The organism is Marinobacter sp. GH_1, from assembly GCF_048595985.1.
In the GTDB taxonomy this organism is placed as follows: Bacteria; Pseudomonadota; Gammaproteobacteria; order Pseudomonadales; family Oleiphilaceae; genus Marinobacter; species Marinobacter shengliensis.
Genome location: NZ_CP184460.1, coordinates 57,672 through 115,342 on the forward strand (window position 1 = coordinate 57,672; position 57,671 = coordinate 115,342).

A 57,671-nucleotide genomic window follows, 5' to 3' on the forward strand; every position below is an offset into this window, starting at 1 on the left:
GGGGACTTATGAATAACCCGCTACTGACTGACGATCTGTTGCCGAAGTTCGGCCATATCCGCACCGAGCACATGGAAACGGCGATTGACCAGATTCTCAGCGAAAATCGCATGAAGATTGCCGAGCTGTCCCAGCAGGACGACCCAACCTGGGACACCCTGGCCCAGCCGATGCAAGCGCTAGAGAACAAGCTCAGCAACGCCTGGTCGGTGATTTCACACCTGAACGGCGTGATGAACAACGACGACTTGCGCAAGGTGTACAAGAACTGTCTGGAAAAGCTGACCGAGTACAGTACCGAAGTCAGCCAGAACGGTGCCCTGTGTGAGGCGTACAAGAAACTGGCCGCACGGGAGGATTTCAAGGCATTGAGTGAGCCCCAGCGTAAATCCATCGAGAACGTGCTGCGGGATTTCCGCCTGGGCGGGGTCGACTTGCCGGAAGACAAGAAGAAGCGTTACGCGGACCTGTCCCGGGAGCTGGCGGAGTTGTCCAACAAGTTCAGTGATAACGTGCTGGATGCCACTCAGCACTGGTTCAAGCAGATTACCGACGTAGACGAGCTGTCCGGCCTGCCGGAAACCGCCATTGAGGGTGCCAAGCAGGCGGCGCGGCAGAAAGATCTGGATGGCTACGTGATCACCCTGGATTTCCCCAGTTTCTACCCGGTGATGACCTACTGCAACAACCGGGAACTGCGCCGGGAGGTGTACGAGGCGTTTGTGACCCGTGCCTCAGACCAGGGCCCGGATGCGGCTACCTGGGACAACACGCCGGTAATGGCGGAAATCCTCAAGCGCCGCCATGCGCTGGCCCAGCTGCTGGGTTTTGATAACTACGCCGAGCGTTCCCTGGCCACCAAGATGGCCCGGAGTGTCGACGAGGTGCTGGAATTCCTGAACCAGCTGGCGGCCAAGTCCAAGCCCCAGGCAGAGAAAGAGTTTGCCGAGCTGAAGGCGTTTGTGAAAGATGAATACGGTGTAGACGACCTGCAGGCCTGGGACATCGGCTACTACAGCGAAAAGCTGCGCCAGAAGCAGTACGACATCTCCCCGGAAACCCTGCGCCCCTGGTTCCCTGTGGATAAAGTGGTACCGGGCCTGTTTCGGGTGGCGGAGAAGTTGTTTGATGTGCAAATTGAAGAGCACACAGGCGTAGAAACCTGGCACGAAGACGCCAAGGCCTACTGCATCAGCCGTAACGGCCAGCCCATTGCCTGGTTCTATCTGGACTTGTTCGCCCGCCAGGGCAAGCGCGGCGGTGCCTGGATGGCCGACTGCCGGGTACGCTGGCGCAACCAGCGTGGCACGCTGCAGCTGCCGGTGGCATTCCTGACCTGTAACTTCACCCCGCCGGTGGATGGCAAGCCGTCGCTGCTGACCCACGACGAAGTCACCACCCTGTTCCACGAGTTCGGCCACGGCCTGCACCACATGCTCACCCAGGTGGAAGTGATGGACGTATCCGGCATTAACGGCGTGGCCTGGGATGCCGTCGAACTGCCGAGCCAGTTCCTGGAAAACTGGTGCTGGAACCCGGAATCCCTGGCCCTGATCGCCAGCCACCATGAAACCGGCGAGCCACTGCCGGAAGACCTGCTGAAGAAGCTGCTGGCCGCCAAGAACTTCCAGTCTGGTATGGGAATGGTACGCCAGCTCGAGTTCTCACTGTTCGACTTCCGCCTGCACGCGGAATTCACCGACGTGGCTCCCACCAACCCGCTGGACATGCACCGCAAAGTTCGGGAAGAAATCGCCGTGGTCCAGGCGCCGGAGTTCAACCGGTTCCCCAACGGCTTCTCCCACATTTTCGCGGGTGGCTACGCCGCGGGTTACTACAGCTACAAGTGGGCGGAAGTGCTGGCCGCCGATGCCTTCTCCCTGTTCGAGGAAAAAGGCATCTTCGACCCGGAAACCGGCCAGGCCTTCCTGCACAATATCCTTGAAAAAGGTGGCTCCCAGGAGCCCATGGAACTGTTCAAAGCCTTCCGCGGCCGCGAACCGCAGGTGGATGCCCTGCTGAAACAATCCGGCATCACGGACGAAGCTGCCTGATACAATCCACCACGGTTGTCGCAGCGGCAACCGGGTGTGTGTTACTGGAGTAAAGTTATGGCAAGTCCGAAACGCTTCATCGCCGGCGCGGTGTGCCCCCGCTGCGCGGAGATGGACAAGATCACGATGTTCACCACCGAGGCCGGCGATCAGATTCGCGAGTGCGTGGCCTGTGGTTATACCGATGCCCTGTCTGACCAGCCGCAGCCGGAGGCTCCGGAGATTGAAACCCGGGTGAACAAGAAGGCCAACACCGATGACCATACCGTAAAGCAGGTGGTGTTTTTTAAGGCTGGCTCTGAGGACTGACCTTGTTTTGGGGTTTGGCCTTGTAGCCTGTTGGTTTGGAGATGGCCTTGTAGCCTGCTGGATTGGGGGATGGTCGGGGTTCGGGAGAGGGTTCCAAAACGGAAAACGTGGTTTTCCTGATTGTTTTGGAACCCTCTCCCGAACCCCTTTTATTTGGCTTGTTCAGAACCGCTTGGGTGCTGGAATTCCAAAGAATGTGGTGAAGCCTGGCCCTGTGTTCTGCGCTTTTATAACGATTCCTGTGAAGATCAACGTTTGGGGTTGGTGGGGGGTGTCAAAACAATCAGGAAAACCACGTTTTCCGTTTTGACACCCCCCACCAACCCCAAACCACTCTCAAAAACCGCAGGCTACCAAAAAGCGACGATCACCAAAGATCGATCAAAGCACCATAGCCGCCAACCACCCAAAGACCAGCAATGGGAGGTTGTAGTGCAGGAACGTCGGCACCACGGTATCCCAGATGTGGTTGTGCTGGCCGTCCACGTTCAGGCCCGCTGTCGGCCCAAGGGTGGAATCAGACGCCGGTGAACCCGCATCCCCCAGGGCACCGGCCGTGCCCACCAGGGCCACGATGGCCAGGGGGCTGAAGCCCAGTTGCAGGGCCAGCGGCACGTACAACGCCGCAATGATGGGAATGGTGGAGAACGACGAACCAATCCCCATGGTAATTAGCAGGCCCACCACCAGCATCAGTAATGCTGCCAGCGCCTTGTTGTCACCGATAGCGGCCACCGAGCCCTCCACCAGGCTGGCAATCTCGCCGGTTTCCCGCATCACCTCGGCAAAGCCGTTGGCGGCAATCATGATGAAACCGATCATCGCCAGCATCTTCATGCCCTCGGTGAACAGGTCATCCGCTTCCTTCCACTTCACCACACCGGAAATATTGAACAGCACGAAGCCCGCCAGGGCGCCCAGGATCATGGAGCCCAGCCATAGCTGAACGACAAAGGCCACGGCAATAGCCACGAGCGCCATCACCAGGGTTTTGGGGTTGTATTTCACATCCACCCGTTCGGTCTGCTCGATGCGCTTGAGATCGTAGCCCCGGCCGCCCCGGTAGCTGAAGAACACGGCAATCAGCAGGCCGATGAGCATGCCCAGGGCCGGCAGGGCCATGGCGGACATGACGTTCAGCTCGCTGGCATCCACGCCGTTATCGCCGACATTGGCCAGCAGGATCTCATTCAGGTAAATACCGCCAAACCCTACGGGCAGGAACATGTACGGGGTGATCAGGCCGAACGTGAGCACGCAAGCTACCAGACGGCGGTCCATACTCAGCTTGGCCATCACGTACAGCAGTGGCGGAACCACCAGGGGAATGAAGGCGATATGGATTGGCAGGATATTCTGGGACGAGATGGCAATGGCCAGCAGCAGGCCGATGATCATGAACCGGATGCCGGTGGCCGCGCCGCCCTCCTCCTGTCGGCCGACGATGGCCAGGGCCTTGTCGGCCAGGGCGTGGGCCAGGCCGGATTTGCCGATGGCCACGGCGAAGGCACCCAGGGTAGCGTACGACAGCGCTACCGTGGCACCGCCACCCAGGCCGGTGTTGAAGGCATTGATGGTGGTTTCCAGAGACATTCCTGCCACCAGGCCACCGGAAATGGCACCAATGATCAGGGCGACGACAACGTGGATGCGGCACAAGCTCAGCACGAGCATGATCAGTACCGCGGCAACAACGGCATTCATGGCAAACTCCGGGTAGGAATTGAAGATTTACCGGCGCCTTTTGGGCACCGGCAGCACGAAAAGTGGGCTAATGTGCAGGAAATGACTGCGGCAGTCAAAGCGGTTGTGTAACGATCACTCGGTGTCGAGGCGGGCGAACCTGGGGACCTGTTCGCCGGCCACTTCCACGGTTTCCCGGAACATTGCCAGCGGCCTCACCCAGAGGCTGTAGTCCCCGTAAAGGCAGCGGTACACCACCAGGGGTTCCTCGGTCTCGCTGTGCCGGGCTACGCCAATGACCTCGTAATCCTTGCCTTTGTAATGGCGGTATCGGCCGGGGGTGATGGGGTGCTTTTTGTCGAACATGCCTTCCTCTCAGGTGGTAACCGGGGATTACCCCTTAATTTCGGCGGACTCCCGCGCCAGTTACGTCTACACTTAACTCAGACGCTGGGGTTTGGATCTGTCGCCGTGCAGCCGTTCCCCAGTGTAGTTCAAGACTCCAGAGCCGGGAATAACAGACAAGAATGAAAGGCCCTTTTCCGCGCACCATATGCCAGCTTTTCGGGCTGTTGCTGTGTGTTGTCAGCTTCCGGGTGTTTGCAGAGCCCGTGGGATTTGACTGGGTTGAGGTGCCCGAGGACAACCTGACCGTTACCCAGGTACAGCAACTGCCTGATAGCCAATGGCAATACAATAGCGCTGCCAGGGTGCTGAACCAGGGCTTCAGCAATGGTGCGTTCTGGCTGAGGGTGCCGATTACGCCGGAGCCCGTCAACCGGGTGCTGGAAATCGCCTATCCGTTGTTGGATGAGGTATCCGTTTACTGGGAACTGGACGGCCAGATTGTCGAATCTCACCACACCGGAGACACCCGGCCATTCGATACCCGGCCGATCATACATCGTAATTTTGTGTTTCTGGTGCCGTCGAACACCGAGCCAGTCGTCGCCTGGGTAAGGGTGAAAACTCAGGGAGCGGTGCAAATTCCCATGGCGGTTACGACATCAGCCCGGTTTCTCGCCAACGAGCAGTTTTCCTATGGCTGGCAGGCCATGTTTCTGGGCATCGTGGTGGCTTTGTCGTTTTATAACCTCTTTCTTTTTGTCATCGTTCGCCACACCACGTACCTGTGGTATGTGCTCACAGTTGTATCAACCGGCATGATCCAGCTCAACTTTAATGGCTTGCTATTCCAATGGATCTGGCCTGATCTACCCGGCCTCAACCGCTACTTTACGGTGCCGGCGATCAGTCTTGGCATGTTTTGCGCCGTCATGTTCACCATTAAGTTTCTGGCGGTACGTCACTACAGTCTCCTCAGTTATCGCATCTTGCAGGGGGTGATCGGCGCCTGCAGTTTTACCTTCTTCTACGGTGTGTTTGGTCCCTATCAAAGTGGCATTGCTCTGGTCAGTGGGATCGCTGCTTTTGCAACTCCGGCGGCGTGGCTGATCGGGCTGTATGTCTGGCGTCAGGGGCAGGTGCTTGCGGGGTTTTACGTGCTTGCCTGGACGCCTCTGCTGGTGGGCCATCTGGTGCTGGCGGTCAGTAAGCTGGGCTGGATACCCACCAGTCAGGTCACCGAACTGGTGCCTCAGGCAGGGGTGGCGATTGAGGCTATTCTGCTATCGTTTGCCCTCGCCTACCGGATCAACCTGGAACGTCGACGCCGGCAGGAGGCACAGGAGCATGCACTGAAAGTGCAGCAGCAGGCCAACCTGACGCTGGAAGCACGGGTGAGAGAGCGCACCGAAGAGCTGGAGCGTGCCAACGAACAGCTCAAGGCCATTAGCCTGACCGATGGCCTTACCCACGTGGCAAACCGCCGCCGGTTTGATGAGAAACTGGAGATTGAGTGGGGCCGTGCGCTGCGCCATGAGCACGAGCTGAGCTTGCTGTTACTGGATATTGATCACTTCAAGCGGGTCAATGATGAGCTGGGGCATCTGACCGGCGATGATTGCCTGGTGGCACTTGCCGGCATTTTGCGGGCGGAAGTCCAGCGGGCAGGCGACCTTGTGGCACGTTACGGCGGTGAGGAGTTTGCGATACTGCTGCCAACCACCGATTCCGAGGGTGCCCTGTTAGTGGCAGAGCGCATTCGCAAGGCGGTTGCGGGAACCCCTGTGGCCACTAAAGAGCAGGATGCGCCGGTGCCACTGACCATCAGCGTTGGTGTGGCAACCATGCTACCGGCGAGAGGCGTCAGCAGCCCAGAGCTGATGCGCCGCGCCGATGAAGCGCTCTATGCCGCCAAGGATAATGGCCGCAATCGGGTGGCGGTGTGGCAGCCGAAAGTGCCGGCCCCCACCGCCGACTCCTGAGTCTCAGTTTTTCAGTTTGTACTTGCCTGGGCCCAGGAAAATCACTGCAAAGGCAATAAACAGGAAGAAACCCTGCAGCTCCAGTGCCCAGCCTCCGTTGCTGCTGAGGCTCAACAGCTGATGCCCATGGACCAGGGCAATGGCGACGATCATATTGAAGACAATAATCAACGCGCCAATCCGGGTCTGGTAGCCCAGTATCACCATCAGCGGTGCAATGACTTCACCCACGTAAACGCCGTAGGCGAAAATGGTTGGCAGACCGTGGGCAGCCAGCTGCCCTTCGATGAAGCCGACACCGTTCAACAGTTTCGCGATGCCATGAAACAGCAGCAGTCCGCCCAGGGTGAGCCGGACAATCAGTTTTCCCAAATCGGCGTTTTCGAGCAAGGTTCAGTTCTCCATCCTATAAATTGCGAATGTCAGGATACATTGTCACGAGCGCTTTTATCAGCCGGTTTTGTGCGCCCGTGGGGATATCATTCCGCTCCATGGCTAAAATCAGGTTTTCGGCCAAGGCATTGAACTCAGTGTCGGTAATACCCATGTCGGAATGCAGTTCCCGCATCGGCCGTCCGGTGTAGGTACAAGGCCCGCCGCTGAGCTCGCACAGCTGGTCGGTCAGGTTGCGGTGGAACTGGGCTACATCCATGCCTTTGAATTGCTGGTTGATACGTTCGTCGTCCACGATCAGGTAAAGCAGGTCCTCCACTACGTTGGCTATGCCCTCACGTTCACCGAGCTGCTGATACAGAGATTCGTCAGGCTGGTTATTCAGGCTCTGGCAGCCAACCAGGATCAGCGCGATCCCTGACAGTAGAGCGGCGATCAGGTGTTTGAGGTACAGATTGGCCATCATCAGAAACTCCCCTGCAGCGACAGATACAGGCCTTGTTGGTCTTCCAGTGTGGCAATGTCGCCCAGGCTTACGAGGGCGCCGGTAACTGCCAACCGACGGTCCGGGACCCAGGCTATGAACAGGTCCCACCAGTCATCTTCGGCGGCAAAATTCAGGTTGTCCGGCTTTTGCCGGTACTCCGCTCCGACCAGCCACTGACGAGTGAGGAAAATTCCTACGCTGCCTTCCATCATTACCTCATGGCTATTGTTTTGGTCACCGCCGAAACCTAGCAATCCGCCTTGGTTGGCCCGAGTTGCTCGGGCCGTCAGGTTAACCAGCAGGTTGCGATCCAGAACCGCGGCGAAGAATAGTTTGCTTCCACTGAAGTAGATATCGGTACCAGTGTCATCACGGGCACCGATTGCGGAGGGCACGGTAAAATCCCGCTGGCGCTTGTACTGTACCCCGGCGGACAATTGGCCCCAGGGGCTGTATAACACGTCGCCGGCGAGTCGGACCTTGGCCCCGAATATATCCAGGTTCAGTTCATCCTGTTCAAGGCCGAAGCCGTCTTTGAGGGTAAAGACCAAACTGTCCAGGTCTAGGGTCTGCCGTGCTATGGTGAGCTCCAGCCGGTTATTCCAGTTCAGCCCGGCACCAGTGACCGTGAGCGAGTAATCGTCCACTTCGGCACGGCTGAGTGCCAGGGTGCCGCCCCATTCCTCGTCGCTGGCATAGCTGCCCAGCAGTGCCCAGGGGACCAGGCCACCGCCGGCACTGCCCTCAATGGTGGTGACGCCTCCGGTCGCCCAAATCCGACTGCCAATGTCGGCCATGGCGGTCGATGCCATCAGAAGCGCCATGGTGAGTGTGACCAACAGTCTTGCTGTCATTCTGAATACTCCGGGTTGGGTTGGCTCAGCTCCCCTTTGCGGTCGGCCAGGGCCTGTGCAGTCTCCGGCAGGTCCTCAGGATGAACCGGGCGGCTGAGGTAAAAACCCTGGCCGAGGTTGCAGCCCCAATGTTGCAGCAACTGCCAGGCTTCCAGATTCTCAATGCCTTCGGCCACGACCTTCAGCCCGAGGCCGTGGGCCATATCAATAGTGGACTTTACGATCAGCTGGTCCTGGGGCTCGGAATCCAGCTGCAGCACGAACGACTTGTCGATTTTCAGCTCCTGTACCGGCAGCTTGCGCAGCTGGGACAATGAGGAGTAGCCGGTGCCAAAGTCATCCACCGACAGGGTTACGCCCAGCTCCCGGAGCTGGTTCAGGGTAGCCATTGCCTCCTCCGGATCCTCCATCAGTGCACTTTCAGTGACTTCCAGGGTGACCCGCTCCAGATCGTGGTGCCAATCGTTAAAGGTTTCCGCGATGTGCCGGGTCAGGTCGGGCCAGGTCAGGTCCATTGCGGACAGGTTAATGGCGACGCCCGCGTCGACACCCTGCTCATGCCATTGTCGGGCATCCCTGGCGACCCGTTTCAGGATATGGGCCGTCAGATCGTGGATCTGCCCTGACTGTTCGGCGAGAAAGATGAACTCTTCTGGGGACACAAAGCCCAGTTCCGGATGAATCCACCGTACCAGGGCCTCTACCTGCACCAGCTTCCCGGTCTGGCTGTTCAGTTTTGGCTGGTAGTTCATGTGCAACCCGTCACTCAGGATAGCGGCATGCAGGTCGGTGATCAGTTTCAGTTCTCTGAGATGGCTCTCATCCTGCCCAGGCTGGTATCGGGTAAAGGGTTCTGGGTTTGCCTCGGCCTGTTCGAACGTCAGGTTGAGCCTGCGGCGCAGAGCATCGGTGTCTGAGGCGTCCTCGGGCAATTCCATGGTTACCATGGTGACGCGCAGGGAGAAGGGAGTCTGGTCCACCTGCAGCGGAGACTCAATGAGTGCGTGCAGTTGACGAATCCTGTGGTTGCGTCGCTCCGGGGGCAAGGGGGGAATCAGGGCCAGAAACTCGCCGCCGCCGGTACGGGCAAGGATTCGGGCATCCTGAAGTTCCTGTTGCAGGCGTTTTGAAATACCGATCAGCACCTTGTCGCCGAACTCCAGGCCCAGGGTATCGTTAATGTCGGAGAGGTCGTTGAGCCGGATACCCAGAAGGATGCCCTGGGCTTTTTGTTCAAACAGATCGGCGGCTGCCTGCATCAATGCGTTGCGGTTGCCAAGGCCAGTGACGTCATCATGGGTGGCCGCATAGCGGATCTGGGCTTCCCTTTCCCGGAGACCGGACAGCATGTCCCGCAGGGCGTTCCTGAGCTGGGTCAGTTCGCCGCCGGCCCGGATTGTGGGGGGGCGAGGGGTATTTCCTTCACCGATTGCGCGCGCGTAGCTTGCCAGTTGCAAAACCGGACGCCCCAGATTCCGGGCGATAACCAGGGCCAGCACGATGGCGAAAATAAGGATGGCGGTCACCAGCAAGGCAATTTCCACGGCCCGTCGGTAGTAGTTCTGAAGCGTGGCATCACGGCTGATCAGCAGCACTGCCTGGATGGCGGCGGGCTCCGATTCGCCAAGGTTGATAATGCGTGTGAAATAGCCGGCGCTCTCGATGAAATTGGCGTCCCCCGATGCCCCGGCGAGCTCCTGTTCAAGGTTGTCGTCAATGCTGGCGGTGGCGGCGAAACTGCTCAAACTGCCAGTCTGGTTTGATTGGGCCCGAAAAATTACCGATGTGCCACTGAGCCGGGCAATCACTTCTGCCAGGGGTTGGTCCATGGCGAAACCGGTGACCAGCCAGGCTCGAAGTCCGGGCGCCTCAATCGGAATAACAAGAACTTCGTAACCCCTACCGTCGATTGCCCGCAGTGACCGGGTGAAACCGTTGCGGCGGGAGTTGCTCAGCTGTTCTTGTGATATTTGAGGAAAGGGTTGTTGCAGTGTAGAGGCCAGAGGCTTTCCCTGGCTGTCCAGTAACAGCGCAAAGTCAGCACCCACCCTGCCGCTGTGATTTTCGAGAGCGCTGTCAATCGTGGCCGGGTCTCCGCTGGCGATGGCAGAACGGAAACCGAAATCCTGCACCACGACACTGAGCCGCGACAGTTCCAGCTCGGTGCGCCGGTCAATGACTTCGTTGGTCAGCCGTTTCCCAATGGCCAGTTGTTCCAGGGCCCTGCTTTTTTCATCCTCGAACAGGTACACCATCAGCAGGGCAACGATCACAAGACTGACCAGAGCGACCAGCGAGATCATGGCGGTAATGAGTCGGCCGCGGAACCCGAGACGAGCAGCCAAGGCCATTACAGCTTCCGGAAGCGTTGCTGGAGTCGGTCCAGGGAGCCTTCTGTGGCTGGCGCGGGTTCCAGATCGAGGGTAACGACCACTGTTTGACTGCCGTTACCTATTTCCCGAGTTACCGGGTGAGTGTTATCTAGCAGGCGTGGGTGCCATACGTTCAAGGTTATGCTGCCCTGGTTGTCTTTGGCGACCCCGGGATCGATGGGCAGGGTAACCTGGCCATGTTCGTTGGTCTGGCCGAAGGTCGAAGTGTCTGTGACCACCACAAAGCCTTGCATGTGATCATGTATGTTGCAGCCCAGCTCAACGATGCCAGGTTTGTCGAATATGATCGGGGCGGCAGGGCGATCAGCGTAGAGTTCGATATTGAACGTCTTTGCGGGTGAAAACGAGTAGACGTGGTGTTGTGTATTGTCACGGTTCGGAAAATCCACGCTGGATCCGATGGGAACAACCAGAATATGAGGGTGGAAGGCACGATCCTTCTGATATATTTCTGCGATTACCGGGTCGGGCCTGAGGCCACTGGGCACCGAAACCACGGCATTGGCAACAGGCGCATCGCTGCCAACAAGCCTGACGGACACTGACAGTTCGTGGCCACTCGTTATGGCGGGTATTGCCGGCATTGAAAGGAGCGCCGTCAGGGTGACAGTGGACGTTTTCATGGATTCCTCGAGCATATCAGACCATACCAGAACCGAGCGAAAATCGAATGTGATTCCGTACTAACAGGTTCTCCCAATAATGCCGCATCCAGTCCCAGGCTCGGTTGTTGACTTGGTCGATAAAAGGATCAAGATCAAGATTGTAATAATCCGGTGTGCCGGCGATCTGCAGTACGGTGACGGTAATGGAATCATCGAGTTCGTTAGCGAATGGCTCGCCAATCAGTTCGTGGGCCAGCAGGTTGGCACGGGTTGCCTCCAGATCCACCAGTTCGCTGGCTCGAATTGAGCGGTTACTGTCGTGCATCTCTTCCATCAACCGATGACAGAGGTAGGCTCGTATCAGAAGCCCATCCAGACCGTCGTATTGCACCAACAGCACGGACGGCTGGGTAAAGTAGCGGATAGCGGCGTCGACGAAAGGCTGAAACAGCTGGGACTTGCCGGCCTCCCGTGCGCAGGCATCAACACACTCGATCAGTCTTGGCGCCATTTCGATGTATTCGACGGCAAACTGGAACAACGACGTGGCCGGCTGATAGCCGTCAACCACGATCGCTGTGGGCAGTTGGGCGGCTTTCTCCTTCATCTGCCGGAGAAATGCGCCGGAGCGGGCTTCCTTTCGCCTTGCCTGGTCAATGATGTTGAGAACAGCCTTTGGTGTCATTTCAGGAGATGCCAGTGTATGAACAAGTTGAGGTCGCAAGGCGTTCCCCCTGGGTCGAGGAGTACACGGGCAAAGGCGCCAATGCTGAATCACAAACGCCCCCGCCGTTTCTGATCAGTGTAGCCAAGATTTTGGGCTCTGCTGTGGTTATGACAGAAGTTAACCTTTCACGGCCAGAACGCGGTTCAGGGTCAGCTCTGGCTGAACCAGGTGTCCTGGCGGGTATAACGCCAGCAGAGCCAGCCCATGCTGGCGGCTCTGGCCAGCATCAGGGCTATGAGCGACAGCCAGAGCCCATGGTTGCCCCACCCAGTGCTCAGCCACCAGACCGGCAGGAACACGCCAAGGGCCGAAAACAGCATGGTGTTCTGCATTTCCCGGGTGCGGGTGGCGCCGATGAATACACCGTCCAGCAGGAAACCCCATACCGCGGCCAGCGGCAATAGCCACAGCCAGGGCAGGTACTGCCAGGCCGCGGTGCGCACCTCTTCCAGCCCGGTGAGCAGGCTGATCAGCCATCGACCTCCAAGGACAAAGGCAATGGTCAGTATCAGCGAGCCCCATAAAGACCAGCGCAGGGCGCTTCGGAAAGCCAGGCGAAAGCGCCGCCGGCTGCCCTTGCCAACGGCTTCGCCAATCAGTGCCTCGGCGGCATTGGCGAACCCGTCCAGGGCATTGGAGATCACCAGCAAAAAGGTAATCAGCACAGCATTGGCGGCCAGGATCACATCGCCTTGGCGGGCGCCTTGGGCAGTGAAAAACGCCAGCACCAGCAGCAGTGCGATGGTCCTGACCATGATGTAGCGATTCACCTGCAGAATCGCCAGGTAATCGGACACCTGGCCGATCAGCGCCCGGGTCAGCCGCTGGCCTTCGGGCATTCTGCGTAACACGATGGCAAAACCGATCAGGGCGGCACCGTACTCGGCGATGACCGTGGCCAGGGCCACGCCGCGACTGTTCCAGCCCAGAACCGTCACAAAAAACACATCGAGCACGATGTTGATGCCGTTGGCGATGATGAGCATCACCATAGGCCCCCGGGGGAACTGGGTACCAATGAGCCAGCCCACCAGGGTGTACTGGCACAGTACCGCCGGCGCGCTCCAGATCCTGATTGCCGCGTATTCGGCGGCCAGCTCGGCCACCGCCGGGCTGGGGTTCATCAGGGTCAGGCCCAGGCTGATCAGGGGCTTATGAAATACGATGAGCATCAGGCCGATGCCGACCGCCAGCACGATGGAACGCAGCAGCAGCGCTACCTGGGCGAAGGGGTCACGTTTGCCCCAGGCCTGGGCCGCCAGCCCCGTGGTTCCCATGCGCATAAAGCCGAATGTCCAATACAGAATACTGAACAGGTTGGCACCGACCGCCACAGCACCAAGGTATTCCGGACTATCCAGGTGGCCCAGCACGGCGGTGTCCACCAGGCCGAGCAGTGGCACGGTCAGGTTGGTCAGCATCAGCGGCCAGGCCAGTGCCCAGAGGCGATGGTCTGTACTGGTCATTATGGGCCTTTTATGAGTTATGGTTCTCAAAATTCCGTGTTTATCCGTTTTGGATTTAAGGATTTTTTAGCCTTTTCTTGATCTGTGTCTATACTCGATCCTGATGTATCCATAATCAGGCTTTCACTCTGAGGCCATCCGGTGTTGCGAGCGCCGGGGTGTGTCGCAGGGGGATGACGCAAAATCCGACAAGAATAACACTCTGTGGAGACACAGTATGCGCGTGCATGCCAAGCGGGCAGTAGCCCTAGCCGCTGGTCTGTTGTTGCCGGTCACTGTCATGGCTGACTGGACCATGAACATGTCACCCGGGGTGACCAGCACCAGTAACCAGATTTTCAGCCTTCATATGACCATTCTCTGGATCTGTGTCGCCATTGGCGTCATCGTTTTCGGGGTTATGTTCTGGTCAATCTTTGCTCACCGCAAGTCCCGGGGTGCCAAGCCCGCGAACTTCCATGAGAACACCGTGGTGGAGGTGCTCTGGACCATTATCCCACTGGCCATTCTGGTGGCCATGGCGATTCCCGCCACCGCGACACTGGTCGAGATGTACGACACCACCGAATCGGATGTCGACATCAAGATCACCGGTTACCAGTGGCGTTGGCAATACGAGTACATTGACGACGATTTCAGTTTTTTCTCGAACATGTCGACGCCGCGCGACCAGATCCGCAATCGTCAGGCCAAGGGTGAACATTACCTGCTGGAGGTCGATAACCCGCTGGTGATTCCTGTCGGCAAGAAAGTCCGTTTCCTGCTCACCGCCAACGATGTCATTCACTCCTGGTGGGTGCCGGCATTTGGTGTGAAGAAAGATGCCATTCCCGGGTTTATCAACGAGACCTGGACCCGGGTGGATGTGCCCGGCACCTACCGTGGCCAGTGTACCGAGCTTTGTGGCAAGGACCATGGCTTTATGCCGGTGGTCGTCAAAGCGGTGCCTGAGGAGGAATACAACGAATGGGTGGCGGAGCAGAGAGAAATGGCTGAAATGGAACGCCAGTTGACCGAGAAAGACTGGACTCTCGACGAGTTGATGGAGCGTGGTGAACGGGCTTATGCAACCGCCTGTGCCAGCTGCCACCAGGCTGATGGTACCGGTATGCCTCCGGCGTTTCCGGCTCTGAAGGGCAGCCAGATGGCGCTGGAAGATATGGACGCGCACATCGAAATAGTCGTGAAAGGCTCGCCCGGTACCGCCATGCAGGCCTTCGGCAACCAGTTGAGCGAGGTCGACCTTGCCGCGGTGATTACCTACGAGCGGAATGCCTGGGGTAACAACACCGGCGAAATGGTCACGCCCAAAGAGATTTTTGATTACAAGAACCAACAGTAATCAACGCCAGATAACAACAATCACCAGCCATAACAAACGGCGGTAACGGGGGTTTTCATGAGTGCGGTTGCAGATACCCACACCCAGGACCATCATCATGGCCCGGCCAAAGGCATTAGCCGCTGGCTGTTGACCACAAATCATAAAGACATCGGGTCGATGTACCTGATCTTCAGTTTCGCCATGTTCCTGCTGGGTGGCAGCATGGCGATGGTGATTCGGGCCGAGCTGTTCCAGCCCGGCCTGCAGATTGTCGAGCCGGAATTCTTTAACCAGATGACCACCATGCACGGCCTGATCATGGTGTTTGGTGCGGTTATGCCGGCCTTCGTCGGCCTGGCCAACTGGATGTTGCCGCTGATGGTGGGGGCGCCTGACATGGCCCTGCCGCGGATGAACAACTGGAGCTTCTGGCTGCTGCCCTGTGCCTTCCTGATTCTGGTCTCTACCCTGTTCATGCAGGGCGGTGCTCCGGACTTTGGCTGGACCTTCTATGCACCGTTGTCGACGACCTACGGGCCGCCGAGTACCACCTTCTTTATTTTCGCGGTGCACATCATGGGTGTGTCGTCGATCATGGGCGCCATCAACGTGATTGCCACCATTCTGAACATGCGGGCGCCGGGTATGACCCTGATGAAAATGCCCCTGTTCGTATGGACCTGGCTGATTACTGCCTTCCTGCTGATTGCTGTCATGCCGGTACTGGCTGGTGTGGTCACCATGATGCTGATGGACATCCACTTCGGGACGAGCTTCTTTGATGCTTCCGGTGGCGGTGATCCGGTGCTGTTCCAGCACGTGTTCTGGTTCTTCGGGCACCCCGAGGTGTACATCATGATCCTGCCGGCGTTCGGGGCCATCTCGCACATTGTGTCTGCGTTCTCCCGCAAGCCACTGTTCGGTTATGCCTCCATGGTGTATGCGGTGGGTGCGATCGCTATCATGTCGTTCATGGTCTGGGCGCACCATATGTTCACTGTGGGCATGCCCTTGGCGGGCCAGTTGTTCTTCATGTACGCCACCATGCTGATTGCGGTGCCCACCGGGGTGAAGGTGTTCAACTGGGTGACCACCATGTTCCGGGGCTCCCTGAGCTTTGAGGCGCCGATGCTGTTCTCGGTGGCCTTTATCATCCTGTTTACCATTGGCGGGTTCTCCGGACTGATGCTGGCCATCGCGCCGGCGGACTTCCAGTACCACGACACTTACTTTGTGGTGGCGCACTTCCACTACGTACTGGTGCCGGGTGCCATCTTCGGCATCTTTGCCTCTGCCTACTTCTGGCTGCCCAAGTGGACCGGCCACATGTACGACGAAACACTGGCCAAGACGCACTTCTGGTTGTCGTTCATCGGTATGAACCTGGCGTTCTTCCCCATGCACTTCCTGGGGCTGGCGGGTATGCCGCGCCGGATTCCGGATTACGCCCTGCAGTTCACCGACTTCAACATGATCTCCAGTATCGGGGCGTTCATGTTCGGGGCAACCCAATTGCTGTTCCTGTTCATCGTGGTCAAGTGTGTGAAGGGCGGCAAGAAAGCGCCCGCCAAGCCCTGGGATGGTGCTGAAGGTCTTGAGTGGACCGTGCCGTCACCAGCGCCTTACCACACCTTCTCCACTCCACCGGAAGTGAAATAACCGGGAGACTGCACCATGTCTGAGCAAACAGGTGAGAAAACGCCAGAGCGTAAAAGTAATGCGAGGGTGATTGGCTGGTGCCTGTCAGGGGTGGTGGGCATGTTCGCCTTCGGGTTCGCGCTGGTGCCGTTGTATGAGGTGTTCTGTGAGATCACCGGCATCAACGGCAAAACCGGTGGCCGGTATGAAGCCAGTGCCACCCAGCAGGTGGATGAAAACCGGACCGTGACAGTTCAGTTCCTGGCCAGCAACGGCCCAGGTATGACCTGGAAATTCCGTCCGGTGGTTCGAAGTGTGCAAGTGCATCCGGGGGAATCCGTAACCATCAATTACTATGCCGAGAACCCGACCGATCAGCCCATGGTTGGCCAGGCGGTACCTAGCCTGGCCCCCTCCGAAGGCACTCTGTTCTTCCACAAGACCGAGTGTTTCTGCTTTAACCAGCAACCGCTGGAAGCGGGGGAAAGTGTGGAAATGCCGCTGATCTTTATCGTTGACCGGGACTTGCCGGAACACATCACCAAACTGACCTTGTCATACACCCTGTACGATCAGGGCAAGCAGGCGGAAGTTTCAAAGTCCGACCGGGCGCAGACAACAACTAACAATAACGGCTAAGCCATCGGAGACAGTTATGGCGGATAACCAGACCTATTACGTTCCCGAACAGAGCAAATGGCCCATCGTTGCCACTGTCGGGCTGGGGGTGACCCTCTACGGGGTGGCCTCAATCATGGTCAATGGCAAACAGGGTGAAAGCACCACCGGCTCCTGGATCATGTTCATGATAGGCGCCTTGATCATGGCGTACATGCTGTTTGGTTGGTTTGGCGCGGTCATCCGTGAGAGCCGGGCCGGCCTGTATAGCCCCCAGATGGACCGTTCGTTCCGCTGGGGTATGAGCTGGTTTATCTTTTCGGAAGTGATGTTCTTTGCCGCCTTCTTTGGCGCGTTGTTCTATGTTCGGGTGTTTGTGGTGCCCTGGCTGGGTGGTGAAGGCGACAAGGGCAGCACCAACATGCTCTGGGAGGGGTTCCAGGCCAGCTGGCCGTTGGTGAACAATCCGGACCCGCAAGCCTATCCGGGCCCCACGGAAGTCATCGGCCCCTGGGGCTTGCCTCTGATCAACACTATCCTGCTGGTAACCTCATCCTTTACCGTTACCATTGCCCATCACGCCATGAAGGCGGGTGACCGGGCAAAAATCAAACTCTGGTTGATGGCGACCATTGCGCTGGCGGTTGTGTTCATGTTCGTGCAGTCCTATGAATACCTGCACGCCTATCGGGATCTGGACCTGACCCTGCAATCCGGTATCTACGGCAGTACCTTCTTTATGCTGACGGGCTTCCACGGTGCTCACGTATTCCTTGGCACCTTGATGCTGGTGATCATGCTGATACGAATCAACAAGGGGCACTTCACTGCCGACAACCATTTTGGTTTTGAGGCGGCAGCCTGGTACTGGCACTTTGTGGATGTGGTCTGGCTGGGACTGTTTGTATTCGTCTATGTCATTTGACAACAACGTTGGTCATTACGGGACCGGGGTCGGGTTAAGCACCAGATCTCCGGTCCACAGGGAGGTCAGAACCACGGCAATGAGCAATACGCTCAACGCCACCCGAACCGCCAGGGAGTTCACCACCCGGCTGGTTTTGCCACCGTCGCGGATCAGGAAAAACAGACCACTGAACAGGCTGACCATAACCGCCAACAGCAGTACGACGATAAGAAGTTTTAGCATGGGGTGTCCCTGTTGTTGAATGGTTTTATGGACAGAGTCCCCGGTGCACGATGGGAACCTGATATCACTATAGCAAAGCATGGGTAGGTGCGGTTGATGAATCGCCGATGGCAGTTTGACTGGCGATTGCTGATGTTCAGCGGGCTGCTGTTGCCCGTGCTCCTGAGCCTGGGAGTCTGGCAACTCAACCGGGCCGAGGAAAAGCAGTTGCTTTTGGCGGCCTGGCAGCAACAGGCCAGCCAGGCCGACTGGCCAGAACTGGTCTCAGGCGGATTAGAGAAAGGGCAGCCGGTTGTTCTGACCGGCTGGTATACCGAATACACCTGGCTGCTGGATAACCGAACCCGTGACGGCGTGCCCGGATACGAAGTGTTGACCGTGTTTACGCCGGTAGAGGGGCCGTTACTGGTAGTCAATCGTGGCTGGGTTCGCGGCCCCCGCACTCGGGATCAACTGCCGGAAATCGACACCCCGGGCGGACTGTTTACCCTGGAGGGACGGCTGGATGATTATCCGGTGCCCCCCGTGCTGGCTGAGGATACGGGCCCAGCCAGTGGCTGGCCAAGACGGGTACAGGCATTACCTGCAGCCACTGTTGAAGACACGGTGGCTAGTCCGGCCGGGATGATCCTCAAGCTCTCAGACTCCGAGCAGCCCGGTGCTTACCGCGCCGATCATGCACCGGATGTAATGGGCCCACAGACCCACTACGGATATGCTGTGCAATGGTTTGCGCTTGCTGCAGCACTGACTATATTGACGTTAGTGGCGAGTTATAAAAAAAATGAAAGAATCCGAAAGACAGGAGCCGATAATGACAACGACAACGGCTGATTCCGTGACCGGGCAGGACCCCCTCAGCCCGGAACAGGTTCGTCGTGGCAGGCGCACCGCCCTGCTGCTGTTTGCAGTGGGTTTTGGGCCGATGATTCTGGCCACCATCATGTTTTATACCGGCTGGTTGAATCCGGTTGGTCATACCAACGAAGGCGAACTCCTGATGCCGCCGGTGCCGGTGCAGGCACTGAATCTGGAAACCTCAAACGGGGTGCCGCTGGCAGAGCGCTTCGGCGCTGATCAGGTCGACCCTAACTGGCTTATGCTTGTGGTCTCAGGTACTTGCGGCACCGATTGTGAGGAGCTTCTGTATCTGGCCCGCCAGGTAAACATCGCCCTTGGCAAAAATGCACCTCGGGTCAGCCGGGCAGCAGCGCTGGGCTCTGTGCCAGCCGGGCTCGAGCAACGCTGGCAGGCAGAGTACAGCTCCATGGAGCGACTGCGCCCGGCACCCGGCGCGGCAGCGGCCTGGCCCACTGGCGTGTCACCCGAGACAGCTCCCCGGATCTTGCTGATCGATCCTTTCGGTAACGTGATGATGCATTACGGCACCGAGCACACTGGCAAGCAAATGCTCAAAGACCTCAAGCATTTGCTGAAGTTGTCGCAGATTGGCTGACCAGGGAGAACGGAACGTGACGCAACAGTTTTCCCGGGAGCAATCTGCTCAAACGGTTAAGAAAATGGCCCGCTGGTCCACCGCTGCCTGCCTGCTGGCGGTGGTGGTGATTATGCTTGGTGCCTGGACCCGACTGGTGGATGCCGGGCTGGGTTGCCCTGACTGGCCGGGGTGTTACGGCTTCTTGACGGTGCCCCAGAGTGAAACCCGCATTGCCATCGCCAATGCCCGTTTCCCCGAGACGCCGGTGGATGTGTCCAAGGGCTGGCCGGAAATGATCCACCGCTACGCTGCAGGCATACTGGGCCTGGTGGTGTTTGGTCTGGCCGCCACTGCGGTACGCCACCGCCGGGCGGGTGTGCCGGTCAAACTGCCTCTGTTCATTGCTGCCTTCATTCTTTTACAGGGCGCGTTTGGCGCCTGGACCGTGACCCTCAAACTCTGGCCACAGGTGGTCGCCCTGCATTTGCTGGGTGGGTTCACCACGCTTACTTTGCTGCTATTGCTAACGCTACGTTTGCGCAAACGATCCCGGGGCTCTGCCCCTTCAAGCACAGCATCGCCGGCCCTCGCCCGCCTGCGCCCCTGGTTGTACGGTGGTCTTATGCTGGTGATCATGCAAATTGCGCTGGGTGCCTGGACCGCAGCCAACTATGCCGCCGTGGCTTGCACGGACCTGCCTACCTGCCAGGGGCAATGGTGGCCGGAAGGTATGGATTTCCAGCATGGCTTTGACATTACCCAGCAGGTTGGCCCGAACTATCTGGGGGGGCAGTTGACGGCGGATGGCCGAGTAGCGATTCATGTTACCCATCGCCTGGGTGCGGTTATCGTACTCGGCTACTTTGTCGTCCTGCTGATGCTGCTCTGGCGGAATCGAGGTGATAGCGGTCTGGACCGGAGCATCGCGTTGGTCTCGGCGGCGCTGGCCGTGCAGATCGGCCTGGGCCTGGCCAATGTGTGGCTGTACATTCCACTTTCTATTGCCGTCGCCCACAACGCCATGGGGGCAGGACTGCTGCTGACTGTGGTCAACCTGATCTGGCAACATCGGCAGCTACCACAATCTGAAACATCCCCCGCAACCCATACAACAACCATAAATCGGGAGGTAACGGCATGAGCGAGCAAGTCAAAGCGCTGCCGGCCGAGGAGCATGCGAGTTCCCTGAGCAAATCCATTTCCTGGCGGGATTACCTGGAGCTGACCAAGCCCCGGGTGGTCGCGCTGATGATCCTCACCTCGGTTATTGGCATGCTGCTGGCGGCGCCTGGCGTGCCCGGCTGGGGTGTGCTGCTGTATGGCAACCTGGGTATTGCCCTGCTGGCAGGGGCCGCCGCCGTTGTGAACCACGTCGTCGACCAGAAGATCGACACCGTGATGGCCCGCACCCGCAAGCGCCCGGTGGCCACCGGACGGATTGCTGCGATTGATGCCCTGTTGTTTGCCACCGTACTGGCAGCCGTGGGCATGATTGTGCTGGTCTGGCAGGTGAATGAACTGACGGCCTGGCTCACCCTGGCTTCACTGGTGGGTTATGCCGGGGTTTACACCCTGTTCCTGAAGCGGGCCACGCCACAGAACATCACCATTGGTGGCCTGGCGGGGGCTATGCCTCCCTTGCTGGGCTGGACTGCCGTTACCGGTCAGGTGGAGGGGCACGCCCTGCTGCTGGTACTGATCATCTTCGCCTGGACACCGCCGCACTTCTGGGCCCTGGCCATTCACCGTAAAGAGGAATACGCCAAGGCCGGTATTCCCATGCTGCCAGTGACCCATGGCAACAAGTACACCGAGCTGCACATTCTGCTGTATACCCTGATGTTGCTGGCGGTCAGCCTGCTACCTTTTGTCACAGGGATGTCAGGTGGTATTTACCTGATCGGTGCACTGGCACTAGGCTTGAGGTTCCTGCAATACGCCATCCGATTGTTGAAGGGCGATGACCGGCGGGTGGCGTTGAACACTTTCAAATACTCCATCACTTACCTGATGGCGCTATTTGTGGTGCTGCTGGTGGATCATTTTGTCTATTTTTGATTGACAGTTTCCGGGTTTATAAAGTGGAGGCCCAATGGGGCGATCGTTACGCATCACGTTGTTTGTCTTGTTCCTGGTGGTCATGCTGGTGTTCGGCCTGACGGTTGGCCGGCAGGTGTTCCTGAAAGGAGCCGGTGAATCGCCAGTGGCGGCGCCGGACCTGAGCCAGTACAACACCTATGTGTACGAGCAGCCGCGCCCCCTGGCGGAGTTCACCCTCACCAACGAACAGGGTGAAACCGTTACCCGGGATGACCTGAAGGGCCGGTGGACGTTTGTGTTTGTGGGCTACACCAACTGCCCGGATATCTGCCCGGCGGCCATGGCGAATCTGCGCCAGACCGACAAGCTGTTGTCGGCGGATGTGCCCAAACCGGATTACCTGTTGGTCACGGCCGACCCGGAACACGACACCCCGGAACAACTGAAAGCCTACACCGGCTTTTTCGGTGAAAACTTCCATGGCCTGACCGGCGACCTGGAGACCCTGCGGGAACTGGCCAAGAGTGTCAGCGCCGTGTTTGTTCATCGGGAGGTGGACGGGCAACTGCTGGTGGACCACAGTGGTCACTTCGCCTTGCTTAACCCCGAGGGCCAGCTTCAGGCCCTGATCCAACCGCCCCATAAGCCCCAGGAGCTGGCCCAGGCCTATCAGCGCATCACCCAGTGGGCCAGGAACCGCAACCCCGGCTCCTGAGCCCGTGGCTCGTTCGGCGGGCCAGCTGGCTGGACCCTATCCTGCGAAAGTCACACTGACAATTAATCGGTAGTGACCTACACTGCTCGGCCGTTTCATTGATCGACACGACCTCCGGGCTGAGCTATGACCAACTCGCACTCTGCTGACCCAAGACAGCTGTTTACCGTCCTGACCGCCGGCGCCCTGGTGTTGCTGGTGGTGCATGGTCTTGGTCGGTTTATTTACACCCCGCTGTTGCCCTACCTGGTTGCAGACGGCCAATTCAGCGCAGCGGATGGCGCTGCCGTCGCCACCTGGAACTATCTTGGGTACCTGATGGGCGCCATGCTGGCCATTCGCTGGCATCGGATTGACCAGATCCGTGTCATGCTGCCGCTGTTCCTGGCTATTCATGTGGTCACCACACTGGTGGTCACCCAGACCGACAACCTCACAGTTATATCCGCAAGCCGCTGGCTGAACGGCGTGGCCAACGGCGTGGTGTTCGTGCAGGCGCCCGCGTTGATACTGGAGTGGCTGGTGTTGCGCAACAGGGCCTCGCTCAGCGGCCTGGTCTATATCGGTGTGGGCATCGGCCTGCTGGTGTCCAGCGGACTGGTCACCGGTTCTGCGACCCTGCTTGAAGGCGCCGAGCGCTGGTGGCCCGCGGCGGTGTTGTCGATACCAATAGCCTGGTGGGGCGCCATGCAGCTGCGCAGGCTGGACGTACCGGTGCGCCAGCACGACGATTCCGGGCAGGTGGTCAGCAATACCCCTTTACTGGATCGCGCGAGTATTCCGTTGTTCCTGTCCTATGCCGGGGCTGGCCTTGGGTACATCCTGCCGATGACCTTCCTGCCGCTGCTGGCCAAGATGACCTTGCCCCAGGGCCACGGGCTACTGGACGGCACCTGGGTGATCGTAGCCCTGTTTACCATTCCCGCACCCTGGCTCTGGAACAAGTTGGGGGCCCTGATGGGGGATCTGCCGGCATTGAGGCTGAATTTCCTGATCCAGCTGGCGGGGGTGCTGGCGGCGGTGGTCTGGCCTGGGGCCTTGGGGTTGGTCCTATGTGCAGCCCTGGTAGGCAGCACGTTCCTGGGTACGGTGCTGCTGACTCAGCGTATCGGGCGGGCATTGCATCCTCATCAGGGGCCCCGGTTGTCGGCGGCGATGGTGGCGCTTTACGGTTTCACCCAGATGGTTGGGCCGTGGCTCACCAAACAATGGCTGGATGCGGGCGGTACCCTGGGGTCTGCCTTCGGTATTGGAGTGGCGGCGCTGGCGTTTGGGCTTTTGTTTGCGTTCTTTGTGCCTAGTGCTGACGCTTGGCATTCGCGGTCTTGATTTTGTGTGGCCGCAGACTGTGGGTTGTGGGGGATTGATCGGGGTGGTGGGGTATTTTTTGCCTTGGAAATGAAACTCGCTGCGCTCAGACATTCATTTTCGGCGGAAAAAAATACCCCACCACCCCGCTCTAGCTGACCACGGCGTTTCCGCTGAAGAAAAAATTGCCGGGTGTGTTTGACGGCATAAGCGGCTTAACCTCAGACAGACCATGGTAACCTCTGGATATACCCTTAAAGTTATGCAGGGTGTGGGGGTGTTTAGGTTTTTTTGACCGAATAAAGGTGTCTGAGCGAAGCGAGTTCTTTTTCGGCCAAAAAAACCTAAACACCCCCGCGCCACCCCCAAAACTCCCAGGCTAAACCCAACCACACCCCATGCTTCCAATAGAACACATACTCCCAGAGCTAAAACAAACCCTGAACCAAGGCACCACAGCCTTACTGCAGGCCCCGCCGGGTGCCGGTAAAACGACAAGGGTCCCGCTGGCTCTGTTGGACGCCCCCTGGCGGGACAACCGGAAGATCCTGATGCTGGAGCCCAGGCGGCTGGCGGCGCGGTCGGCGGCACGGTATATGGCGAAGCAGCTTGGGGAAGCGCCGGGGCAGACGGTGGGGTATCGGACTCGCCTGGATACCAAAGTGTCAGGCAGCACCAGGATTGAGGTGGTGACCGAGGGCATTCTGACGCGCCTGATTCAGAACGACCCGATGTTGGAAGACTATGCCGCTGTGCTGTTTGATGAGTTTCACGAGCGCTCCTTGCAAGCTGATCTGGGATTGGCGCTGGTGCGGGAAAGCCAGCAGGCCCTGCGGGAAGACCTGCGATTGCTGGTGATGTCGGCCACCCTGGATACCGCGCCCATTGCCCGGGTGCTGGGGAATGTACCTGTAATCACCAGCGAGGGACGGGCGTTTCCGGTGGAGGTGTTGTACCGGCCCCTGCCCCGCAATGCCCGGATGGTGGACCAGATAGTGGCGGCGGTTCATGAGGCCTTGGGCGCACAGACCGGTTCCATGCTGGTATTTCTGCCCGGGGCCGGGGAGATTCGCCGGGTGGCGCAGCAGCTGGCGGGTCAGTTGCCGGATAACGTGGTGCTGGCGCCGTTGTATGGCAATCTCAAAGCTGAAGAACAGGATCGGGCGATTTCGCCGGCACAGGACGGTACCCGCAAGATTGTGCTGGCCACAGCGATTGCCGAGACCAGTCTGACCATTGAAGGCGTGCGGGTAGTGGTTGATGCCGGCCAGCAGCGCCGGGCAGTGTTTGATCCTAACAGCGGTATGACGCGCCTGGTGACCGGGCGGGTATCGAAGGCGTCTGCGGAGCAGCGCAAGGGCCGGGCCGGTCGTGTTGAGCCGGGGGTGTGTTACCGGCTTTGGAGTGAGTCGGAGCAGTTCGGGTTGGCGGACTACACGCCGCCGGAAATCCAGCAAGCCGACCTGGCGCCGCTGGTGCTGGAACTGGCCCAGTGGGGGGCCCGTTCCCCGGAGCAGGTGGTGTGGATTGATACACCACCAAAAGCGCACTGGCAGCAGGCGGTGGCGTTATTGCAGTGGCTGGATCTGCTGGATGCCGAGGGCGCCATCACCGACCACGGCAAGGCGGCCCGGGAGCTGGGTCTGCACCCGCGCCTGGCCCATATGGTGATCAAAGGCCGTGCTCTGGGGCTGGGCCAGCTGGCGGCAGAGCTGGCCGCGCTGCTGGAGGAGCGGGATTTGCTCGGGCCAGGCTCAGGCGCTGATTTGCCTGAACGGATTCGGGTGCTGCGGGGGGAGCGCGGTCATCGCGGCCTGGACACCGCACGGTTGCAGGCGGTTCGGCAGGCGGCAAAGCGACTGTGCCGTGGCCAGCTGGCTCAGGATCTACCCTCGGAAACCGACGTTGGGCGGGTGTTGGCCCGGGCCTATCCGGACCGTATTGCCCGCCGCCGCTCAGGGGCCATGCCTCGGTATCAGTTGAGCAACGGCAAGGGTGCGGTGTTGCGGGAGGACGATCCCCTGGCCAGGCAGGACTGGCTGGTGGCGGCGGAACTGGATGGCAAGGCCCGGGAAGCAACCATCTATCTGGCGGCACCGGTCGACCTCGCAGACCTGGAGCAGGACTTGTCTAACCATATTGAAGAACGTGAGGAAGCCGTGTGGGACGACAAACGCGGCACCATCGTAGCCCGTCGGGTCCGCAAGCTCGGGGCACTGGTGCTGGCGGAGAAACCGCTGAATCAGGTGGCCCCGGAACTGGTTCAGCAGGGCCTGCTGGACGCGGTGCGCCGTAAAGGTCTGGACAGCTTGCCCTGGAGCGATGCAGCACGCCAGTGGGTTGCCCGGGTGAGATTACTGGCCGGCCAGTTTCCCGGTGACTGGCCGGAGATCAGCGACCAGTCCTTGCTGGACACCCTGGAGACCTGGTTAGCGCCGTTTATGGCGGGCATGAAGCGCTGGTCTGACCTGGCCGGCATCAACCTGGTTCAGGCCCTGAACGCCCTGCTGGATTACCCGCAACAGCAGCGACTGGAAGTACTGGCCCCGAAAGCCCTGACCATTCCCACCGGCCAAAATGTCACCCTGGATTACAGCGTGGAAAACGGCCCTGTGCTGGCGGCCAAGCTGCAGGCGTTGTTTGGCTGGACCGAAACGCCGAAAGTGGCAGGTGGTCGGGTGCCGGTGGTGATTCACCTTTTGTCACCGGCCCAGCGGCCTTTAGCGGTCACTGCCGACCTGGCCAGTTTCTGGCAAAACGCCTATCCCGAGGTGCGCAAGGACATGCGTGGCCGCTATCCCAAACACCCCTGGCCCGACGACCCACTCACCGCCCAGGCCCAGCAGGGAACGAAAAAACGCCCTGCTCGCTGACCCGCCCGGTCACCAGGCTGTCAGGCACCGGTTCGAAGTAGATATTGCGCACGGTTATGCCCGTCTCTGCGGGCCCCTGCAGTTCATCCGCGGGCATTTCCTCAAGGTGGATGCTCTCAACGGTTTCCGGGCTGTCCCGGAAAGTGTCCGCCAATACCCAGAACGGCGTTCCCGCATGCCGCGCGGCCAGGGCTACAAGCAGCGTGCCGCTCTTATTGATAAAGTGATGGTCCGCCAGCCAGCAGTCGCAGCCGGTGAACACAAGGTCTGCTCTCGGCATAAACAGACCGACCTGGGCATCGGTAATCAGTGTGACCGGAACCCCTTGGTGGGCCAGCGCTGTGGCCAGGCCGTGGCCCTCGAAACCGGGGCTGCTTTGGGTGCAGATCACCGAAAACTCCACGCCATCCCGGGCCAGTTCGGTCAGACACTGCAGCACCACAGAACTGGCGCTGTGGGTCAGGATGGTGTTGCCGTGTTGTACAAGTGCGCGGGCGTGGGCGATCAGCTGGCTGGTGGCTGATTCGAGCTCGATGATTAATGCCTGAATGGCGCTATCAGCTGACTGTAGATTCTCAGCCAGTACTCGTTGCAGGCGGTCGACACTGTTGCCAATCACCACCATGCTCGGTCGGGCTTTGGACAGGGAAGTCAGCAACGGCTCAAGGCCCTGTATTGCCGTCGGTTGTTCAGCGACGTAGCGGTGCAGCTGGCGCAGAGTCGTCAGCGCCAGTTGACTGGCGCCCGAGTGGGTATCCTCTTCAACCTGCTGTAACAGTGCCTGCGCTTGTGGATCAAGAACGGCCATCGCCACTAACCTGTGTTCACCGGGTGAGTAGCCTTCAGGTTAGCAGCGATGGAGAACCGGAACAGCAATCCGTTATTTGATCACTTCCCGACTGACTTCAAGGTACTTCTGCCCGTGCTTTTTAACAGCGTTGCCATCAGCGTGCTCGGAGGCAACGTGAACTTCTTCCAGCACATCCGCCAGTTCGCGCAGTTCTTCATTGATCTTGCCCAGGGCGTTTTCCAGGGTATAGGTCAATTCGTGGACCTCGTTCATGGCCTCAGGGGTCATGTCTCCGGCCAATACCTTTTCCAACTTATTGTTGTATTCCGAGAAGTTGCTAACCGCTTGTTCCAGGGTGTCAGAGGGCTTGCCCTTGAAGTGCTCGACGTCACTGGCGTGGGCGTTGGCGCCGAATGCAAAGGCGGCGCAGGTGAGGGTGGCAAACATCAGGTTTTTGGTCATGGGCAGCTCCTTTTGTGTTAATGCAAAGTATTATCATTTATATTCGCTCTGTCCATGACGCCGGTCAATTATTTTTCCTGAGGTAGCTTGTCCGGAACCGGATTCTGTATAAAATGCGCGCAACCTATCTGGAGTGCCGCTGACACCATGCACCTGGTTTCCTTTGATATCTTCCGTACCCTTGGCTTTCCTGACACCACAGTACTCAAGCCGGAGCAGTTCCTTCGACACAAGGACCTGCTGCGAGACGCCGACTGGGTGCTGTTCCCGGAATACTGGCAACTGAACGCCCTGGTCCATGGGCTCAAGTGCCGCGTGTTTCCAAGCGAGGCCAGCTACCGCATTGGTCATGACAAGGTGGAGATGACCCGTGCGTTCCAGACCGTAGCGCCGGAACACACCCCCTGGACGTTGATCGAAGCCAACGGCCCCCAGGAGCGGGATCTGATCTGGGACACCATGGCCCTGCCCTTTGTGGCTAAGCTGCCCAAGGCCAGTATGGGCGAAGGAGTGTGGCTGATTGAAAACCGGGACGACTGGCGCCAGTACTGCGAACGTACCCACGTACTTTATGCTCAGGAATACTTGCCTATCGACCGCGATGTGCGGGTTGTGGTGGTGGGTGACCGGGTGCTGACGGCCTATTGGCGAACCCAGGCGGAACAGGGCTTCTACAACAACGTGGCCCGGGGTGGGAAAATTGATACCAGCGAGGTGCCAGGGGTGGTCACCGAATTGGCCCTGCGGTTGGCGAGAGAGTTGGGAGTAGACCACGCCGGCTTTGATATAGCGCTGGTTGACGGCTACCCCTACGTTCTGGAATTCAACCGGCTGTTTGGCAACCAGGGGCTCGGCCAGGGCAGCGATCTAAAAGAGGCCATTCTGGATTATCTGAACAGGCAGAGCTGCCCCCAGGATCCGGACGGGCCGACAGAGCCGACGCCGCTTTGGCCGGTGGCGGTGTGATACAGAATTCTCTGCCAGAGGTCCGGTTTCCGTTGCCGGATTTATGGGTATATATGCGCATTTGCGGTGGTCAGAAAAAAGCCTGATGATCGCGACTATTCACGGGTAACACGGCGAGGCTGTGCTACCCTTTTTTTATGCCCGTTTACCCTGTGGAGGGACACACCACCCATGAATCTGAACCCCAACGCTGACATCGCCGATTATTACAGCGCCGAGACCTTCAAGCGGATCAAGGACTTTGCCGACGGCAAGGAAACCCCGTTTGTGGTCATCGACACCCAGACCATTGACCGTCAGTACGAGGAGCTGGTGGAAGGGTTCCCGTACGCCAAGGTTTACTATGCGGTTAAAGCCAACCCGGCGCCGCAGATTCTGACCATGCTGCGGGACAAGGGTGCCTGTTTCGATATCGCATCGGTGTATGAGCTGGACAAGGTGATGGGCCTGGGTGTGACCGGTGATCGCATCAGCTATGGCAACACCATCAAGAAGGCGAAGGACATTCGCACCTTCTACGAGAAGGGCGTGCGCCTGTTTGCCACTGACTCCGAAGCCGACCTGCGCAACATCGCGAAAGCGGCGCCGGGCTCAAAAGTGTATGTGCGCATTCTGACCGAAGGCACCCTGACCGCAGACTGGCCGTTGTCCCGCAAGTTTGGCTGCCAGACGGATATGGCCATGGACCTGCTGATCCTGGCTCGCGATCTGGGCCTGGTGCCTTACGGCGTGTCATTCCACGTGGGTTCCCAGCAGCGGGAAATCGGCGCCTGGGATGCCGCCTTGAACAAAGTGAAGGTGATTTTTGAGCGCCTGAAGGAAGAAGACGGCATTGAGCTGAAGATGATCAACATGGGCGGTGGTTTTCCGGCCAACTACATCACCCGCACCAATGAGCTGGCGGTGTATGCAGAGGAAATTGCCCGTTTTCTGCGGGAAGATTTTGGTGACGATCTGCCGGAGATCATCATTGAGCCGGGCCGTTCGCTGATCTCCAACGCCGGTGTGTTAGTGAGTGAGGTGGTGCTGATTTCCCGGAAGTCCCGTACCGCGTTGCACCGATGGGTGTTTACCGATGTGGGTAAGTTCTCGGGGCTGATCGAGACGCTGGATGAGTCGATCAAGTTTCCGATCTGGACTGAGAAGACCGGTGAGGGCGAGGACTGTGTGATTGCGGGGCCGACTTGTGACAGTGCCGATATCATGTATGAGCACCACAAGTACCCGTTGCCTTTGAATCTGGCGATTGGTGACCGGATGTACTGGCTGTCGACCGGGGCTTATACCACCACTTACAGTGCGGTGGAGTTTAATGGCTTTCCTCCGTTGAAGGACTACTACATCTGAGTTTGGGAGTCTGGCCGCGGAGCGGGGAGGTCTTTTCCTCTGGAAAAAACAACTCGCTTCGCTCAGACATCTTTTTTCCGGCGGAAAAGACCTCCCCGCCCCACGGCCTGTCGGGTCGGTTCGGGAAGTCTTATTTTGCTACTGTTTTGTGGGTCGCTTTGGCGGCCCTTTTTTATTTCTGCAGGGCCTTTTGGCGCTGTTCTTTGTTTTCGGCCTTGGTTTGCGGGCTGTCGGGTTGGGCCTCTTTGAGGTCGTCCGGTTCGGGCAGCGGATCTCTTGGCGGGTAAATCAGCGCCACGGGGTTTTCAGCGACCACCTGGAACCAGGCTTTGATCAGTTTCGGGAAGCTGGATATCCGGGTGTTTCTGGCTCTGAGCGCCACGTTCAGGGCCAGGGTGAAGCTGACGATGAGGTTGACGCCGCCGATCAGCAGGGCGAACAGGGTGAACAGGGCGAAGTCGCTGGCGCCGGGGATGAACACGGACATGGCGTAGCCGACGTCGGCGGAGGAGAAGGCGACGTGGCGGATGTCGATGGGCAGGGCCAGGAGGTAGCCGATGTAGCCGGTGACGCCGAGCAGCACGCCGAACACGAAGTTGCTCATCAGGGCGCCGTAGTGTTCAGCCACGTAGGCGCCGAAGCGGGCGCGGGTTTCCGGCGGCATCAGGGGGCGCAGCAGGGGGTGTTGTTCCAGGCGTTCGGCCAGGTTCAGGTAGGCGGCGCGGTTGTCGAAGTAGCCGGCCACCAGGCCTGAGAAGAACAGCCAGACACCGGCGATGGCGGCGTACATCAAGGCCAGGCTTTGCCAGGGGTGGATGCCGGTGAGCATGTAATCGTAGCGTTCGGTACTGATCAGCGGAACGCCTTGCACATGGCTGTATAACGAGCCAACGGCGAAAGCCACAGACAGGGCGACGGCGACGTTGCCCATGATGGCGACGAATTGGGTGCGGCCAACCCGGACCAGCAGTTCTGCCAGTTTGCGGGCGTTGGCGCGGCCCTGCTCGCCCTGCTCGACTTTTTCGGCGATGCTGGCGGCAGTCATGGCGGGCTGTTTGGTGGCCACGGTGCAGTGCAGCATGTGGATGATCATGAAGCCGATGCCGTAGTTCAGGCTGACCCAGAGGGTTTCCCAGCCCTTGGTCAGGTCCAGTTGGAGGATCTGGATCTTGATCAGTGCCATGAAGGCGATGATAAACCCGCCTCCGGCGCCGGAGGCCAGCATGGCCAGGTATTCTTTACGGCTGCCGGCAATGTAGTGTTCGCCGTGGTCGCTGGCGTTCTCGGTGACGCTGCGGGACATCAGCCTCAGGTTGGCGCGCCACAAGGCTCTGACGCCGTGGCGTTCGGCGCTGGCCTGGACCAGGGTCTTGAACAGTTCCACGGATCGGTTAAGTCGCTTCACCGGGTCTGCCGGGTCCAGAATATCCAGCAGGTGTTCAATCCGGTCCAGGGTCTGGTGCAGCCGCTCCAGCAGGTGGGTCAGCGCCATGGTAGAGCCGGCGGTGACGGATTTGCGTTGCAGTCGGTCAATCTCTTCACGGCATTGTTCAATCAGTACCCGGGCGTGGGCATCGTCCAGCTCAACGGATTCCTTTTCTTGCAGGGCATGCCCCCAGGATTGCACCAGCGCGGCAATTTCCCGCTGAAGGGCCACGAAGGCGGATTCCCGGTCGATGATCTTCGGGTTCAAGCGCAGGATGTTGGGTTCGAGTTCTTCGGCGGCGACCCAGATGGACATCATCTCCAGGGCGTTGAGCATCTGGCTGTAAATGCGGTTCCGGGTGCGTTCCAGAGCCGAGGGTGAAAAGTGCCACAGGGTGGTCAACAGGCGGATCAGAGCCTCATCGGGGATGCGGTGAATCCATTCGGCGTCGTCTTTGCGGTGGAACACCACAAACAACACGTTCTTGACGTTGTTGCGGTCTTTGGGGGCCGGGTTGATCCGCTCGTACAGGCGCTCGCCGATTTCTTTCAGGAAGCCGCGGCGGGAATAGAGCCCCAGGCCAGACAACAACTGGAAAAACTGGGCCTGGTCGAGCCATTCCTGCAGCCGGCCAGACACTGCCAGGTGTACGTCCAGGTTCTCGGTCAGGGCACCTTCCAGTTGCTTCATGCGGTCAACGGCGTTGTGGACGGTTTCGCCCCGTTGCGGGCGAATCCAGTCCACCACCAGGCTGAGTGTTTTCAGAGCGCTGGTGTCTTCATCCGCGAGCTGGTTAATCAGGGTGGCCAGTTTCAACACAGAGTCCTTGCTTGAGCATGGGGCTTAACGGCTTCCATACGATGTTTGTTTGCTGACAGATGATACTCAGGCCGGTCGACGGCGCAGATCCAGGGTAAAGGCTATGGGTAACACCAGCAGGCTGTACACTACCATCACCATGATGGCGTGGCGTATATCCCCGCTCCAGTCGGCAATCAGACCGCCGATCATGGGGACCGAAAACGCCAGGGTATAACCCACCAGAAACGTGCCGGCCGACAACCTCCCGGTTTCCTCCGAGCGTACCAGCAGTGGTGGCAGCGCAACCAGCAGAATCAGCAGGATACCGGCAACAAAACTCATCAGGGTGGCGCTGAATATGGCTGGCCACCCCTCAAGGACAATGGTGCCGCTGGTGCCGACAATACTGAGCACCGCCATCAAGATGATCATGCTGCGCTTACCTACCCAGAATCGGGCCATCTTGAGCATCAGCAGCGAGGCCACCACTTGCGCAAAGTTATACCAGAAAAGCGCGTCTGCCAGCTTCTCAAAATGCCCCTGCTGTGCCAGCAGGTTCCCCATGTAGGCGTTAAGGCCAAAAAACATGGAGCCGGACAAGCCCAACAGCAGGCCAATACGCAGGGTCAGCGGGTTTTTCCAGTCTGGCAGCCAGGCGCTGCGGCGCACCGGCCGTGCCAGGTCCCGCTTGGGCAGAAACAGGGCTGCGGCAACCAGAAGTGCCGGTAACGACCACGCCAGTAGCGTGGCGCGCCAGCTGTTATCCAGCAATGGCATGAGCACCGGTAATGTGATGCCGGCACCAATGAATTCGCCCATCAACATGCCGTTCATGTAGATGGCAGAGCCGATGGCCAGGTGATGGGGCGCCAGCCAGCGTGGCAGCAAAGCCGGTAATGCCGGTTGCATCATGGCGACGCCGAGCCCCATGACCGCGCTGGCGACCATCAGCGTGGTAGTGTCCGGCACCAGGCCGCGACCTGCGGAGCCGATCACCATGATCACCATGGCCATGGCCAGGGTATTCCTGGGGCCGATGCGGGAAATGGCCAGGGAGCCAGGCATGGCGCCAATGGCCAGCATCAGGATGGGTAAAGTGGTGAGGGCGCCGGTCAGGGCCTGGGTAAGGCCTAGTTCATCTGAAATAAATGGCGCCAGTGGCGGTGCCACCAGTACCGGAATTCTCAGGTAAACACCGGCCAGCCAAAGCAGCACCGCCACCGGCAGCAGCCTGGCTGGCGATGGCGGTGCAGTTGTTGCCGAGGGGGTTGTCACGACCAGCGGGTTCAGTCTTCGCTGGTGTCGGGCAGGTAGGCGCCGTCTTCGTCGTGTACTTCGCGGCCGGTGACCGGAGGATTGAAGGCACAGATCAGGCGCATGTCTTCGGTGCCACCGTAAAGGGTATGCTGGTCGTGCTTGTCGAGTGCATACAGGGTGCCATCGGTGATCTCGTGGGTTTCGCCAGTGGCCTTATCCAGGATTTTGCCGTTACCGGCAACGCAGTAAACCGCTTCCAGGTGATGCTTGTACCAGAGGTTCAACTCAGCACCGGCGGGAATAATGGTTTCGTGGAACGAGAAACCCATGCCGTCTTTTTTCAGCAGCATGCGGCGGCTGGTCCAGCCTGGGCCGGTGACTTCGCGCTCGGTACCGATAATGTCTTGCACTCGTACAATTTTCATTCGCATTCCTCATTGTGTGATGGAATAGCCGTACAGTATAAACATGCCGGTTAAGGCCGATTCAACCGCCAATCGTCGTAAACCATCATGGCATGCTCAATGGCGGTTGCCAGAATCTGTCGTTGCGGGTGGCCGAGAGATTTTTGCTTGCGACAACGGTCGAAGGCTTTCTGGATCTCCCGGCGACTGTGTTTATCGAGCCGCTCCAGCCAGTGCTGATCGGCTGGTTCCAGCTCCAGCAGGTCCCGTCCGGCGTGGTTCCGGTGGCTGATGTGCCACCAGTGATCTACTGCCCTGCCCAATACAACATAGCCGAACTGGCTGTCCTGTACGGGGCCGAACGTGGCGCTTTTCAAACCGTCTTTCAGGGGGCCGATGTTCAGTGCCGGGAGCAGCAGCCGGTCACCGTAAAAGTAGCTGCCGGCGGCACCGATCAGCCCACCCACCAGGGCTCCGGTGCCAAGGGAGGTGCCGAAGGTCGCGGCGTCAATGCCGGCACCCCCGACCGCACCCGCACCAAAGCCGGCCCCGGCCAGATACTTCTTGCTGACCGCCCAGTGTTTCCGGGTGTCTTCGGAGAACAGGTCGTGCTGGTTGGCCCATTCCAGCTCTGCCTCCTGGCGCTGGATACGTTGATGCTGGTACAGGTGTTCAATGTTCACCCGCAGGGTCTGTTCGCGCTGGCGCTGATGCCGATACCAGCGGTCCCGCAGGGTTTCAGCCAGGGAAGCATCACTGATGCTGGCCACTTGATCCAGGGTGAGTGTGCGCTTCTCCTGATAGGCCATCATGTCTTCCAGGGCTCGCGCGATCAGGCCGGCGGCCTGGTGGCGGCGCTGTTGTCGTTGCTGGGCCAGCAGGTCGGTGGCCCGGGCGAGGGTCTGCTCCCAGTCCGGTTCAAGCTGTCCGAAGGCTTTGAGCAGGCTGAGATGCTGCTCGAATGGGGCGCGAACCGCGTCGAACTTGCGGACAACCTGAAAGAACTGGCCGAGTGCGGCCTGCCAGGTATCGCTGTAGTCGTCATCACCGATGCTGTTGATCAGGGCCAGGCTTGGCCGGCCAGTCCAGCGCAGGATGGTCATTTCCGCCTCGTGCTCGGTACTGTAGGGCACGGAACCATCCACCACGTAAATGATGCCGGCGCCTTCGATAACGGGTGTCAGCAATTCGCATTCATCCACGTAGCGATCATCGCCCTGGTGCTGGAGCACGAACGCCCGGACGGTTTCCGGATGGTCGGAGGCCGACAGGCTGTGGGCTTCCAACCACTGCAGTACCCGCCGGGGTCGCTGGAAGCCGGGGGTGTCGACCAGGGTGTACAGCTGCTGGCCATCAACACTGAGCGGGTAGGCCTGTCGGGCCCGGGTGGTGCCCGGTTCCAGGGCGATGGCGATGGCGTCGTTCTGTGACAGGGTGGCCACCACACTGGACTTGCCTTTGTTGGGGTGGCCGACCACCGCGAAAACCGGCTGCTGGTTCATGGGCTTTCGGTTCCGGTCTGGTAGGGGTTATCCGGCACGGACGGCAGCACGGTGACCTGGGCAAAGCCCGCCGGTAGGCGCTCGGTAAATCGCAACCAGGGTTGGATCAAGTGGTCGGCTGGTGCGCGGTTGGCGTCGGAGGCCAGCGGTAGCACCAGTACACGGGTATTCCCTGGCCACTGCTCCCGGGCATGGTCCAGGAAGTCGTGCAGCTCGCCGGTGGGGGGTTCCCAGCTGCGGGTAACCACCATAACGCTGGGTTCCGGGCTCTCTGCCAGGGCCTGCGTCAGGGTTGCCAGCACCCGGTCATCCTCTTCCAGAGAGGCGCGCCCCCCGGCCTTTAGGATCTGGGTCTGGTTACCAAGTAGTTGTTGCGGTAACTCCGGCTCACCGGCACCGGCCCAACAGACAATATGGTCCGTGTCTGATAGTTCGACGGTCTGGGCCCGGGTGGTGGTGTCGGGGAGATCGTCGGCATCGTTATGCTGATTGCCGGTGTCCAGGGTCGGGGTTTCCATACGCCAGGCCAGTGCCTGCATGCCGGGATGCTGCTGCAGAACCCGGCGGGCCTTGTGGGTGATAAGCCAGTGGCTGAAAGCCAGAAGCACCAAGCGGGGCACCAATACCCACGTTAGCCAAAGCATGACGACAAATGGCCACCATTGGCCCCATTGCGCCGGAGCTGTGCCGGGGCTGTCCGGCGCCGCCCGGAAAAACCGCGTGGCCTCGACCAGTTCCTGGGACGGCACAGCCGCCGGCCACAGCCAGCCCCAGGGGGTGGCAAGCGCCTGCACCAGTGTGTGATACCCGCCGGCGGCCGTGTCGAGTGTGGTGCTCCAGCCAAAGGCCAGGTCTTGAATCAGAAGCAACACCAGCAGGGTCAGTAGCCCGGTGGTGGCGAACGCGGTGCCGCCGGCGTGGGCGGCACGGGCCATCAACAGCGGTTGCAATTGTGCCAGGGTTTGCCCCGGCAGTTGCGGCTGCAACCGCCGTTGCAACCAACCCCAGGGCTGCCAGCCGGCAACCGCCTGGACGGTGGTTGCGGTAGCCAGAAACAGCTGCAGCAGCACAAAGGCCAGGAACACCGTGATGTTGATGCGCTGGCCGCCATCGTAGAACAGCAGGCCGGCCATGGTAATCACCCCAAACAGTGCCCCGGCTGCGATAAAACCACGCTGAATCCGTTGCCACTGCAACTCGAGCTTGTGGTTCGCCTGGCTTGCCCTGCCGGGGCCGCTGAGTCGCTGCATGTGTGCCAGCCAGGCCGTTGCGTCGGGGCGAATGCCCTGCTGTTCGCAGTCCAGTGCAAAACGCCGGTCCCGGCGGTGCAGAAAGGCGGGGGCTTGCTCCCTGTCGCGCTGGATGCGGTCATCAAACTCCAGCAGCAGACGAAGGGGGTGGTGGCTCATGCAGAATCCTGTTGCATTCGGTCGGTTATACTTTCCTGCTAGGATATAGCCAACAACGCCCGTTAAGCCAGCCGGAACGCCCTATGCCCCACCACCTGATGAACCTGCGTAACGTACCCGACGACGAGGCCGACGATATCCGCGCCCTGTTCGAAGAGCATGAGGTGCGCTATTACGAAACACCACCCAGCCGCTGGGGCATCAGCATGGGCGGTTTCTGGGTGCATGACGATGACGAGGCGGAGCGCGCCCGGGCGCTGTTGGATGACTACCAGGCCCGCCGCCTGCAAGCCCAGCGCGAAGACTACCTGGCCCGTTGCCAGCGTGGTGAAACCGGGCTCTGGTATCAGTTTCGACGCCGGCCGGTCACCTTCCTGGCGGCACTCATCGCCATTGTCGTTATTCTCGGGTTGAGCCTGTTACCGTTCATTCGCCTGGGCTGATTGCGGCCCGGCGCCCTGGCGAGCCAGGAACCGGGCCGCCTGATCGACCGCATTGCCGGCGGTCAGAAAGCTGGTGACATGGCCCCGCAGGCGCATCCGGTAGATCTCGCGATACACCCCCTGGGCATCCAGGGCCTCGGCAAAACGCTCAGCCTGACTGAACGGAACCAGCATATCCATGGTGCCGTGAAACAGGAAAAATGGCGGTGTTGCTGCGCTCACATGGGTCACCGGAGACGCCCGTTGGTAACGATCGGGTTGTTCTTCCAATTCAGCCCCCAGAAGCTGACGCAATAGCCGGCCAGAGCCAAAGGCGGGCAAGTCCGCTGGAAGCCCGCCGGCCACCGCTGCCTGTAAGGCCGTGTCCGGTCCGCCATGGGGGGTGTTCAGATCGCTGTCTGTGCTGGCGACAGTCGCTAGCAGGGCCACTAGGTGAGCGCCCGAGGAGAAGCCGAAGCCAGTGACCCGGGAGGTGTCCAGGCCATAGCGGCCGGCATTCCGGTTCAGCCAGTGGCGGGCGATCTGCAGGTCGTGCAGCTGTGCCGGAAACGTGAAGTCCGGGGCGAACCGGTAATCCACGTTGAGCACGGCGAATCCCTGGCTGGCCAGGGACTCCGCCACCCAGGTCATATCGCTTCGGGAGCGACGCTCCCAACCACCACCATGAACCATCAGAACTACCGGGGCAGGATCAGTGCGCTCAGGCACGTAGAGATCGGCGTACAGCGGCTCTGGCCAGGTATCCGGTGAATATCGTAGCGAGGAATGAACGGTGAACCCGGTTTCCGGCAGGGTAACGGAGTGTGATGGCGTTGGCTGGTGGCTGGCGCAACCTGTCAGGAACAGGGCGGACATGGCCATGATGGCACTGATATACCTGACATTACGAACGATCACTCCCTGCCTCCTTAAGGCTTGCCAATTAACCCGATGATACGAGCTGCCGCTGAAGATGGATGTCGATGGGGGCATGTGTCCGGATCGCAGGACGCTGTCTGAAAAGCCGGACACTTCTGAAAAGGCCGCACTGCCGGGGATCGAAGGTGATTTGAGCCTGTGCATGTCCGGAAATCCGGAAGCTTTCACCTGTTGAACCTGTGTTATTTGAAATTAAATCAATAAAAACAGATGGTTGGGTTGTTGGCACAGGATCCGCAAGGGCACTTTCGCCTCTTATGAGGTGATTTCAAAAACAACAAACAAGGAACGATCATGAAACCCATAACACTCTGTGCCCTGATCGGGGCCTGCGGGTTGTTGCTGACTGCCTGCAACGACCGCAACCCCGCCTTCAATCAGTTGCCCGACTTCATCCAGGGCGACGTTCTTCAGCACGATTACGATGGCATTACCGACGATCTTCTGACCGCAGGCCTGGGGGCAGATGGATTGGCGTCTGCCACCGCTCCGGCGTTCGCCGACCCCCTCAACCCGACAGCCCGAGAGCGTCGCCGACTGGCTATTTACAACAATTACCGGGCGTTGGTAGATACTGCCCCGGGTGGCGGCTACGGTGAGCTGTTCGGCCCACACGTGGGGGTGGCGGGTGATGGCCAGGTGCCCGGTGAGGAATTCCTGGCGCTGATGTCCGTGCCCGGTAGCCCGGTGCCGGTGACCGTGATGGTGCAGGTGCCGGCTAGCTTCAACGTTGATGCGCCCTGTATGGTAACCGCTCCTTCGTCCGGTTCCCGCGGAGTCTATGGTGCAATCGGTACGGCCGGTGAATGGGGGTTAAAGAAGCAGTGTGCCGTGGTGTACACCGATAAAGGCACCGGCACCGGTGCCCACAACCTGGCGAACAATCAGGCCCAGACCCTCGATGGCGACCTGACCGATCAGGATGTGCCAGTGCTGTTTCGGGCACCGCTCACCGACACCCAGCGCGGCGACTTCAACGCCCAGTGGCCGGACCGATTCGCCTGGAAGCATGCCCATTCCCGGGCCAATCCGGAGGCGGACTGGGGCCGGCATGTACTGCAGTCCGTTGAGTTTGGTTTCTACGTACTGAACGAAAAGTTTGGGCGCCTGCTGCCGAACGGTAAGCGACTGAAAACCATTAAGCCGGACAATACCCTGGTCATTGCCTCCAGTGTTTCCAATGGCGGCGGTGCCTCGATACAGGCAGCAGAGCAGGATCAGCAGGGGCTGATCGACGGAGTTGCGGTGTCTGAACCCAACGTCAATCCGGTAGTGGATCGCAGCTTCAGCATTCGCCAGGGAGAGGGGCCCGAGATCACCGAACACAGTCGCAGCCTGCTGGATTACACCACTGCCCTGGCGGTGTACCAGGGGTGTGCAAATCAGGCCCCGGCCATTCGCGACCTGGCACCGTTGAACGGTGCATTCAATCCTCCGGCCATTGGCCAGAACATCTGCCAATCACTGGCCAATAAAGGCCTGGTGTCCGGCGCCACGGTGGATGACCAGGCAACCGATGCCCTGCGGATCCTCAATGAGGAATTTGCCATTCAGCCAGAACAGAACCTGCTGGCGCCGCTGCATTTCGGACTGGCCGTCGCCCAGAGCATTTCCATGACCTACGCCAATGCCTACAGCCGCAGCGGTGTGGAAGATCGCCTCTGCGACCTCAGCCTGGCCGCCACTGACGGTAGCGGGGCTGTCATACCCCTGGCTCCGGCGGCGGAGGCGGCACTGTTCTCGGCCAGTAATGGCATACCCCCATCAGCCGGTGTCAACATTGTGTACGATCAGGCGGAAGGGCAGCCCACCAACCTTGCCGCCAGTGTGTCTCCCAGCTCCAGCCTGCCGGACTACGGCCTGGATGCCCTGTTGTGCCTGCGTGCCCTTGCGCAAGGCACGCACCCGGAAACCGGTGCCGAGCTGACCGGTGATGCAGCGGCGCTGGCGGATGCGGTCGCCTCGGGTATTGCTGAGGTGCGGGCAACCGGAAACCTTCGGGGTAAACCTGCGGTGTTTGTGACCGGGCGCGCCGATGCAATATTGCCCATCAATCACACCTCACGGCCCTATGTGGGGCTCAACCGGCAGGTGGAAGGCAGCGGCAGCGGACTGCGCTATTACGAAATCCTCAACGCCCACCACCTTGATGTGCTCAACGGATTTCCCGGTGTCGGAGATCGTTATGTCCCCCTTCACCATTACTACTTCCAGGCGCTGGATTTGATGTGGGCCCATCTCACCGAAGGCCAGCCATTACCGCCAAGCCAGGTGGTTCGGGCCGTTCCGAGGGGCGACCTGGCGAATCCGCTGACGGAAGCCAACCTCCCGCCAGTGCTGCCGGTACCGGCGGACGCCGACCGGATTATCCATACCGGAAGCCAGCTTCGAATACCGGAGTAGGGCGAGTTTGGTCGGTTTCTGAAAGACAGGATATTTCGATTTGCCCCCGGACCGGGGGCTTTCTATACTTCCGTGACTGCGTCCGGAAATCCGGACGCCCAGGGTTGCCCCATGAACCAATTCCGGCCCGTGAGTACGCGGTACATGACCGAGCTGTTTACCGATAAAAACAAGAGTGGTCTGACAAGAGACCTGATAGAAGCGCTGTTTCCCATGTTTGAGGAAGCCAGTGCCGGTGCCATTGCCGTGGACCGGCATACCCGGATTACCTGGATTAACAGCAGCTATTCCCACCTGCTGGGCCTTGGCGACCCAGCCCAGGCAATCGGCAAACCGGTGCGCCAGGTGATACCCCAAACCCGAATGCCGGAGGTGGTGGAAACCGGCAAACCCCTGCTGTTGGACATCATGGAACACAACCAGCAGCAGTTGGTGGTTACCCGGCTGCCCTATTACGACCAGCAGGGTGAAATCGAGGGGGCGGTTGCCTTCGTCCTTTATGATGACCTGCAACCACTGACGCCACTGGTATCAAAATACCGTCGCCTGCACCGTGATCTCGCCGCCGCCCGCAAGGCGCTGGCGAAGAAGGCCCGGGGCACCCGTTACAGCCTTGGGGACTTTGTTGGTGGCAGTCCCGCTGCCCTGGAAGTCAAACGGCGTGCCCGTCTGGCCGCTGGCCGGGACATGCCAGTGCTGCTGCTGGGAGAAACCGGTACCGGCAAGGAGGTTCTGGCCCAGGCGATCCACGCGGTATCGCCCCGGGCCGACAAACCCTTCGTTGGGGTGAACGTGGCGGCCATTCCGGAAAATCTGCTGGAAGCGGAGTTTTTTGGTGTGGCGCCGGGTGCCTATACCGGAGCTGACCGGCGTACCCGTGATGGCAAGTTTCAACTGGCCAACGGGGGCACCCTGTTCCTGGACGAAGTGGGCGACATGCCGCTGCCGTTGCAGGCGAAACTGCTGCGGGCCCTCCAGGAGGGGGAAATCGAACCCCTGGGTTCAAACAAGGTGGCCAATGTGGATGTTCGGGTCATCGCGGCAACCAGCCGGAATCTGGAATCGATGATTGCTGAGGGCAGTTTTCGGTCAGACCTCTATTACCGCCTGAACGTGCTGGAAATCAACATACCGCCGCTACGGGACCGCTTGGCGGATCTCGGGGTGCTGTGCGAGGCGCTGCTGGGTGAAATCTGCGAGGGCCAGGGGCTGCGGGGGGAAATTACCGATGCCGGGGTGGCGGCTCTTGGCAGCTATGACTGGCCGGGCAATATCCGGGAATTGCGCAACGTGCTGGAGCGGGCGTTGACCATGAGTGAGGATGGCGACCTGCTGGATGCCGATGCCATCTTCAAGGTATTGCCGAGGGCGAGCCAGCGCACTTTGCCGGCCATGGCGCCCAGGCCGGTGCGGCCGCTCGCCCAGACCCTGGCCGAGGCGGAGGCCCAGGCCATCGAGCAGGCGCTGCTGGCCTGCCGGGGTAACCGTACCAAGGCCGCCCGTCTGCTGGGCATTTCCCGGTCGGTTTTCTATGAAAAACTGGCGAAGCTGTCCTGAATCCAAGACATATGTCCTGTTTTTAGGACACTTCACTCCGACCAAGGTCTTGAAGTGTCCGGTCAGCCAGACGCTCCGATGTTTCTGGAATATGGGGAAAAATCATAATTAATTGATAAATAAAGACTTTGTTTGGATGGCACGGTGTCTGCTACAGCCTGAATGCAGGACGTCAGAACAACGCTCGAAAACAACACTGGCGCACATTCGTTGGACCCGAACCGGTCAGTCGCGGTTTCGTGCGTTGTCTGATTCAACTCAGACCAGCCTTTCGGCACCAAGACCGAAAGGTGGATGACAACAACAAGAAGGATCCATTTCATGTCGATCAAGCAAAAGCTCTCGCGTCTTACCTATGGTATTACCGCTGCGGCTGTGATTTCCGGCAGCCTGATCAGCAGCGATGCCCTGGCATCGGAACGAGTCCGTTGGCAGGTGCCCCTGGCATTCCCGTCGCATCTGATTGGCCTGACTACCCCGGTCAAACACCTGACTGAGAACCTGAAAGCGGTTTCTGGCGGCAATATCCAGCTTCGTTACTATGAGCCGGGCGAGCTGGTACCCCCGTTTGAAATCATGGAATCCGTCAGCACAGGCAAGTACCCCGCCGGTTACACCTGGGTGGGTTACGATCAGGGTACTATTCCCGCGTTGCCGTTGTACTCTGGCGCCCCCTTCAACATGGAACCCCCTGCCTACCTGGCCTGGTATTACCAGGGTGAGGGCCGCGAGTTACTTGAAGAAATCTACGCCAAACGCAACATCCACCCCATGCTCTGTTCGATCATTGGCCCCGAGGGTGCCGGTTGGTTCGCCAAGCCGATCGAAAGCCTGGATGACATTGATGGCCTGAGAATCCGCTTTGCCGGCATCGGTGGCAAGGTACTGGAAAAGCTGGGTGCATCAGTCACCATGATTCCGGGCGGTGAGCTGTATCAGGCCCTGGAGCGCAAGACCATCGATGCCACCGAGTTCTCCCAGCCAGCCATCGACAAGATGCTGGGCCTGGACCAGATCATCAAGAACTACATCATGCCGGGTTGGCACCAGACTCTGACCACTTCTCACCTGCTGGTGAACAAGGACGTCTGGAACAAGCTCAAGCCTGAAACCCGCGCCGTGATCGAAATGGGCTGCGAATCGGCAACCCTGAAAGGCTTCGCCGAAAGTGAATGGGCCCAGCCCACCGCCCTGCGGGATTACGAGAAGGAAGGCGTAAACGCCCAGACTCTGCCGGAGCCGGTACTGCGTGAGCTGCAGAAAGTCACCAACGAAGTACTGGACGAGATCGCAGCCGGAGACGAAATGTTCCGTCGCGTTCTGACCAGCCAGCGTGAGTTTATGGAACACCACTCCATCTGGCACTCCAAGGGCTACCTGCCCCGGGACTTCTATCAGTACGACTGATACCAAGGCCTGAACCTGTGGATGCCGGCGTTGCCGGCATCCACCCCGAATTTTCCCTGATTATGTCGAGGTGATTGTGACTCACGAGCACGAATCCCCCAAGGCGCCCGTGCCTGCTCAGGCGGGGTCTGGCCTGCCCTACAACCGGTTGTCCTGGTGGCTGGACCGGTTTGTGGCTGGCGTTGGCAAGCTCAGTTCCTGGCTATGGATTGCCGTGCTGGTGGTGGTGCTGGCCAACGTGTTCAGCCGTTTCATTCTCAATGCCGGATCGATCTGGCTTGAGGAGTTGTCCTGGCACTTCTTCGGTGCCGCCATGATGCTCACCCTGGGCTTTGCGGTGGTGAAAGACGATCACGTTCGGGTGGACGTGTTGCGGGAACGGTTTTCCCTGAAATGGCAGGCGAGAATAGAGCTGGCGGCCATCTTGTTACTGGCGCTGCCCATCGTCTACCTGATGGTGGAAACGCTGATTCCCTACGCCTACAGCTCTTATGTGTACAACGAGCGTTCCCAGGCCCCTAGCGGCCTGCCCTATCGCTTCATCTTCAAGAGCGTGCTGCCCATCGGCATGACCCTGGTGGGCATTGCCCTGGCTTCCCGGGCCCTGCGTTGCTGCACGCTGCTGTTCCGTTTTCCCCGCGAGATTGCCACGCCCGAGGGCTATGGCAACGGCGAACACCCGCATCCGTAACGAGGCACAAGAATCATGGGCTTGGAAACACTTCTGGTTATTGCCATGTTCGCCGCCTTCATGGTGCTGTTGCTGCTGGGTTTTCCAGTGGCCTGGTCATTGGCGGGCATAGGCCTGGTGTTTGCCGTACTGGCGAACTTTCTGATTGAACATTTTGATGCCGACCTCTGGTTCACCTGGAACGGCACCATCGGCGTCCTGGATGCCCGATTGTATGGGGTGGTGGCCAATGAACTGATGGTGGCGCTACCGCTGTTTATCTTCATGGGCATCATGCTCGACCGCTCCGGCATTGCCGAGAAGCTGATGCACAGCCTGGTGCGGGTACTCGGCCCGCTGCGCGGTGGCTATGCCATTACCGTGGTGATTGTCGGTGTGCTGCTGGCGGCTTCTACCGGTATTGTCGGGGCTTCAGTGGTGTTGTTGGGCATGTTGTCCCTGGGGCCGATGATGCAGGCCCAGTACAACAAATCCCTGGCGGTGGGTACGGCGTGTTCCGTGGGCACCCTGGGTATTCTGGTGCCCCCCAGCATCATGCTGGTGTTGATGGCGGATCGTTTGGGCACGTCCGATGCGTCTGTCGGTAAGCTGTTCATGGGAGCGCTGATTCCGGGCCTGATGCTCGGCGCCATGTATATCCTGTACATCCTGATTGCCTCCTTCATCAAAAAGGACCTGGCCCCGGCGCCGAAAAACCGGGAGCCGCTGGATCTCAGGGCGCTTCTCGATGTATTCCTGGCAGTGGTGCCGCCCATGGCGCTGATCATTGCGGTGCTGGGTTCCATTTTCTTTGGCATTGCCACCACCACCGAAGCCTCGGCCGTGGGGGCGTTCGGGGCCCTGCTGATGGCGCTTCTGAGCCGGCGTCTTAACGTCAAGGTACTGCGGGAATCCCTGTACCAGACCAGCCGCACCACGGCCTTTATCTTCGGCATCTTTATCGGCGCCACGGTATTTGCTGCCGTCCTTCGCGGCCTGGGCGGCGATGATGTGATTCGCGATGCCATTACCGGTTTGCCGTTCGGCACCACTGGCATTCTGATCACCGTGCTGTTCATTACCTTCCTGCTGGGCTTCTTCCTGGACTGGGTGGAAATCACCCTGATCATTCTGCCCCTGGTTGCCCCTGTGGTGTTCTCCCTTGGCGTGGAGCCGGTGTGGTTTGCGGTGATGTTCGCCATCTGTCTGCAGACCTCGTTCCTGACCCCGCCGGTTGGTTTCTCCCTGTTTTACATCAAGGGTGTTTGCCCACCGGGGATCACCACACGCCATATCTACCTGGGGGTGCTGCCGTTTATTGCCCTGCAGGTGCTCGGACTGGCATTGGTTTTCTGGTTCGAACCCCTGGCCACCTGGCTGCCCAACGAAGTCTACGGAGGTCGTTGATATGACCGCCCTGTACAAGACCAATAACAAACCGATCATCAACAAGGAGACAGTGTGATGCGTCTTCACAACCAAGTTGCACTCATCACCGGCGCCGGCCGGGGCATTGGCCGGGCCATTGCCGAACATTACGCCCGCGAAGGCGCCCGGGTAGCGGTCGCGGACCTGACGCTGGAAAGTGCCGCCGACACCGTCGCGGCCATCGAGCAGGCGGGCGGCACGGCCATGGTCCTGGCCATGGATGTCACCGATGAGCAGGCGGTGGACCAGGGGGTTGCTACTATCATTGAGCAATGGGGCCGGCTCGATGTGGCCCTGGCCAACGCAGGCATCCAACACATTGACCCGGTGCATAAACTGGCCTTTGCCGACTGGAGCAAGGTGATGAACGTGCACCTGGACGGCGCCTTCCTGGTGACCCGTGCCGCCCTGCGCCAGATGTACACCCAAGGTGGGGGTACTATGCTGTATATGGGCTCGGTACACTCGGTGGAAGCCTCGCCGCTGAAAGCGCCCTATGTAGCCGCCAAGCACGGCATGCTGGGCCTGTGCCGGGCGGTGGCGAAAGAGGGTGCCGAGCATGGGGTGCGCAGCAACATCATCTGCCCCGGCTTTGTACGCACCCCGCTGGTGGACAAGCAGATCCCAGAGCAGGCCAAAGAGCTGGGCATTTCCGAGGAAGAAGTGATCAGCAAGGTGATGCTCAAGAACACGGTGGACGGCAAGTTCACCACCCTCGAAGACGTATCAGAGCTGGCGGTGCACCTGGCGGCCTTCCCGTCCGCCGCCCTCACTGGCCAGTCGATCGTGGTCAGCCACGGCTGGCATATGCAGTAATTTTCTGGAGAGACGGATGAGCAACACAGAACATTCACCGGTTGTCTGGACCCCGAGCCAGGAAACCCTCACCGGTTCCCGAATGGGCCGGTTTCAGGCCTGGCTTGAGCAACAGGGCTTTGGCCCGTTTGCCGATTACCACGCCCTGCACCAGTGGTCGATCACCGAGCTGGATACCTTCTGGCAGAAGATCTGGGATTATTGTGGCCTGGTCTGCGACACCCCCGGCAAGCGGGTGTTGGGCCGCCGTGAGATGCCCGGCGCCGAATGGTTCCCCGGCATGAAGCTGAATTTTGCCGCCAACCTGCTGCGGCTGGCGGACGGCGATCATGCTGATAAAGAAGCCGTGGTGGCCTACTGCGAAACCCGCCCGGTAATGCGCAAGACCTACGCCGAACTGAAAGCCGACGCCGGCGCCCTCGAAGCCTTCCTGCGCAGCAAAGGTATCCAGAAAGGTGACCGAGTGGCCGGCGTGGTCACCAACGGCTACGAAGCCTTGGTCGGCATGCTTGCAGCGACCAGTCTCGGTGCCATCTGGAGCTCCGCCTCCCCGGACTTCGGCATCGGCGCCATCAACGACCGCTTCGGCCAGATCGAACCCTCAGCGTTGATCGTGGTGAATGGCTACGGTTATGGCGGAAAGGTGTTTGCCCGCCAGGATGACTTTGCCGAATTGATCGCTGGCCTGCCGTCCCTGAAAGTGGTGGTCAGCGTTGCGCAACTGCCAGACGAAGCCCCGATTCCAGGGGGGATGGTCACCACCTGGGACGACGCCCTGAAGGCGGGCGAAGGCCAGGCACCCTCATTCACCCCAGTGGACCCGAACCACCCGGTTTACATCCTCTATTCCTCCGGCACCACCGGCAAACCCAAGTGCATCGTTCACGGCACCGCCGGCCTGTTGGTCAACCACGCCAAAGAGCTTATGCTGCACGGCGACGTGGGTCCGGACGACCGCTTCCTCTACTTCACCACCTGCGGCTGGATGATGTGGAACTGGCAGGCCTCCGCCCTGATGACCGGCGCCGCCGTCATTACCGTCGACGGTTCCCCGGGTTACCCGAGCCTTAATTTCCTGTGGGAAACCGTAGCCAAAGAGCGGGTGACCCACTACGGCACCAGCGCCCGCTTCATCGCCGGCTGCCGCAAAGCCGAACTGCAACCGGCCAAAACCCTGGACCAGAGCCACCTGCGCGTGGTCTTCTCCACCGGCTCCCCACTGCTGCCGGAAGACTACGACTGGGTCTACAGTGATGGCGCTCCCAACGTACTGCTCGGCTCCATCGCCGGCGGCACCGACATCTGCGGCTGCTTTGTGGGATCAACGCCACTGCTGCCGGTACGAAGAGGCGAAATCCAGTGCCGCTTCCTGGGCGTGGACGCCGTCGCCTACGGCGATGACGGCCAGCCGGTCAGCGAAGGCCGGGGCGAACTCGTTTGCCGCCAACCGCTGCCCTCCATGCCCGTCAGCTTCTGGCAGGACCCGGACGGCGAACGCTACAAAGACGCCTACTTCAACACCTTCCCCGGCGTCTGGGCCCACGGCGACTTCATCGAATTCACCGAACACGGCGGCGCCATCATCTACGGCCGCTCCGACGCCACCCTCAACCCCGGCGGCGTCCGAATCGGCACCGCGGAAATCTACCGCCAGGTGGAGACCATCAGCGAGGTCAAAGACAGCCTCGTAGTCGGCCGCCAGATCGACGGCGACGTGGAAGTGGTCCTGTTCGTAGTCCCGGCCGACGGCCAGACTGTCACCGACGACCTGATCAAAACCCTGAAAACCCGAATCCGCGAAGGCGCCAGCCCCCGGCACGTACCCAAACACATCGTGGAAGTGCCCGACATTCCCTACACCCGCAGTGGCAAAAAGGTGGAACTCGCGGTGGCCCGGCTGGTCAATGGCTCAAGTAAAGCGGACAACCGGGATGCCCTTGGCAATCCGGAAGCCCTGGACCGGATACGTGAGCGGTTGGTGGAGACTGGTTTGCTCGCAAGGTGATTTGATCTGCCAGGGATGGCCATGAATGCAATGCTTCTGGTTAGCGAGGGCCGGCTTACGACTTAGTACCACAAGTGTTCCGGATGTAGGCTTGGACTCGCTCGGTGATTCAGGTACATTTGCCAACACTACAGGCATGGATTGTGCCGATTAATACTTTGTGGAAACACGGACGTGACCAAAATAGCAGACCCGCACTCGCTTGCGCTTCATGAAGCGTTGATGATCGAGGGTGGCTGGGACCAATACTCCGATAGGGAATTGGCCAGCTACCTTTCGAGCTCCAGTTTTACCCCTGCCCGATTACGAGACCAGCTTGCCAGTGGCGAACTGGTGTTGCTGAAAGAGATCCCGGCGGTTCCCGTTTTCAGTCTGGTATCCGGGCGCATTGTTCCCACTGAAAGCACCTCTGCAGCCATTGCAGAGAATGCCGTCACGGCCTTCGAAAAACGCTTCGGTGACCGGCAAGCGTTTCCTTCCAGAGGCACCGCCTACGCTCATTCCGATAGCCTGGCACCACCACCGAAGCTCGACTACACGCCAGAAACCCCGGTAATTGAACCGCCACCTGAGCCGCTTCCACCGCCTGTGGTAATATCGGAAAACTTTGCCCTTCCGCCCCTGGGGCCAAAGGTATTCGCCAAGTCCTACACCCGGCCCTCCGGGAATACCGACAGCAACGAGGGGCAGGAAAAGGCCAGTAACTTTGGCACCCTTGCGATGCTTGCCCCCGCCACCGTCATCAGCCCTGGTGCAAACGGCTTGCGGCCGCTGGGCCTGATCTCCGGCTCGGCAATGAGACTGGCAAAAGGCTGGGCTATGGCGGCGCGTATTGGTGCCGGAGTACTCAGCACCGCCGGCAGTGCAGTGCTGTTGGCACTCTGGCCATCCAAATTGGGCGACAGCACCCTGTACACCGAGGAAGAACTGCTTGAGATGGCTGAGGCGGCCATCCGGGTGCGTTTTCATCTGCACGTGGATGCCACCGGAAACCTCCGGGTGGCCGGCTATCACGTCAACGACAGCACGGGATACAAAGACCGGGTTCCGGTTGCTCACGCAGAGCTCAAGGGCGAGAATTTTGAAGTGGTGGTTGATGACGACTTCACCCTCGTCTGGTACCCGGATGACAGCGGCCACCGCCCGGTAGTGAGCACCGAATACCCGGCGGATTCCGGGATTGATCCCTACAGCATTCTGGTGACACCCATCCAGGATGATGGCCAGGAACATTCGCCACCCGGCTACCAGCAGCCCTTTGAGGATCAGGTTGAGCTGATCGTGAGCTTTCCGGCGGACAGCGGGATTGAGCCGTTGTATTTGGTTTTCCGGAAGACTGCTCGCGATGAACGAGGGGTGGTCACTGGAGGCGGAGAAGAAATTACCGGAATCTGGTTAGAGAATGCCTCAAGAGATCTTGGAGCGCCGATACCTGCGCAGATTGCGGATCGGCTCAGGGGGCGTGAATTTGCCAATTTTGACCGGTTCCGTGAGGCCTTTTGGCTTGAGGTGGCAAAGGATACGGAACTCATGGGGCAGTTCAGTTCTCGAAATCAAAAAACCATCAGGGCCGGCAGAGCTCCTTTTACAAGGCTTAATGATCAAGCCGGAAAAAGGAACCGGTTTGAAATTCACCATGTAGAAGAAATAGGAAACGGGGGCGCCGTATACGACGTTGAAAATTTGAGAGTGGTAACCCCCTTCAGGCATATTCAGGTCCACCGGAGGACATAATGAAACTGCAAAAAAAACGATTGAGTGACTATACCGAAGAAGAGTTCATTGCTGCTCTAAACTGGTTTTGGAATGAGGATATTACCGAAGATGAGGAAAGTCAGTTTGTTGACCAATTCAATGAGCTGGTTGAGCACCCTGCAAAAAGCGATCTGATTTTCTATCCAGAGACTGACCGCGAGGATTCTCCCCAAGGCATCGTTAATGAGATCAAGAGGTGGTACCACGAAAAGGGAAGAGTCTGTTTTCGTGAGTAGGGATCAAAGTATCAGAGCCTGTCAATAAATCTGGGTAACATTCCAACTAGGTATGGCCCCCCCGTCATCAACGTCGCCGGCCAGACTGTCACCGACGACCTGATCAAAACCCTGAAAGCCCGAATCCGCGAAGGCGCCAGCCCCCGGCACGTACCCAAACACATCGTGGAAGTGCCCGACATTCCCTACACCCGCAGTGGCAAAAAGGTGGAACTCGCGGTGGCCCGGCTGGTCAATGGCTCAAGTAAAGCGGACAACCGGGATGCCCTTGGCAATCCGGAAGCCCTGGACCGGATACGTGAGCGGTTGGTGGAAGTGAAGCTGTTACCGGCGTGATTTCGTTCATTTTGTCGACAAAATGAGCGTGTTTTCGCTTGACTGAAAGCGCGCGGAATACAGCTCGGTAGTTGGATGAGCGTTGGTGGAACGGCCTCCCAAAACTGTGCGGAGCCATGGATGGCGGAGCCCAAGCGCCACAAGGATGTGCCGGCAGGAGCGTGTTTTGGGAGGCCGTTCCACCAGCGCGATAACTCCAAAACCGGAAAACCTGACAAATGTTAGAAAGTTTCGTAAATTCCCGCCATTTCATCGTCCTGTAACCGAAGATCAGGCATTTTTAGTCCGTTCTTATACTAAGATCGTAACCAAAGTTTGGTAAAAAATGCTATCTTAGTAGGTCTATCAAAAGTTCCGAATCAGTCATCGGCATAACCAGCCGTTCACAAGACGCCTGACCGTGCCATGACCGTCCTGAACCCACCCATTTGCCTGAGGACGAAAATGACAACATCCAAAGCCAAGATTGTCTACACACTGACCGATGAGGCCCCCGCCCTCGCCACCCGGTCACTGCTTCCCATCCTGGAAACCTTCGCCAAGCCGGCCGGCATCGACTTTGAAACCAGCGACATCTCTCTCGCGGCGCGTATTCTGGCAGGCTTCCCGGACTACCTCGAAGAAAACCAGCGCGTTCCGGATGCCCTGGCTGAATTGGGTGAGTACACCAAGGATCCGGACGCCAACATCATCAAGCTTCCGAACATCTCCGCGTCCATTCCCCAGCTCCGTGCCGCCATCAAAGAGCTGAACGAACAGGGCTACAAGGTTCCGGAATATAAAGAACACCCGGAAACCGACGAAGAGAAAGAAATCCACGCCCGTTACTCCAAAGTACTGGGCAGTGCTGTTAACCCGGTACTGCGTGAAGGTAACTCCGATCGCCGTGCGCCGGCTGCGGTAAAAGCCTTTGCCCGCAAGTTCCCCCACAGCATGGGTGAGTGGAGCCCGGCGTCCCGTACACACGTAGCGCACATGCGCGGTGGTGACTTCTACTCCAGTGAGCAATCGGTCACCCTGGACAAGGCCACCAACGCCCGCATCGTGTTTGAGAACAAGCAGGGCAAACAGACGGTACTGAAGCCCGACCTGCCGCTGCAGGAAGGCGAAGTGCTGGACGGCATGTTCATGAGCAAGAAGGCTCTGGTGAAGTTTTTCGAAGACGCCATTGCCGACTGCGAGAAAACCGGCGTGATGTTCTCCCTGCACGTTAAAGCCACCATGATGAAAATCTCCCACCCGATCGTGTTCGGTCACGCGGTGAAGGTTTTCTACAAGGAGCTGTTCGACAAATACGGCGACCTGTTCAAGGAAATCGGTGTTAACCCGAACAACGGCCTGTCTTCCGTCATTGAGAAGATCAAGCAGCTGCCGGAGTCCAAGCAGGAGCAGATTCAGGAAGACCTGCACGCGTGCTATGAGCACCGCCCGGAAATTGCCATGGTGGATTCCGTTAAAGGCATCACCAACCTGCACGTACCGAGCGACGTGATTGTCGATGCCTCCATGCCGGCGATGATCCGCAACTCCGGCAAGATGTGGGCCCGTGACGGCAAGCTCAAGGACACCAAGGCGGTTATGCCGGAGTCCACCTACGCCACCATCTACCAGGAAGTGATCAACTTCTGTAAGACCCACGGCGCGTTTGACCCCACCACCATGGGTACCGTACCGAATGTGGGCCTGATGGCGCAGAAAGCCGAAGAGTACGGCTCCCACGATAAGACCTTCGAAATGAAGGAAGACGGCATTGTGCGTGTGGTGGCCGAAGACGGCACCGTGCTGACCGAGCACAAGGTTGAAGAAGGCGACATCTGGCGCGCCTGTCAGACCAAAGACCTGCCGATCCGTGACTGGGTCAAGCTGGCGGTTAACCGGGCCCGCTCCAGCGGCACGCCTGCGGTGTTCTGGCTGGACGATGAGCGCGCCCACGATGCCCAGCTGATCAAGAAGGTTGAAAAGTACCTGGCCGAGCTGGACACCGACGGTCTGGAAATCCACATCAAGTCTCCGGTTCGCGCCATTCGCTGGACCATGGAGCGCCTGATTCGTGGTCTGGACACCATCTCGGTAACCGGCAACGTGCTGCGGGACTACCTGACCGACCTGTTCCCGATTCTGGAACTGGGCACCAGTGCCAAGATGCTGTCCATCGTACCGTTGCTGAACGGCGGTGGCCTGTACGAGACCGGTGCTGGCGGTTCTGCGCCCAAGCACGTACAGCAGCTGATCCAGGAAAACCACCTGCGTTGGGATTCCCTGGGTGAATTCCTGGCCACGGCGGTGTCTCTGGATGAGCTGGGTGAGAAACAGGACAACCAGCGGGCCCGTCTGCTGGGCCAGACCCTGGACAAAGCCACCGAGCGCCTGCTGGAAAATAACCAGTCTCCGTCTCGCGTCACCGGTGAGCTGGATAACCGGGGTTCCCACTTCCACCTGGCTCGTTACTGGGCGGAAGAGCTGTCAAAGCAGGATGATGACAAGGAGCTGAAAGAGTTCTTTGCCAAGTTGTCGAAACAGCTGGAAGAGAACAAGGACAAGATCCTGGAGGAAATGACCGTGGTGCAGGGCCACCCGGCCGATATCGGTGGTTACTACCACCCGCCCATGGAGAAGGTGTGTGAGGTGATGCAGCCAAGCGCGACCTTCAACAAGATCCTGGCCGATGCACGGGACTCCGTGAAGTAAGGCCAGCGGTTCAGCCGGCCGGAGCCTGCTCCGGCCGTGATTGACAAAAACCGGGTTGCCCATGGTCGCCCGGTTTTTTTGTGCTTGCTCCTGCCGTCAATCCTGCTGCAGAGGCACTAACAGGCCATTGGTCAGGCGTGCCAGATCGTCCGGCGTCAGCTCTATCTCGAGTCCACGTTTGCCGGCGCTGACGAACACCGTCGGGAAGTGGTGGGCGGTGCTGTCGATAAACGTTCGGAGCCGTTTTTTCTGGCCCAGAGGGCTGACACCACCCAGCACATAACCGGTGGTTTTCTGGACCAGCTGTTTGTCCGCCATCGTGGCTTTCTTTGCCCCGGCGGCCCTTGCGATCTGCTTGAGGCCCAGCATGGCGGTGACCGGTACAATGCCGACCGCCAGTTCCTTGTCATCCAGGCTCACCACAAGCGTCTTGAATACTTGCTCCGGCGCCACACCCATTTTCGCCGCTGCTTCACCACCGTAACTCTCGGCCGCCGGATCGTGGTCGTACTCATGTATGGTGTAGTTCACTTTGGCCTTCTTGGCCGCAAGAATTCCAGGGGTCATGCAGGGTCCCGTATTGATCGATGGTGGACGGAATTAAAGCATGCGCTGCCGGCGACGTCATCCCTCTGGCACCACCGGCCAGTAACGGGAAATTTCTCCCAGTCTGGCATCGAAAACGGCGAGATCGCCGAACTGCAAAAACACAGACTCGCTCTGATGCGGCCTCAGGAATACCCAGTCGTCTTCCTGCAGTGGCACCCCGGCGGCCAGGTTAAGCATCTCCTGATTACTGGACCGTCCGAACACCGGGTTGGTTGTCAGCCCCGCCGGTGACACCAGCCGAGCCTTCCAGTTGCCCCCGTAAATGAAGACCGCCCTGGCCCGGTTGGGGTTCCACAATCGCTGCAGTCGGCCAATGCCCGGTGTGCCGGGAATCCGGTTGGCTTCCTGCAGTTTCAGCACCGGAGTGGCAATGAAAGCCGCAGGCTGGTGGCCCGCCAGGGTGGCCAGGTCGAAATCCGTGGGCATCACCAGGCCGGAGCCGGCCGCTAGTTCGTTGGCGGTAATGGTGTTGGCCCGGCCCTTATATAACTGGTACGTGGTGGAGCCTCCGGTGTTGAAGGTGAGCCCTGCCAGATCACGCCCCAAGGTGTTCCGGGCCAGTGAAACATACCGGTTGTAACGGGCCATGGCCTTTTGCCACAACCAGTCGGTTGGCCCCGGTGCTTTCACGATATGGGGTTCATAACCCATAAAACCGCTGAAGCTCAGCCAGCGGGATTGCTCTATGTCCAACAGCGCCCGGGATAGCAGCTGATCATCGTTGAACCCGCCCCGGTGCAGGCCGATATCCAGTTCCAGGTTCACCCGCATAGGCTCGCTCCGTTGACGGGCCAGTTGCTCGTATTGCGCCAACCGGCGTGGAGAGTCGATCAGCCATTGCAGTTGCTGTCGGGGCTGGAAGTCGTTCTGGTCAGCCTGGTGCCGATCATAGAAACGGGCAGCCGCCGCGACCGGTAACGGTTTGCCCAGCAGAATGTCGGCGTCAGGGATGGAGCTGGCAATCTGGTTGAGGAAAGGCTGGTGAAACAGCATCAGCCGCCGGGTGCCGGTCTTGGCCATCACGTGCTCCAGTAAGGGCACCGAAGGTAGGGATTTCACCACAATCCGGTAGTCGAAGTCGTGGCCAAGGTGTTGTAGCAACACCTGAATGTTGTGGTCCAGGCGTTGCTGGTCAATCACCAGGGTGGGTGTGGCCAGCCCGCTGGCATCCAGCGCCCGGGACAGGGCGCGGAAGTAGTCTGAGTGGCCATCGCGAATAGCCGGGGGCCGGAGCCATGCGGCTGTACCCAGGCCGCCGGCCGCCACCCCGGCCAGAATGAGTTTGCGCCTTTGCTGACGGAACGCTTCGCTGTGAGCCATGGTGGGTTATCCGTGGGAGGTATTGTCGCTGAAAAGGCCGGCCAGGTAAGGGTTCAGGAAACGGCCGTTCGGGTCGAGACTTTTCCTTACTTCACAGAATGCCTGCCATTTCGGGTACTGCGCCTGGAATTCAGCGGCGGTAAGCGTGTTCAGCTTGCCCCAGTGAGGCCTGCCACCATACCGGCGGAATATCGGCTCCACTGCGGCAAAGAGCGGCTGGTAGTCATCCTCGAAAAACCGGTGGACGGCGATGGATACTGAATCCCGCCGATAGAATGGGCTGAGCCAGGCATCATCGGCTTGCACAAAGCGCACCTCGAAGGGAAAGAACACCTCCGGGAAACAGTTTTCAACCAGATCCACCACCTCCCGGAAGGCCTTTTGCCAGTTTTCTCTGGGCAGGTGGTACTCCATCTCATTGAAGCGCACATTGCGGTCACTGGTGTAGTTCTGCCAGGACGGCGCCACCTTCTGCTCCCGGGCCAGGGTGCGCATATAACCCCCGAGAATCAAGCGCCGCAGCCTGGGGGACCAGGCCAGGTAGTCGCGGGCTTTCTGCAAATCCCGCGCGCCGTCGTTCTGGTCCAGTGCCGGGGTTGCCGAGAGGGGTTCGTCCGTCAGGTCGTGGGTGCTGGTGAAACCCATGCCGGAGAACGGAATGTAATAGAACTCAAAATTGCGATGCTGGTCTGCCAGGGTGTCCGCCGTTGCCAGAATGTCCTCGATGGGCAGCCATTCGGTGGTTTTCCGGAGCCGATATGGGCGGGTATTTTGCAGGGTGACGTCAGTCACAATGCCCAGGCAGCCCAGCCCCACCCTGGCTGCCTGGAACAGGTCCGGATGCTGGGTCTGGCTGCACTCGATACGCTCGCCATTGGCGGTGACCAGTGTCAGCGCCGATACGTAGCCAGACAAGCACATCAGCTTGCTGCCAGTGCCATGGGTTGCAGTGGCCAGAAGGCCCGCCAGGGATTGCTGGTCTATATCGGGCATGTTGAACAGGGCCTGGTCAATCGCTTCCAGGGGTTGGCCCAGTTGCCCGAGCAGGGTGCCGGCGGCCACCTTGGCCTGGCACCGGCTGTCATCATGCCCCAGAACGCCGCTCAGGCGAGCCACGGATACCAGAATGCCGTCGGTGGGTACCAGGGCGGAGAATGAATGGCCAGAGCCAACGGGGCGAACGGGCAGGTGTCGATGGTTTGGGGCGGCAAGGAGTTCCTGCAGCTCGGTGACGCTCCGGGGGGCAACACGCATGGCAGGGACCGACTGCTGGGAGCCAGACCAGTTACGCCAAGGCAAAGGGGACTTGCTGCCCCCGGCGTTGCTTTGTGCCTGTGCCGGCGCTTGCTGTGCTGCCTGCAGCGACAGGGTATGCCCGACGATGGCGGTACTGACCAGCAATTGCAGAAAATGCCGTCGTTCCATATGAATCTACCTCAGGTTTCTGCCGGCCGCGCCATGAATTCGATGAGCGCCTGAAATTCTGCGGTGTCGCAGTCCATGCACAAGCCGTAGGGCGGCATACCACCCATGCCCGACACCACGTTGTCCACCAGCCGCTGCATGCCTTTCTCCAGGCGCCTGTTCCAGGCTTCGCTGTCACCGGTCAGGGGGGCATCCGAAGTGCCCCGGCTGTGACAGGCCATGCAGGAGCGCTGATAGATACCGGAAAGTTCAGGGTCTTGAGGACGGGCTGTTTCGGCATAGTCCCAGATGGCCTGTTCAGAAGGGCCGGAGGGTGAACAACCGCCAATGATCAAGGCAAGGCTGGTAATGACCAGCAGCCTGGCGTGAGTATGGTGCAGAGGGTGTTGAATCATTGTTTTTGCCCAAAACAAAACTATGTGTCACGTTTAGTTTTGTGGAAATGCCGGGAAAATGCAACCTTGCCTCGACTGAACGTGTGAAACTGTCTACTTTTCCTATAGGACAGCTCCCCAAGGCAAAAGGAAGACTATGCAGCCTGAACAACCAGAGCGAGGGAAAGAAACCGGCTGGAGTAGCAGTCAAAGCCCTTTGCGCCGTGCCCTGTCGGCCACCCTGGTGTACCTGGTGGCAGGTATCATCTGGATTACGTTTTCTGACCGGATGGTGGAGATCTGGTTTGCAGACCCCCGGTCCCTGTCAGCCATGCAAACCTGGAAAGGGTTTTTGTTTGTCGCGGTCACCGCGCTGGTGTTATTCACCGTTATGCTGCGCTTGCTCAGCAAGGATCGTTTGTTGCTGTCGCTCCAGCTGGACCAGCGGCGGGCGCTGCGCCAGAGGGAGCAGCAACTGCGGGTATTGATGGATAACCTCCCGGGCATGGCCTATC

50 protein-coding genes and 1 pseudogene (1 of these 51 only partly in view) are annotated in these 57,671 nt (G+C 59.4%); 29 read left to right on the plus strand and 22 right to left on the minus strand.

Annotated features, from left to right (window positions below):
• The first annotated feature begins 8 nt into the window (after positions 1–8).
• Positions 9–2,054 carry an oligopeptidase A gene (gene prlC / locus ACNSOI_RS00240; protein WP_420194877.1) on the plus strand — a complete coding sequence of 682 codons (2,046 nt, stop codon included), beginning with the start codon at positions 9–11 and terminating at the stop codon, positions 2,052–2,054.
• 57 nt (positions 2,055–2,111) lie between these two features.
• The gene (locus ACNSOI_RS00245; RefSeq protein WP_061331385.1) at positions 2,112–2,363 is read left to right on the plus strand and encodes a YheV family putative zinc ribbon protein; all 252 of its coding nucleotides are present in this window, start codon (positions 2,112–2,114) and stop codon (positions 2,361–2,363) included.
• 381 nt (positions 2,364–2,744) lie between these two features.
• Here the strand turns inward: ACNSOI_RS00245 and ACNSOI_RS00250 are convergent, their stop codons facing one another.
• On the minus strand, positions 2,745–4,067 hold the full coding sequence (locus ACNSOI_RS00250; protein WP_286252830.1) for a Na+/H+ antiporter family protein: 1,323 nt from the start codon (positions 4,065–4,067) through the stop codon (positions 2,745–2,747).
• Between the two features lie 114 nt (positions 4,068–4,181).
• On the minus strand, positions 4,182–4,412 hold the full coding sequence (locus tag ACNSOI_RS00255; RefSeq protein ID WP_058091846.1) for a DUF1653 domain-containing protein: 231 nt from the start codon (positions 4,410–4,412) through the stop codon (positions 4,182–4,184).
• A 161-nt stretch (positions 4,413–4,573) separates the two neighbouring features.
• Between ACNSOI_RS00255 and ACNSOI_RS00260 the strand changes: the two genes are divergently transcribed.
• The gene (locus tag ACNSOI_RS00260; protein ID WP_420194878.1) at positions 4,574–6,373 is read left to right on the plus strand and encodes a sensor domain-containing diguanylate cyclase; all 1,800 of its coding nucleotides are present in this window, start codon (positions 4,574–4,576) and stop codon (positions 6,371–6,373) included.
• 3 nt (positions 6,374–6,376) lie between these two features.
• Here ACNSOI_RS00260 and ACNSOI_RS00265 read toward each other — a convergent pair whose 3' ends face one another.
• The 7 genes from ACNSOI_RS00265 to ACNSOI_RS00295 form a co-directional block, all read right to left on the minus strand.
• Positions 6,377–6,763, minus strand: a complete 387-nt coding sequence (locus ACNSOI_RS00265; RefSeq protein ID WP_061331382.1) for a DoxX family protein — start codon at positions 6,761–6,763, stop codon at positions 6,377–6,379.
• A gap of 16 nt (positions 6,764–6,779) precedes the next feature.
• Positions 6,780–7,229, minus strand: a complete 450-nt coding sequence (locus ACNSOI_RS00270) for a group I truncated hemoglobin (RefSeq protein WP_286255739.1) — start codon at positions 7,227–7,229, stop codon at positions 6,780–6,782.
• A 2-nt stretch (positions 7,230–7,231) separates the two neighbouring features.
• Positions 7,232–8,107, minus strand: coding sequence for a DUF3034 family protein (locus ACNSOI_RS00275; RefSeq protein WP_420194879.1), 876 nt, complete (start codon positions 8,105–8,107; stop codon positions 7,232–7,234).
• A complete protein-coding gene (locus ACNSOI_RS00280) occupies positions 8,104–10,458 on the minus strand; it encodes a putative bifunctional diguanylate cyclase/phosphodiesterase (protein ID WP_420194880.1) in 2,355 nt (784 codons plus the stop codon). The genes ACNSOI_RS00275 and ACNSOI_RS00280 overlap by 4 nt, the downstream gene beginning before the upstream one ends.
• A complete protein-coding gene (locus ACNSOI_RS00285) occupies positions 10,458–11,123 on the minus strand; it encodes a methylamine utilization protein (RefSeq protein WP_286252839.1) in 666 nt (221 codons plus the stop codon). Before ACNSOI_RS00285 ends, ACNSOI_RS00280 begins: the two co-directional genes overlap by 1 nt.
• A gap of 16 nt (positions 11,124–11,139) precedes the next feature.
• A complete protein-coding gene (locus tag ACNSOI_RS00290) occupies positions 11,140–11,790 on the minus strand; it encodes a hypothetical protein (protein ID WP_106694557.1) in 651 nt (216 codons plus the stop codon).
• A 191-nt stretch (positions 11,791–11,981) separates the two neighbouring features.
• Positions 11,982–13,298, minus strand: a complete 1,317-nt coding sequence (locus ACNSOI_RS00295; protein WP_156471720.1) for an MATE family efflux transporter — start codon at positions 13,296–13,298, stop codon at positions 11,982–11,984.
• Positions 13,299–13,515: 217 nt separating this feature from the next.
• Between ACNSOI_RS00295 and coxB the strand changes: the two genes are divergently transcribed.
• The 4 genes from coxB to ACNSOI_RS00315 are packed head-to-tail and all read left to right on the plus strand — an operon-like array spanning position 13,516 to position 17,803.
• The gene (gene coxB / locus ACNSOI_RS00300; RefSeq protein ID WP_061331379.1) at positions 13,516–14,640 is read left to right on the plus strand and encodes a cytochrome c oxidase subunit II; all 1,125 of its coding nucleotides are present in this window, start codon (positions 13,516–13,518) and stop codon (positions 14,638–14,640) included.
• Positions 14,641–14,697: 57 nt separating this feature from the next.
• Positions 14,698–16,281 carry a cytochrome c oxidase subunit I gene (ctaD, locus tag ACNSOI_RS00305; RefSeq protein ID WP_058091851.1) on the plus strand — a complete coding sequence of 528 codons (1,584 nt, stop codon included), beginning with the start codon at positions 14,698–14,700 and terminating at the stop codon, positions 16,279–16,281.
• A gap of 15 nt (positions 16,282–16,296) precedes the next feature.
• Entirely contained in the window at positions 16,297–16,899 is a 603-nt protein-coding gene (locus tag ACNSOI_RS00310) for a cytochrome c oxidase assembly protein (protein WP_061331378.1), read from the plus strand.
• 16 nt (positions 16,900–16,915) lie between these two features.
• Positions 16,916–17,803, plus strand: coding sequence for a cytochrome c oxidase subunit 3 (locus ACNSOI_RS00315; RefSeq protein WP_058091853.1), 888 nt, complete (start codon positions 16,916–16,918; stop codon positions 17,801–17,803).
• A 15-nt stretch (positions 17,804–17,818) separates the two neighbouring features.
• Here the strand turns inward: ACNSOI_RS00315 and ACNSOI_RS00320 are convergent, their stop codons facing one another.
• Positions 17,819–18,028: a twin transmembrane helix small protein gene (locus ACNSOI_RS00320; protein ID WP_061331377.1), complete on the minus strand. Its 210-nt coding sequence runs from the start codon at positions 18,026–18,028 to the stop codon at positions 17,819–17,821.
• 96 nt (positions 18,029–18,124) lie between these two features.
• On the opposite strand from ACNSOI_RS00320, the gene ACNSOI_RS00325 reads away from it, so the two are divergent.
• The 7 genes from ACNSOI_RS00325 (at position 18,125) to hrpB (ending at position 26,402) form a co-directional block, all read left to right on the plus strand.
• Positions 18,125–18,862 carry an SURF1 family protein gene (locus tag ACNSOI_RS00325; RefSeq protein ID WP_286922504.1) on the plus strand — a complete coding sequence of 246 codons (738 nt, stop codon included), beginning with the start codon at positions 18,125–18,127 and terminating at the stop codon, positions 18,860–18,862.
• Positions 18,843–19,484, plus strand: coding sequence for a hypothetical protein (locus tag ACNSOI_RS00330; protein WP_061331375.1), 642 nt, complete (start codon positions 18,843–18,845; stop codon positions 19,482–19,484). The genes ACNSOI_RS00325 and ACNSOI_RS00330 overlap by 20 nt, the downstream gene beginning before the upstream one ends.
• A 64-nt stretch (positions 19,485–19,548) precedes the next feature.
• Positions 19,549–20,607, plus strand: a complete 1,059-nt coding sequence (locus ACNSOI_RS00335) for a COX15/CtaA family protein (RefSeq protein ID WP_286922543.1) — start codon at positions 19,549–19,551, stop codon at positions 20,605–20,607.
• Complete coding sequence (gene cyoE / locus ACNSOI_RS00340) at positions 20,604–21,524, plus strand: heme o synthase (RefSeq protein ID WP_058091858.1); 921 nt, start codon at positions 20,604–20,606, stop codon at positions 21,522–21,524. The genes ACNSOI_RS00335 and cyoE overlap by 4 nt, the downstream gene beginning before the upstream one ends.
• 34 nt (positions 21,525–21,558) lie before the next feature.
• Entirely contained in the window at positions 21,559–22,221 is a 663-nt protein-coding gene (locus ACNSOI_RS00345) for an SCO family protein (RefSeq protein ID WP_286252854.1), read from the plus strand.
• Between the two features lie 126 nt (positions 22,222–22,347).
• The gene (locus ACNSOI_RS00350; protein WP_420194881.1) at positions 22,348–23,550 is read left to right on the plus strand and encodes a YbfB/YjiJ family MFS transporter; all 1,203 of its coding nucleotides are present in this window, start codon (positions 22,348–22,350) and stop codon (positions 23,548–23,550) included.
• Positions 23,551–23,927: 377 nt separating this feature from the next.
• Positions 23,928–26,402: an ATP-dependent helicase HrpB gene (gene hrpB, locus ACNSOI_RS00355; RefSeq protein WP_420194882.1), complete on the plus strand. Its 2,475-nt coding sequence runs from the start codon at positions 23,928–23,930 to the stop codon at positions 26,400–26,402.
• On the opposite strand, the gene ACNSOI_RS00360 is transcribed toward hrpB, so the two are convergent.
• Both ACNSOI_RS00360 and ACNSOI_RS00365 read right to left on the minus strand, forming a co-directional pair.
• Positions 26,356–27,210, minus strand: a complete 855-nt coding sequence (locus tag ACNSOI_RS00360; protein WP_420194883.1) for a translation initiation factor eIF-2B — start codon at positions 27,208–27,210, stop codon at positions 26,356–26,358. The two genes, hrpB and ACNSOI_RS00360, sit on opposite strands and share 47 nt — an antisense overlap.
• Positions 27,211–27,282: 72 nt before the next feature.
• Complete coding sequence (locus tag ACNSOI_RS00365) at positions 27,283–27,654, minus strand: DUF6746 family protein (protein WP_420194884.1); 372 nt, start codon at positions 27,652–27,654, stop codon at positions 27,283–27,285.
• 147 nt (positions 27,655–27,801) lie between these two features.
• Between ACNSOI_RS00365 and ACNSOI_RS00370 the strand changes: the two genes are divergently transcribed.
• Positions 27,802–28,620 (plus strand): ATP-grasp domain-containing protein, encoded by an 819-nt coding sequence (locus tag ACNSOI_RS00370; RefSeq protein ID WP_420194885.1) that lies wholly within the window; start codon positions 27,802–27,804, stop codon positions 28,618–28,620.
• A 171-nt stretch (positions 28,621–28,791) separates the two neighbouring features.
• Positions 28,792–29,967, plus strand: coding sequence for a type III PLP-dependent enzyme (locus ACNSOI_RS00375; protein ID WP_061331369.1), 1,176 nt, complete (start codon positions 28,792–28,794; stop codon positions 29,965–29,967).
• Between the two features lie 172 nt (positions 29,968–30,139).
• Here ACNSOI_RS00375 and ACNSOI_RS00380 read toward each other — a convergent pair whose 3' ends face one another.
• The 5 genes from ACNSOI_RS00380 to ACNSOI_RS00400 all read right to left on the minus strand — a co-directional run bounded on the left by ACNSOI_RS00380 (position 30,140) and on the right by ACNSOI_RS00400 (position 36,766).
• Positions 30,140–32,209 carry a site-specific recombinase gene (locus ACNSOI_RS00380; protein WP_138437354.1) on the minus strand — a complete coding sequence of 690 codons (2,070 nt, stop codon included), beginning with the start codon at positions 32,207–32,209 and terminating at the stop codon, positions 30,140–30,142.
• A 69-nt stretch (positions 32,210–32,278) separates the two neighbouring features.
• Positions 32,279–33,469 (minus strand): CynX/NimT family MFS transporter, encoded by a 1,191-nt coding sequence (locus ACNSOI_RS00385; protein WP_420194886.1) that lies wholly within the window; start codon positions 33,467–33,469, stop codon positions 32,279–32,281.
• An 11-nt stretch (positions 33,470–33,480) separates the two neighbouring features.
• On the minus strand, positions 33,481–33,876 hold the full coding sequence (locus ACNSOI_RS00390; protein WP_008176749.1) for an ectoine synthase: 396 nt from the start codon (positions 33,874–33,876) through the stop codon (positions 33,481–33,483).
• Between the two features lie 50 nt (positions 33,877–33,926).
• On the minus strand, positions 33,927–35,357 hold the full coding sequence (locus tag ACNSOI_RS00395; RefSeq protein WP_138437352.1) for a GTPase/DUF3482 domain-containing protein: 1,431 nt from the start codon (positions 35,355–35,357) through the stop codon (positions 33,927–33,929).
• Positions 35,354–36,766, minus strand: coding sequence for a DUF2868 domain-containing protein (locus ACNSOI_RS00400; protein WP_420194887.1), 1,413 nt, complete (start codon positions 36,764–36,766; stop codon positions 35,354–35,356). The genes ACNSOI_RS00395 and ACNSOI_RS00400 overlap by 4 nt, the downstream gene beginning before the upstream one ends.
• 83 nt (positions 36,767–36,849) lie before the next feature.
• Between ACNSOI_RS00400 and ACNSOI_RS00405 the strand changes: the two genes are divergently transcribed.
• On the plus strand, positions 36,850–37,209 hold the full coding sequence (locus tag ACNSOI_RS00405; RefSeq protein WP_420194888.1) for a DUF6164 family protein: 360 nt from the start codon (positions 36,850–36,852) through the stop codon (positions 37,207–37,209).
• Here ACNSOI_RS00405 and ACNSOI_RS00410 read toward each other — a convergent pair.
• On the minus strand, positions 37,186–38,106 hold the full coding sequence (locus ACNSOI_RS00410; protein ID WP_420194889.1) for an alpha/beta hydrolase fold domain-containing protein: 921 nt from the start codon (positions 38,104–38,106) through the stop codon (positions 37,186–37,188). The two genes, ACNSOI_RS00405 and ACNSOI_RS00410, sit on opposite strands and share 24 nt — an antisense overlap.
• A 315-nt stretch (positions 38,107–38,421) precedes the next feature.
• Here ACNSOI_RS00410 and ACNSOI_RS00415 point away from each other — a divergent pair, with 315 nt between their 5' ends.
• From ACNSOI_RS00415 to ACNSOI_RS00465, 11 genes and pseudogenes are all read left to right on the plus strand, one after another.
• Positions 38,422–40,530 carry a 3-hydroxybutyrate oligomer hydrolase family protein gene (locus ACNSOI_RS00415; protein WP_420194890.1) on the plus strand — a complete coding sequence of 703 codons (2,109 nt, stop codon included), beginning with the start codon at positions 38,422–38,424 and terminating at the stop codon, positions 40,528–40,530.
• A 144-nt stretch (positions 40,531–40,674) separates the two neighbouring features.
• Positions 40,675–42,087, plus strand: a complete 1,413-nt coding sequence (locus ACNSOI_RS00420; protein WP_286252890.1) for a sigma-54 interaction domain-containing protein — start codon at positions 40,675–40,677, stop codon at positions 42,085–42,087.
• 321 nt (positions 42,088–42,408) lie between these two features.
• Positions 42,409–43,494, plus strand: a complete 1,086-nt coding sequence (locus ACNSOI_RS00425; protein WP_061331363.1) for a TRAP transporter substrate-binding protein — start codon at positions 42,409–42,411, stop codon at positions 43,492–43,494.
• 76 nt (positions 43,495–43,570) lie between these two features.
• Entirely contained in the window at positions 43,571–44,185 is a 615-nt protein-coding gene (locus tag ACNSOI_RS00430; RefSeq protein ID WP_197463808.1) for a TRAP transporter small permease subunit, read from the plus strand.
• A 15-nt stretch (positions 44,186–44,200) separates the two neighbouring features.
• Complete coding sequence (locus ACNSOI_RS00435) at positions 44,201–45,571, plus strand: TRAP transporter large permease (RefSeq protein ID WP_061331362.1); 1,371 nt, start codon at positions 44,201–44,203, stop codon at positions 45,569–45,571.
• A gap of 57 nt (positions 45,572–45,628) precedes the next feature.
• Positions 45,629–46,408, plus strand: coding sequence for a 3-hydroxybutyrate dehydrogenase (locus ACNSOI_RS00440; RefSeq protein ID WP_420194891.1), 780 nt, complete (start codon positions 45,629–45,631; stop codon positions 46,406–46,408).
• Between the two features lie 16 nt (positions 46,409–46,424).
• Positions 46,425–48,413, plus strand: a complete 1,989-nt coding sequence (locus ACNSOI_RS00445; protein WP_420194892.1) for an acetoacetate--CoA ligase — start codon at positions 46,425–46,427, stop codon at positions 48,411–48,413.
• 174 nt (positions 48,414–48,587) lie between these two features.
• Positions 48,588–50,147, plus strand: coding sequence for an S-type pyocin domain-containing protein (locus tag ACNSOI_RS00450; protein WP_420194893.1), 1,560 nt, complete (start codon positions 48,588–48,590; stop codon positions 50,145–50,147).
• Positions 50,147–50,404 carry a bacteriocin immunity protein gene (locus ACNSOI_RS00455; RefSeq protein WP_106694168.1) on the plus strand — a complete coding sequence of 86 codons (258 nt, stop codon included), beginning with the start codon at positions 50,147–50,149 and terminating at the stop codon, positions 50,402–50,404. Before ACNSOI_RS00450 ends, ACNSOI_RS00455 begins: the two co-directional genes overlap by 1 nt.
• Before the next feature lie 78 nt (positions 50,405–50,482).
• Positions 50,483–50,740, plus strand: a pseudogene (locus tag ACNSOI_RS00460) (acetoacetate--CoA ligase); the annotation flags it as partial.
• A gap of 444 nt (positions 50,741–51,184) precedes the next feature.
• Entirely contained in the window at positions 51,185–53,428 is a 2,244-nt protein-coding gene (locus tag ACNSOI_RS00465) for an NADP-dependent isocitrate dehydrogenase (RefSeq protein WP_286252912.1), read from the plus strand.
• 96 nt (positions 53,429–53,524) lie between these two features.
• On the opposite strand, the gene ybaK is transcribed toward ACNSOI_RS00465, so the two are convergent.
• Genes ybaK through ACNSOI_RS00485 form a run of 4 tightly spaced genes read right to left on the minus strand, consistent with a single transcriptional unit; the run spans position 53,525 to position 57,177 of the window.
• The gene (gene ybaK, locus ACNSOI_RS00470; protein WP_106694170.1) at positions 53,525–53,995 is read right to left on the minus strand and encodes a Cys-tRNA(Pro) deacylase; all 471 of its coding nucleotides are present in this window, start codon (positions 53,993–53,995) and stop codon (positions 53,525–53,527) included.
• A gap of 57 nt (positions 53,996–54,052) precedes the next feature.
• On the minus strand, positions 54,053–55,357 hold the full coding sequence (locus ACNSOI_RS00475) for a DSD1 family PLP-dependent enzyme (protein WP_420194894.1): 1,305 nt from the start codon (positions 55,355–55,357) through the stop codon (positions 54,053–54,055).
• Between the two features lie 6 nt (positions 55,358–55,363).
• Positions 55,364–56,782 (minus strand): D-arabinono-1,4-lactone oxidase, encoded by a 1,419-nt coding sequence (locus ACNSOI_RS00480; RefSeq protein ID WP_286252916.1) that lies wholly within the window; start codon positions 56,780–56,782, stop codon positions 55,364–55,366.
• Positions 56,783–56,793: 11 nt separating this feature from the next.
• Complete coding sequence (locus tag ACNSOI_RS00485; RefSeq protein ID WP_286252917.1) at positions 56,794–57,177, minus strand: c-type cytochrome; 384 nt, start codon at positions 57,175–57,177, stop codon at positions 56,794–56,796.
• Positions 57,178–57,313: 136 nt separating this feature from the next.
• On the opposite strand from ACNSOI_RS00485, the gene ACNSOI_RS00490 reads away from it, so the two are divergent.
• Positions 57,314–57,671: the start of a diguanylate cyclase gene (locus ACNSOI_RS00490; protein WP_420194895.1), read on the plus strand. Its footprint extends 863 nt past the window's final position; only the first 358 of its 1,221 coding nucleotides appear in the window; it begins with the start codon at positions 57,314–57,316; its stop codon lies beyond the right edge, outside the window.

Excerpts from the sequence above, each read along its gene's own strand:
- ACNSOI_RS00290 (WP_106694557.1), bottom strand. The coding sequence starts at position 11,790 with ATGACACCAAAGGCTGTTCTCAACATCATTGACCAGGCAAGGCGAAAG.
- cyoE (WP_058091858.1), top strand. The coding sequence starts at position 20,604 with ATGAGCGAGCAAGTCAAAGCGCTGCCGGCCGAGGAGCATGCGAGTTCC.
- ACNSOI_RS00440 (WP_420194891.1), top strand. The coding sequence starts at position 45,629 with ATGCGTCTTCACAACCAAGTTGCACTCATCACCGGCGCCGGCCGGGGC.
- ACNSOI_RS00425 (WP_061331363.1), top strand. The coding sequence starts at position 42,409 with ATGTCGATCAAGCAAAAGCTCTCGCGTCTTACCTATGGTATTACCGCT.
- ACNSOI_RS00435 (WP_061331362.1), top strand. The coding sequence starts at position 44,201 with ATGGGCTTGGAAACACTTCTGGTTATTGCCATGTTCGCCGCCTTCATG.
- coxB (WP_061331379.1), top strand. The coding sequence starts at position 13,516 with ATGCGCGTGCATGCCAAGCGGGCAGTAGCCCTAGCCGCTGGTCTGTTG.
- ACNSOI_RS00360 (WP_420194883.1), bottom strand. The coding sequence starts at position 27,210 with ATGGCCGTTCTTGATCCACAAGCGCAGGCACTGTTACAGCAGGTTGAA.
- ACNSOI_RS00455 (WP_106694168.1), top strand. The coding sequence starts at position 50,147 with ATGAAACTGCAAAAAAAACGATTGAGTGACTATACCGAAGAAGAGTTC.
- ACNSOI_RS00375 (WP_061331369.1), top strand. The coding sequence starts at position 28,792 with ATGAATCTGAACCCCAACGCTGACATCGCCGATTATTACAGCGCCGAG.
- ACNSOI_RS00390 (WP_008176749.1), bottom strand. The coding sequence starts at position 33,876 with ATGAAAATTGTACGAGTGCAAGACATTATCGGTACCGAGCGCGAAGTC.
- ACNSOI_RS00320 (WP_061331377.1), bottom strand. The coding sequence starts at position 18,028 with ATGCTAAAACTTCTTATCGTCGTACTGCTGTTGGCGGTTATGGTCAGC.
- ACNSOI_RS00395 (WP_138437352.1), bottom strand. The coding sequence starts at position 35,357 with ATGAACCAGCAGCCGGTTTTCGCGGTGGTCGGCCACCCCAACAAAGGC.
- ACNSOI_RS00400 (WP_420194887.1), bottom strand. The coding sequence starts at position 36,766 with ATGAGCCACCACCCCCTTCGTCTGCTGCTGGAGTTTGATGACCGCATC.
- ACNSOI_RS00255 (WP_058091846.1), bottom strand. The coding sequence starts at position 4,412 with ATGTTCGACAAAAAGCACCCCATCACCCCCGGCCGATACCGCCATTAC.
- ctaD (WP_058091851.1), top strand. The coding sequence starts at position 14,698 with ATGAGTGCGGTTGCAGATACCCACACCCAGGACCATCATCATGGCCCG.
- ACNSOI_RS00250 (WP_286252830.1), bottom strand. The coding sequence starts at position 4,067 with ATGAATGCCGTTGTTGCCGCGGTACTGATCATGCTCGTGCTGAGCTTG.
- ACNSOI_RS00270 (WP_286255739.1), bottom strand. The coding sequence starts at position 7,229 with ATGGCCAATCTGTACCTCAAACACCTGATCGCCGCTCTACTGTCAGGG.
- ACNSOI_RS00485 (WP_286252917.1), bottom strand. The coding sequence starts at position 57,177 with ATGATTCAACACCCTCTGCACCATACTCACGCCAGGCTGCTGGTCATT.
- ACNSOI_RS00370 (WP_420194885.1), top strand. The coding sequence starts at position 27,802 with ATGCACCTGGTTTCCTTTGATATCTTCCGTACCCTTGGCTTTCCTGAC.
- ACNSOI_RS00330 (WP_061331375.1), top strand. The coding sequence starts at position 18,843 with ATGACAACGACAACGGCTGATTCCGTGACCGGGCAGGACCCCCTCAGC.
- ACNSOI_RS00415 (WP_420194890.1), top strand. The coding sequence starts at position 38,422 with ATGAAACCCATAACACTCTGTGCCCTGATCGGGGCCTGCGGGTTGTTG.
- ACNSOI_RS00475 (WP_420194894.1), bottom strand. The coding sequence starts at position 55,357 with ATGGCTCACAGCGAAGCGTTCCGTCAGCAAAGGCGCAAACTCATTCTG.
- ACNSOI_RS00350 (WP_420194881.1), top strand. The coding sequence starts at position 22,348 with ATGACCAACTCGCACTCTGCTGACCCAAGACAGCTGTTTACCGTCCTG.
- ACNSOI_RS00405 (WP_420194888.1), top strand. The coding sequence starts at position 36,850 with ATGCCCCACCACCTGATGAACCTGCGTAACGTACCCGACGACGAGGCC.
- ACNSOI_RS00245 (WP_061331385.1), top strand. The coding sequence starts at position 2,112 with ATGGCAAGTCCGAAACGCTTCATCGCCGGCGCGGTGTGCCCCCGCTGC.
- ACNSOI_RS00260 (WP_420194878.1), top strand. The coding sequence starts at position 4,574 with ATGAAAGGCCCTTTTCCGCGCACCATATGCCAGCTTTTCGGGCTGTTG.
- ACNSOI_RS00325 (WP_286922504.1), top strand. The coding sequence starts at position 18,125 with ATGAATCGCCGATGGCAGTTTGACTGGCGATTGCTGATGTTCAGCGGG.
- ACNSOI_RS00445 (WP_420194892.1), top strand. The coding sequence starts at position 46,425 with ATGAGCAACACAGAACATTCACCGGTTGTCTGGACCCCGAGCCAGGAA.
- prlC (WP_420194877.1), top strand. The coding sequence starts at position 9 with ATGAATAACCCGCTACTGACTGACGATCTGTTGCCGAAGTTCGGCCAT.
- ACNSOI_RS00295 (WP_156471720.1), bottom strand. The coding sequence starts at position 13,298 with ATGACCAGTACAGACCATCGCCTCTGGGCACTGGCCTGGCCGCTGATG.
- ACNSOI_RS00345 (WP_286252854.1), top strand. The coding sequence starts at position 21,559 with ATGGGGCGATCGTTACGCATCACGTTGTTTGTCTTGTTCCTGGTGGTC.
- ACNSOI_RS00480 (WP_286252916.1), bottom strand. The coding sequence starts at position 56,782 with ATGGAACGACGGCATTTTCTGCAATTGCTGGTCAGTACCGCCATCGTC.
- ACNSOI_RS00465 (WP_286252912.1), top strand. The coding sequence starts at position 51,185 with ATGACAACATCCAAAGCCAAGATTGTCTACACACTGACCGATGAGGCC.
- ybaK (WP_106694170.1), bottom strand. The coding sequence starts at position 53,995 with ATGACCCCTGGAATTCTTGCGGCCAAGAAGGCCAAAGTGAACTACACC.
- ACNSOI_RS00275 (WP_420194879.1), bottom strand. The coding sequence starts at position 8,107 with ATGACAGCAAGACTGTTGGTCACACTCACCATGGCGCTTCTGATGGCA.
- ACNSOI_RS00420 (WP_286252890.1), top strand. The coding sequence starts at position 40,675 with ATGACCGAGCTGTTTACCGATAAAAACAAGAGTGGTCTGACAAGAGAC.
- ACNSOI_RS00280 (WP_420194880.1), bottom strand. The coding sequence starts at position 10,458 with ATGGCCTTGGCTGCTCGTCTCGGGTTCCGCGGCCGACTCATTACCGCC.
- ACNSOI_RS00310 (WP_061331378.1), top strand. The coding sequence starts at position 16,297 with ATGTCTGAGCAAACAGGTGAGAAAACGCCAGAGCGTAAAAGTAATGCG.
- ACNSOI_RS00365 (WP_420194884.1), bottom strand. The coding sequence starts at position 27,654 with ATGACCAAAAACCTGATGTTTGCCACCCTCACCTGCGCCGCCTTTGCA.
- ACNSOI_RS00285 (WP_286252839.1), bottom strand. The coding sequence starts at position 11,123 with ATGAAAACGTCCACTGTCACCCTGACGGCGCTCCTTTCAATGCCGGCA.
- ACNSOI_RS00335 (WP_286922543.1), top strand. The coding sequence starts at position 19,549 with ATGGCCCGCTGGTCCACCGCTGCCTGCCTGCTGGCGGTGGTGGTGATT.
- ACNSOI_RS00315 (WP_058091853.1), top strand. The coding sequence starts at position 16,916 with ATGGCGGATAACCAGACCTATTACGTTCCCGAACAGAGCAAATGGCCC.
- hrpB (WP_420194882.1), top strand. The coding sequence starts at position 23,928 with ATGCTTCCAATAGAACACATACTCCCAGAGCTAAAACAAACCCTGAAC.